Here is a 56,890-nt window from a genome sequence, read left to right as displayed (position 1 = left end):
CATCCTCCGGATTTTCGAAAAACGGAGCCATGCACATCAACCCTTTAACGCGTACATGCGGTAAGGTCTTCGCATAGTCTCGTATGTCAGGAAAATCCTCTACGGACATACCAGACTTACTCGCTTCGCGAGCTACATTGACTTGTAACAATATGTCTTGTACCTTATCATGCTTAGCAGCAACCTTTTCGATTTCATCTAATAGTTTCTTACTATCTACAGAATGAATCAAATCAAACATCGGTACCGCTTGACGAACCTTATTAACTTGTAAATGGCCAATTAAATGCCATACCAATTTAGGACCTGTATAAAGCATTTGTTTTTCTTTTGCCTCTTGCACGCGATTTTCGCCTACATGAGTGCATCCAAGGCGAGCCACTTCCTCTACAGCCGTTACAGGATGATTCTTTGTAACCGCAACAAGTAACGCCGTATCCGTGCGCCCTACGCTAGCCATTGCATCAGCCATGCGTTGTTGGATTTTATGAAGGGATTCTTCAATCATATGATCCTCCCATATAGTAACGTATAAATAAATATCCTATAGACTTATATTATATAATATTTAACCAATAATGTATATCTTTACCGTTTTTCGAGCATACCAAATAATGCCATACGCCCTGTTTTTCCATGTTCACGACGATAGGAAAAACAATTCTCATCGGTCATACTATCGGTACCACCAATACAGATTTGTTCCTTTGGAACACCTCGTTGCAACAAATCTTCTTCGATAAATCGCCACAAATCAACATGTGGTGTCGCTTTCGACGCACCATCTCTAACGATATATCGGACCAATTCATCACGATTGGCATCAGTTATTTTCTGCCACTCGTCTGTGAAAGTATCTGCCAGTTCTTGATTAACCTCAAAGGATTCAGGTCCAATGCTAGGTCCTAAATATACATAGCAGTCTTCAAAGCGCGTACCAAAATCTCGTTGCATCGCCTCTAGGGTGATAACCGGTAGATGGCCTATAGCACCGCGCCATCCTGCATGAACGGTAGCCACCACATGATGCACAGGATCGTAAATGCCTACTGGTACGCAATCTGCAGTAAATAAGAATAATGGAATATTGGGTATATCCGTATAGATTGCATCACAATCTGGAATAGCTGTATCAGAACTCATGGCGCCAGCACCGATTAAATCTTCTGTAATGCGTACCGCATTGAGTCCATGCACTTGATTACCACAGGTAATGCGGTCTAGCGATACGCCTAAATGATCAGCCACAATGCTGCGGTTATCTAATACATCTTGTAATGAATCTCCTATGTGAGTAGCTAAATTTAGAGATTCACATGGCTTCTTACATACACCGCCATGACGATATGTATCCCCCATAACCAGAGGAAATTGATTGGCCCAGTTAGGCATTTCAAAAGACCATTTACGATCATCATTTGTATTTACATTTACAACAGTAATATCCATACGACTGTTCCTCTACTATTTATTTCTCGAATCACTTACACACGCCACAGCGCTTACACCCTTCCATGCAAGGCGGTGTATACGCTTCATCAACGGCCCGTTGCCATTCTTGTTCTAAATAACCATTTCTTAGGCCCATATCCAAATGAGACCAAGGCAAATAATCCTCAAACTTGCGTTCCCGATAATTACAGTCATCCATGTCGAGGCCGGCTTTTTTCATTTCAGATTTAAAGGATTTGCTACCTCTATCTAGAGCACATGCAGCGAGTACCTTGCCTAAGCGGCGGTCACCTCGGGCGAGTACACCTTGGATATATGCTTCTTTAGGAGACTCAACGAGTACCTCGATGCGACGATTTTTTTGCAATGATTTCTTAATATATTGTAATTTCTTTTCTACACTCTTTTGATGATCCATAGCCATCCACTGGAATGGTGTAAATGGCTTTGGTATAAATGGATTAATGCTAAGTGTTAAGCGACCTTTACAGCCCACCTCAGCCATGTGTGCTTGTGTACGTTCTGCTAACCCGATAATGGCATCTATATCTTCATCCGTTTCTGTGGGAAGTCCTATCATAATATATAGCCTCATATGTTGAATGCCAGACTTAGCAGATAACTGAGCAGCAGTGCGAAGATTTTCTTCACTAATCCCCTTGTTGATGACACGGCGTAATCGTTCACTACCCGTCTCAGGCGCAATAGTAATTGTCTTTTGTCCACTTTCAGCCAATCCATCGACAACGGCTTGTGTCAAGGAATCGGCGCGCAAGGACGCACAAGAATAACGCATATCCTTAGAGCGAATATAGGTTACGAGCTCATCAACCTCTGGATAATCGGAAATGGCCGCCCCCATAAGGCCCACCTTTTTCCCTAACTTTTCTGCTCTATCGACGCCTTCTTTCAAGATATCCAGTGGTCGTACACGGGGCACGCGGAAACAATACCCCGCCATACAAAATCGACAATGACGGCCACAGCCTCGAGCTACCTCAATGATATACATGGCACCAAACTCGGTGAAATTCGTAGCAATTACCGTTTCACCTCCACTTGTTAGAGGCTCAAAGTGGCGTCGTATGATTTTGGGTGCACCATCTGCTATATCATAGCCAACAAAACGCTTATTATCGTCATATTGAGGCGTATATAAAACAGGTACATATACACCATCAATTTGAGCTAGTCCGGCAATCGTTTCTTCTCGGCTTTCACCATTCTCACGACCCTTGCGAATTCGTTCTAACAAAGCAGTTACGATGCCCTCCCCTTCACCGATGATGAAAGCATCGATAAAATCGGCAAAGGGCTCAGGATTAAATGTCGCACAAGGTCCTCCGGCAATGACGATAGGATCAAAGCCAGTTCGATCTTCGCTCATAACAGGCACACGCCCATGTCGTAGCATTAATGGAATGTGAAAATAGTCCATTTCAAAGGTCACATCAAAGGCCACTACATCAAACTGATGCATAGGTCGTTGCGTTTCAACACTCATAAGCGGAGTTTTCGTCTTATCATAGACGTCTAGTTCCTTTTTCTCAGGCAAGAATATCCGCTCGCATACACTAGATGGATGCAAATTGATTTCCTCATAGATAATGTGAAGGCCTAAATTGCTCATGCCAACGAAATAGGTATTTGGATAAACAATAGCAACCTTTTGCTCCGCATGAGGGTTAATAGTTACGCGACTATCCTCATCTTTATAAAGTTCTTGTAATCGATCAATTAAATCTTTACGGTTCACTAATTTCCTTTCTATATAAGCCCACTACGAAAAGTGGGCTTAACAACGCTCTCTATATATAATTCAAGAGATTATATTTTAGATTTTATTTTATCCTTTGTATGAATAGTCTTTGTTTTAATTGTTTTTACCAATTGAGGCCGATGTTTTTTCTCATACGGATACAATACGACTTTACCATCTCTGTATTCCGCAATGTAGATATCCTTAATAGAATACCCTTGTGCCTGTACCTCTTGTTCTAGCCATTCTTTATCTTTTTCAATTACATCAAGAGTAAATTGATTAATTTGACCATCATTGATCAAATCAAAACGAATATTTTCTTCACCGAACTGAACAACACTAAGCTGACCATTTTGCTCTAATACGGCGCGCTTAACATCTGCTACATATTGAACACCAGCTGTGCGAAGTTTTAGTTTTAATTCAGCCGATTGAATACCATAACGCATACATTCTTCAGTTAAGATATGACCTTTTTCGATAACAATTACAGGATGACCATCTAGAATTGTTTTAAAGAATCGAAGATTGCCTTTTAAGAATTTAAGCGTCATTACGAGAATAGTCCATAAGATGAGAACTAACATAAATTGTAAAATACCAATCGCATCATTATAGATGATGGCACCGATAATGCCACCGAGTACATAGTTTTGTAATTGGTCTAAGGCTGAGGTAGGCGCCAAATTACCTTTACCCATTAAATTAATTTGTAAAATAATCGCCAAGAGACCTATGGCGAGTTTGGCAAAGACCATCCCATAGACGGCCATAGCTTCTGTCATATGTGGTCCTCCTTATGGTAATACATCCGCTTTATCATGAATTCGATCTGTAGGGCTTACTGTATACACACGAGTGATTGTATAGGTAGTAAATTCAGGGTTAAATTGCACCTCATAGTATGCATCGCTAACCTTTAAAATTATACCATTACGTACCTTTAAGGAGTTAACAGCTAATTGACCTTCATCAACACCACGATCGGCACTAAAGGAGTGTAAGAACTGAGCCATGCGAGAGGAATCTTCTGAATACACCTTCATACGCCCATATTCTTGATATTCAAGACCTAAGAAAAATACAATAACTAATGATAAAATAACGGTTAAATCACGATAGCGGCTTGTAAAACCATTACGCAAAACTTGAATACCTACTCCGAGAAGGGCTAATAAAACAACTACAAAGATAACGAACCCTAATGTATGACCAGATGTGATTTGGCTTTCCACATAGGAAACGGTATAGAAGTCCATAATTATGCTCCTTTCATATATCTTTTTATTATATCACAAATAAATATGATAATAACCACCAACGATTTATAAAAAATAGAGCTACCACAATGATAGCTCTATTAAACAGTTACTATACTAATTTATTTACATTCACGGTACACGATGATATAAGCATGAGTATTCGCTGTAAAACCAGATTCTAATTCTAGTTCAACTTCTAAAACGGCATCGTCAACATCACCTTTATAATACGCATTACGTTGTTCTGCGGAATAGAAATACATAGCCGCATTATATTCATTACCTGCTTGTACTGGAATTGTGATGGTAACAGGCTGTGTTTCAACATTCTTTGTTTTAGTACCCACATTATCCGTCGTATAATATACGGATTCAATAGTATGTTCTCCTGGTGTTAATGCCACAATGACTTGACCATATTGACCAGTTTTATGATCAATAGTAGAAAGGTCCTTACCATCAACCTTTACAGATTTACCATAAATATGAAGAATCGCTTTATTAGCATTCTCTTGTACAAATTGTTGTTCACCGGCTTGTCGTTTTTTATTGAACTTCATAAATACGGCAAACAAAATGGCCCAAATGACTGCAACCGCCACGATGATAATAATAGTTGTAGAACTCATAGTATCTCTCCTTATACCAAAATATACTACATTGACTCTACGTTAACTATATCATACGTACTTGTATTACTCAATAAAAAAACGACCCCAAATGGGGTCGCTTTCAGTAAGCCTATGCTTATCAAGAAATTACTAATGCAATCTCTTATTTCAACCAGCTCATCAAGTTACGAAGTTCTGCACCAACTGGTTCGATTGGATGAACAGCTGCTGCTTCACGATGTTCTTTAAGGAATTTTTGACCATTTTTAGAATCAGCCAAGAATTCATCAGCGAATTTACCAGATTGAATGTCAGCCAAGATTTGTTTCATAGCTTCTTTAGTTTCTGGAGTAATTACGCGAGGGCCTGCATAGTAATCACCATATTCTGCTGTGTTAGAAATGGAGTTACGCATTTTTTGGAAACCACCTTCGTAGATAAGGTCTACGATCAATTTCATTTCATGCAAGCATTCGAAGTAAGCGTTTACAGGTTCATAACCAGCTTCTGTTAATACTTCGAAACCAGTTTGAATCAATGCAGTCAAACCACCGCACAATACAGCTTGTTCACCGAACAAGTCAGTTTCTGTTTCGGATTTGAAGTTAGTTTCCAAGATACCTGCACGGCCACCACCGATACCAGAGGTCCAAGCTAATGCTACTTCTTCAGTATCGCCAGATGGGTCTTTTTCTACTGCGTACAAGCAAGGAACGCCGGAGCCTTCTTGGTATGTACGACGTACTAAGTGGCCAGGACCTTTAGGTGCTACCATGAATACGTTGATATCTTCGCGAGGAACGATTTTACCGAAGTGAATGTTGAAGCCGTGAGCGAATGCTAAGTATGCACCTTGTTTCAAGTTAGGAGCGATATCTTTTGCATAAACGTCTGCTTGTAATTCATCTGGAATCAATACCATAACGATGTCAGCGCCTTTAACTGCTTCTGCAGTTTCTTTTACAGGAAGACCTGCTTCTTCAGCTACTGCCCAGCTTTTGGAACCAGCGCGAAGACCGATAGTTACGTCAAAACCGTTTTCTTTCAAGTTCAATGCATGAGCATGACCTTGGGAACCGTAACCTAAAACTGTAATTTTTTTGCCTTCCAATTTACTTAAATTGCAATCTTCATCATAGTAAACTGTTGTACCTAAAATTTTACCTGCCATGTTAGACAACCTCCAATTTATATTCAATAGAATATTTAATATATATACTGTACACAATCTCGCAAATAATTGCAAGGTTTGTAGCGTATATCGTAATTTATCGAATAGTCAAATAGACTAATTCATAACTAAATTTGTACCCTCTTTGTATTAAAAAAATATGAATTCTGAAATTTTCATACCTTATTTAACGATAACCCAAGGGCGATCTTTTTCCCAAACAACGGATACATCAATACCGAAAACATCGGTCAATATATCGTCTGTTAAGATGTCCTGTTTTTTGCCTTTATACACGATGAGACCATCTTTAATAATTGCTACATGTGTAATGCTAGGCATAATTTCTTCGATTTGATGAGATACATAGATAAAAGGCTTCTTCTCATCACGAGCCATGTTTTCCACGGTTCTTAAGAATTGCTCACGAGCCGGCAAATCAAGACCAGAGCAAGGTTCATCTAAGATCAACAAATCAGGATCTGCCATGATGGCACGAGCCAATAGTACACGACGTTGTTCGCCAACGGATAAGGTGGAGAATGTATGGCCTTCCAAATAGGAGATTTTAAATTCTTCCATTAGGTCTATCGCTTTTTTTCGCTGGCCTTCAGAGACGTCCTTATAGACGCCGATAGTGTTGAAAGCACCGGAAATAACGACATTCTCTACCAATTGGCGATCTAAGGTAGATTGAAATTGGCCCAATGTGGCGCTTACAAATCCTAAGCGATTTTTAATCTTCACCCATGCATATTTGCCAAATTCATGGCCAAATACGCGCAATAGGCCTGTCGTCGGGATTTGATAGGCTGGAATCATACTGAGCATCGTTGATTTACCGGCCCCATTGAGGCCTAATAGAGCCCAGTTTTCACCTTCTTCCACGTGCCAATCTACGCCTTTTAGAATTTCTCGACCATCGCGACGAAATGTGACATCTTCATAATGTAGTACTTCACTACTCACACAACCATCTCCTACATTTTTTCTCCACGACTCATAGCGGTAATACCGGTTTTAGCGATTTCAAGAATACCATAGGTTTCCATAATTTGTACGAAACCGCGTAATTTATCGTCGCTGCCGATGACTTCTATAATCATAGATGTAGGGGAAATATCAAGTACATTACCGCGGTATACATCGGCAATTTGAACAATTTGAGATCGCGTTGTAGACGTTGCTTTCACCTTGATAAGCATTAACTCACGACAAACTACATCATGATCATCAAATACTTTCACCTTAACCACATCAATCAGTTTGTAAATTTGCTTTTGAATTTGGTCAAGTGCACGGTCATCAGCCTCAACAGTAAGCGTAATGCGTGCATAGCCAGGCTTATTTGTAACGCCAGAAGTCATTTTCGTAACGTTAAAACCACGGCGATTGAAGAGTGCTAAAATACGAGTACCAATACCCGCCGTATTTTTGGCAATCACTAACACTTGATGTTCTTTAGCCATTATAGCACCCCTTTCTTGCCCATCATGCCACTCACAGTACCACCGGCTGGGATCATTGGCAATACATTATCCTCACGTTCAACGCGACAATCCAAGACGATGCTTTCATCAGATGTAATATAGGATTTAAAATCTTTATTGAATGTTTCAACTGAATCGAAGCGCGCTGCTTTCAAATCAAATGCATCGGCTAGCTTTAAGAAATCAGGACTCACTTCTAAATCTACATAGGAATAACGTCGGTCATTGAAAATTTGTTGCCACTGACGCACCATGCCAAGATATCCATTGTTGATGATGACAATCTTAATTGGCAAATTATACTGACGAACCATCATAAGTTCTTCGCAGGTCATTTGGAAACCACCATCGCCAACAACAAGGATGACTTGTTTGTTAGGAGCACCCACTTGAGCACCGATTGCCGCTGGTAAGCCATAGCCCATCGTACCAGCACCACCAGAAGTTACGATGGTATGTGGCGCCTTATGTGTTAAGAACTGAGCAGCCCACATTTGATGTTGGCCTACATCGGTTACGATAATAGCATCATCCTTAGCAATTTTATTGAGTTCAGATAATACATATTGAGGATGTAATTCACCATGAGTCGATTTAGGAACAACCATAGGATATTCTTGTTGCCATTCTCGAATTTGCGCAATCCAAGATTCATGTGTAGTAGGTTCAACAAAAGTATTTAATTCGGTTAATACTCGTTTTAAATCGCCTACGATTGGTACGTTAATGGTAACGTTTTTATCGATTTCAGCTGGATCGATATCGATATGAATAATCTTTGCTTTTTTACAGAAAAAATCTGGATGACCTGTTATGCGGTCATGGAAACGAATACCAGCCGCAATAACGAGATCTGCATCTTCTGTACAATTGTTAGCCGCTACCGTTCCATGCATACCGACCATACCAAGAGCCAATTCATGGTTACCAGGGAATCCACCAAGGCCTACCAAGGTATTAGCTACAGGAATTTGAGCCTTTTCGGCCAATGCTTTAAGTTCTGCCATGGCACCGGATTTTAATACACCTGCACCGGCAATAATAAGAGGACGTTTCGCGTTCTTAATAAGGGTTGCAGCCTTTTTAATTTGTCCTTGGTGACCTTTATAGGTTGGATCGTAACCTTCAAGTTGAATTGGCACATCGTACAATTTATTGTATTCTGTCATGGATATTTTTTCGGTTTGGATATCCTTAGGAATATCGATTAATACAGGGCCAGGACGACCTGTACCAGCAATGAAATACGCTTCTTTAATGATTCGTGGTAAGTCGTGAATATCTTGCACAAGATAGTTATGCTTTGTAATTGGCATCGTAATACCTTGTATATCCGCCTCTTGGAATGAGTCCTTACCAATTAGTGCGCGTCCTACTTGACCCGTAATGGCTACCATAGGCACAGAGTCCATATAAGCAGTCATAATGCCTGTTACAAGATTCGTAGCACCAGGGCCAGATGTGGCAAGGCATACGCCAACTTTACCGGATACGCGAGCATATCCATCAGCCGCATGAGCTGCACCTTGTTCATGACGCACAAAATAATGTTTAATTTCAGGGAAGCTATAAATTTCATCATAAATTGGAATTACCGCGCCACCTGGATAACCGAACATGTCGGTTACACCAAGGCGATGCAATGTTTCAAGGACAATACGTGCCCCATTGATTGTTTCTGCGCTCATAGGAACCCTTTCAACCAGCTATTCAGATAAAATTTCGCTGGAATTTAAACGTTTAATGGTATAACCATTCTTTTTAAAAGTATCAATAATGCTTTGAATATGTTCTTCACCATTGGTTTCTACAGTAACTTGTAATTCTACTTCGTGGAAGCGGTCAAGATTTTTAAACTGATTATGATCAAGTTTAATAACGTTTGCATCCGCATCTGCAAGCATTTGAGATACAGCAACCAATTGGCCTGGTTTATCTGGAAGGTTTACAGAGAATGTAAAGATACGGCCACGCAATACGAGACCTTTATTAATCATAGAAGAAATGGTTAATACATCGATATTACCACCGCTGACGATGGCTACTGCCTTTTTACCTTTGCAGTCTAATTTTTTTAGACCTGCAAGAGGCAAAATACCAGAGTTTTCTGCTACTAATTTATGTTTTTCAACGAGCAACAAAAAGGCTTCCATCAACTCGTAGTCAGAGACAGTAACAATTTCATCTACATATTTCTTAATATATTCTAATGTAGTTTCGCCGATTTGACGTACAGCTGTACCATCTGCGATAGTTGCCACCTCACTAAGTGGTACAGGATGATCTGCTTTTAACGCAGCTATTGCACTAGCCGCACCTTCAGGTTCTACACCGATTACTTTGATGCTAGGATTTTTTAATTTTGCAGCAGCTGCGATACCAGAAACAATACCGCCACCACCTACTGGAACAAGTAATACATCCGCATCAGGCAATTCCTCAAGAACTTCAAGGGCAATAGTACCTTGGCCTTCGATGACATCTTCGTCATCAAAAGGATGGACGAACACATATCCGTGCTCTTGTTGTAATTCCATCGCTTTTTGGTACGCTTCGTCATAAATCTCACCATGTAGAACGACTTCGGCACCATATTGTTTTGTAGCATTCACCTTGATGAGAGGTGTATGTTTTGGCATGACGATTGTCGCCTTAATGCCTAGACGTTTTGCAGCAAGCGCTACACCTTGCGCATGGTTGCCGGCGGACGCGGCAATAACGCCGCGCGCCTTTTCTTCTTCCGTCAATTTAGCAATTTTATTGTATGCTCCACGCACCTTAAAGGAACCTGTTATTTGCAAGTTTTCTGGCTTGATGTACACATCATTGCCACACTCTTCAGAGAACACATCGCTATGAAGCAGTTTAGTTTTTACCGTAATCGTGCTCAACCGTTCACGGGCTTCCATAAAATCATATAACTTATGCATAAGACACCTACTCTTGTAGTAATAACAATACTTCTCCTATTAGTCTTCTAAAATTTCGATAGCACCTTGTGCTGCAGAAGATACATGGAGAGCATATTTTTTAAGGTATCCAGTTACATTAGATTTGAATGGTTTCAATGCTGCTTTACGGCGAGCGATTTCATCGTCAGATACAGCTAATTCCAATTTGCCGTTTGGAATATCGATGTTGATGATATCACCATCTTCAACAACGGCGATTGTGCCACCAGCTGCTGCTTCTGGAGATACGTGACCAATGGATGCACCACGAGTAGCACCAGAGAAACGACCGTCAGTCAACAATGCTACGTCTTTATCAAGACCCATACCAGCGATCATGGATGTCGGTGTCAACATTTCGCGCATGCCAGGACCACCTTTAGGGCCTTCGTAACGGATAACTACCACATCACCTTTTACGATTTTACCGCCTGTAATAGCTTCAACAGCTTCTTCTTCGCTGTTGAATACCTTTGCTGGGCCAGAGTGAACGAGCATATCATCATCTACGGCCCCTGCTTTTACAACGGAACCGTCTACAGCAAGGTTACCTTTAAGAACGGCAATACCACCTGTTTCATGAACAGGATTATTCCATGGATGGATAACATCTTCATCCACAACATGAGCTGCTGTTGCAATTTCACCTTGTGTTTTAAGAGCTACAGTTTTGCAATCTGTATGCAAACGACCATTTTCTGCTAAACGTTTCAACACAGCAGATACGCCGCCTGCAGCATACAAATCTTCGATGAAGTATTTACCAGATGGAGACAATTTGGATAATTGAGGTGTATTTTGTGCAATGCGATCGAAGTCGTCCAAGGACAATGGTACACCTGCTTCGTGAGCGATAGCTGGCAAATGAAGTGCTGTATTAGAGGAACCACCCAAAGCCATATCTAGAGCTACTGCATTTTCAAAGGCTTCGCGTGTCATAATGTCTTTAGGACGAAGGTTTGCTTTCAATACCTCTACTGCTTGCATACCTGCTAATTTAGCAAGACGTAAGCGTTCAGAGTATACTGCTGGAATTGTACCATTACCAGGAAGGCCCATACCAAGAGCTTCTGTTAAGCAGTTCATTGTATTAGCTGTGTACATACCAGAGCAAGAACCACATGTAGGACATGCGGTATTTTCGATTTCAGCTAACTCAGCATCACCCATTTCACCAGTTTGATGTTTACCTACTGCTTCGAATACGTCGGACAAACCGATTTTTTTGCCATTGTGTACGCCTGCAAGCATAGCACCACCGGATACGAATACGGATGGAATGTTTAGACGAGCTGCAGCAATCAACATACCAGGTACTACTTTATCACAGTTTGGAATGAATACCATAGCATCAAATGGTGTTGCCATAGCTGTTGCTTCGATGGAATCAGCGATGATATTACGAGTTACCAAGGAGTATTTCATACCGATGTGGTTCATCGCCAAACCGTCACAAATACCAATTGTATTGAACTCGATTGGCACACCACCTGCGTTGCGGATACCGTCTTTTACGGCTTGTACAATATTTTTCAAGCCCACATGACCAGGAATGATTTCATTGAAGGAATTGGCAATACCAATGACCGGTCTACCTAATTCTTCGTCTACAAAACCGAGTGCTTTTAATAAAGATCTGTGTGGTGCACGTGCTACGCCTGTTTTTAAATTGTCACTTCTACAACTCATGATATTCTCCTCACTTCGTTTGAAAGTATCCACTTGGACGGCTTTCACAATGAACAAAAAAAAGACGATTCCAAAGAACCGTCTTAAAAGTTTACAAATGATATTCCTTTTGTTTACAGAATTCCTTAATACATACATAAAAACCTATGTACCCCATGGAATACATACAAATAAGAAACACTATAGTCAAATCTTATTGATTGTATATTAAACCATTCGCGGAACTTTTAAGACAAAAACGTGTTAAGTTGTTGTTCATAATTCGAATGTTTTTAATAATCACGACCAGCGCGATAATCAACAAGCTAATGACTAAACCGAACATGTTTCCTCCTAAAATAATCTGTAACGATAAAACTATAATAACACGTTCCATAGTGTCATGCAATAAATATTCTATAGATTTATTATATTTTTTTTATGAAGTTCACCATACCCAATAGCTATACCCATATATGTTTATGCACCAATATTCGATATACAAAAATCCCCCGCCGTAGCGAGGGATTTATATATTATAAAATACCGAACAGCCACATACCAAATGTACCAGCCCAGAAGTGAATCATAAAACTTACTACAGAAATAGCAAGACCTACGCGCCACCATGTGCCTTGAGGTACATAGCCTGCACCAAAGAAGATTGGTGTTACACCAGAGCTATAATGCGTTAATGTACAGCCAGGGCTATTCATCAAACCAAAGAGCAAGATGGTAAATGGAATCGGTGCACCCATGGCAACCAAAATGGCTGCAAAGGCGGAGAATAATGCGGTAATACGCGCCGTACCACTAGCAAAGAAGTATTGAGAGTATACGAAGGTTGCAGAGATGATAAAAGATGCCCAGAACCAATCGATACCTACGAGATGTTGACTTACAAAATTAGCAAACACAGCCACTACACCAAGTTTACCAAGAAGGCCAGCCATACCAACGAGGGTCCCCATCCAAATGAGGATATCCCAACCGGTACGTTCACCTAATATGTCTTCCCATGTAAGGGAGCCAGTTACAACACAAGCAAGAACACCCATCATAGCAACTACTGTAGGATGTAACTTTGTCCAAATCGCCGTAGCCCAAAGCAAAATGCACAGGATAAAGATAATAGCCACAGAAATTTCAGATTTCGTAATTGGCCCAAGTGCATTTAATTCCTTTTGTGCCATCTCAGCCGCCTCTGGTGTTTCTTTGATTTCTGGCGGATAGATTTTATAGATAAACCATGGCATCAAAATCATACAAATAACACCAGGGATGACACCCGCTTGGAACCATTCCCACCAAGAAATATCATAACCAAATAATTTTGCACCTAAGGATGTGATCAATAGGTTACCGCTACAAGCAGTTAAAAAGATTGTTACTGTAATTGTATTGATGGTGTGGGCCGTCGTCATCAAGTACGCCCCTATGCGACGTGCTGTATTGCCATGAGGCTCAGAGTCAAAAGCAAGGGAAATATTTTGGACAATTGGAAAAATGATACCGCCCCCACGCGCCGTATTAGATGGCGTAGCTGGAGAGATAATCAAATCCGTACAAGCTAAGGCATAGGCTAATTTCAGAGAACTTGTACCAAAGGCACGAATTAATGTGTATGCAATGCGCTTACCGAGGCCGGAATTAATAATACCTCTAGAAAAGAATACGGCTGCTACGATAAGCCACACATTAGCCTCTGCATAGCCACCCAAAGCTTGCACCATCGTAATAGAGCTCGTTGCCACAGCAGCAACAATACCAAAGAGTGCCATAATACCCGTCGGCCAAGGGCGCAAAATAAAACCAACAATCGTAGCCGTAAAGATAGCCAACAAATGCCAACCTTCAGGCTTAATCGCCTCTGTATGAGGCAAAAACCAAATAATCAGGCCAATCAAAACGGTTAAGGCCGCTCGTGTCCATGTACTCATAGTCCCTCCAAAAATTCCTTAATCTTAGGTTTTTGACGCAATGTCTCCATTTGTTCATCAGTCAATAATTTAACCTTATCTCGGTCTTTATTAACAAGGCAGAAAAATCCTATATAGTCGCCCTTATTAGCTCTAAATTGATGAATTGTATTGCCTGGGATTTCAATAAAGTCCCCTTGTGCTACATCATAAATTTCATCACCTAGTAAAAGCTGCCCCTTACCGCGGCCAATCATAACCATATGTGTATGCTCATGATACTCTAACGTAGAGTAGCCACCGGGCAAACATTCAAAATAACGGAATTGGCAGGGAATGTCATAAGCCCCATCATATAGCACTTGTCGTGTTACATCCTTAAAAGGACTACCATCTTGTTTATACACCAAGGTATCGACGCCATCCCATTTAAAATTTTCCGAATCAAACTTGCGTATCATCTCATCACCTCACAATACAAAAAGGGCTGTATCGAAACGATGTTTCAATACAGCTCTATGAATTCGATTATTTAAAGAGACGTTTAATCGTACCTAGTAAACCATGGCTATGTTCACGAACACCATCAACCACGGACTCTACATCAAATCCAGTTCGTTCAATAGCTGTTGTAATCGTTTCAACAGATACCTTTGCTGGATCAAAAGATACAGTAGCCGTTTTATTTGGCAAATCAACTTCGGAGCTAAGTACGCCATCTAGGCCTAATGTAGCACCTTCTACTGTTTCCTTACAATTATTACACATCATACCAGGTACAGTGAATACCTTTGTTACAACGCCATTATCTTCACCACAACCGCAATCTTTGCACATAATAATACCTCCTAATCATTAGCTTCCTTATGTTTTTCATCATTTTTAGCCCCAGCTGTCACATCGATAGTAGTAGCAGATTTAACGGCTTCCTTTGTTTCATCGACAGCTTTCTTTGGGCCGGAAAGAGCATCTTTAAATTCGTTGATCCCCTTACCAATCGCTTTACCCACTTCAGGTAATTTACCAGGTCCGAAGATAACTAGAGCAATCACTAAAATGACTATTAATTCAGGTGTTCCTATAGACCCCATTTGTATCTCCTTTATATTTACTTAATACTACATCAATCAGTGTACATCATTATACGCATCTTTGTCCACATACCATGTCATAGGTTCTTGTGAAAGCACTGCACCCGGCAGTACACGACCGATACGTTTATCCCATGATGTATCTTCATAATCCTCACGTTGGTACAAAACCTTTGTAAGGGCAGTCCGTTTACTTTCACCAGTTACAGTGAACCAAAGGACATCTGTTTTCGCCAAAAACGAGAAGGTCATGGAAATGCGTTCCCACACCTTGCCATCCTCAACGGGCACAACGTTGCGATTTGCTACACGCAGTGCGTGAGAACCCGCAAAAAGTCCTGCTGTATGACCATCCTCACCAAGATCTAGGATTGCTAAATCCAGGCCAGATTTTTTACAAGCTTTAAGAACATTGCCTATTTCTTTCTCGTACTCGTCAGCTGCCTCTATAACAGTTTTCGAATTGGTGTTAATAGGAAAGAAATGGGTCGCCCCCTTCGCCTTACAAAGCAGATATGGTTTTACACGGTTAAAATAATTATCTTCATGAGACTGAGGCAAAAATCGCTCATCAGTCCAGACAAAAAATATCCGTTCCCAGTTAACACGCTCAATGTACTCAGCAGAGTTCAATGTCTCTAACAAACCATTGATGACTGTGCCTCCAGTGATACCTACAATGCATGTTTCGGTGCGGCTGATTTCTTCATTGGTGAAAGCAATAAAATCCTCCGCCAATGCAGCGACCACATCACTAGGAGTATCATAACATTTAATTGTATCTTGAGCCATAAAATATGGACCTCCTAAAACTATCTTAATAGTTCTATTATATACGTTTTGTCAATGTATGAAAAGGAAAACCGATGTAACACACTATATGAGTCACATCGGTTCTAATGATATGAGTATGTAGTTCTAATTTACAGACAATTTAGCACACCTTATTACAAAATAGTCTTACTTTTGGCCAAATTTAGGGCGACGGCGTTCTGTAAAGGCAAGAACACCTTCTTTGAAATCTTCAGAAAGACCTAATTCACATTGATTTTCTACTTCAAACTTCTTGTACTCTTCCCAACCAGATAAGAAGCTATTCCACATCATTTCCTTCATAACGCGGTACGATTTTGCAGGGCCTTTTGCTAATTTTTCAACTAGTCGTCTTGTAGCAGTCTCTAAATCCTCTGGTTCACAAACTTTATATACAAAACCAAGTTCTTTACCTTTTTCAGCGGAAACCGCTTCACCAGTCATAACGATATGCATAGCACGATTCATACCAATGGAACGAGTTAACAAGAACAAACCACCTGCATCAGGTGCAAGGCCTACGTTTACGAAGGCTTGAATAAAGCGTACATTGTTAGCTGCAACCACAAAGTCCGCTGCTAACGCCATGTTGAACGCAGCACCTGCTGCAGCACCTTGAAGGCTCATGATAACCGGTTTAGGTAAGCGTTTCATAGCCATAGAAATTTGAGCTACTAGCTCAACGATTTCAAATAAAGACTCTGTATCACCATCATTTACAGCCCGTTCCATTTCAGTTAAATCGCCGCCAGCAGAGAATACCTTGCCTTCAGCATTGATCAGCAATGCACGAACACTTTCATCATGATGTGCTTTATCTAAAACCTCAAGGATTTCCTTGCACATTTCGATATTAAAACCATTCGCCACTTTAGGACGATTAAATGTCAACGTACCAATACCGTTATCCACTACGTATTGAATTGTATTATAAATCATATGAGTTCTCCTATATGAAAATCTATTTTCGAAAAAGTTCGATTATTATATATCTATTATAGGGGAATTAATTATAGATGTAAACGTAATCTTATAATCACAATACAATACTATGTCTAGAGTAATCAAACATTTGTGACAAATACTTATGCCTTTTGATTCATAAAGTACTCTGTTATAACTTGGTTTGGTGATTTAAAGTTTAAGACTTTTTGTGCAATGTTATTATATCTATTAGCATATCGACTATGTGCTTTTAGAAAACTCTCCATACTATTAAACTTACGAGAATAAAATCTTTCACTATCAATTCGATGACTGCGCTCTACCTTTCCATTCTGCCACGGAGAAAATGGTCTTGTCGTTTTATGCTCTATTCCTAATCTTTTTAATACAATATCAAATAAACACTCTCGATCTTTTACTCCATAGTTTGTAAATTCACGACCATTATCTGTTTGTATTGTATGAATAGGAAATCCCATTTTGGCTTCTAAATTTAATAAGAAGCGACTTGTATTAGTAACACTTTTTTCATCTATAATTTTTAGAATTCTCTTTCTAGAAAACTCATCAATAGCTGTAAGTTGATAGTAAGATTTTCCTTGTGTTGAAAAGGCTAAACTCTCGCGAGGTACGTATTTTATATCAATCTGAACCTTTTCTCCTGGATATGTTATTATATCCGGTTTCCACTTGCTTTTAGGAACAGATTTAACAACCTTTTTCTCTTTAATATGACACCTGATTTGTCGGCACATAGAGCCATATGAGCGTTTATAACCACGCTTTTTTGCCTCAACATATACTTGAGACAGCCCTTCATGTTTAAACTTAGAATGCATACGCTTGATAAGTGCTAGTTCTTCCTCAGTGTGTTGATTAGGATGAGAATGTGGTTTACGACTATACAATCGAAGTGAATCAATAGTCCCGTCGAAACGCTTCACCCAACGTTGTACTTGTTGTCTACTAGTATGATAGCGACGTGCAGCTTCAGCATTATTTCCATACTTTATAGCATATTCACATACTCGTTTACGAAATCTTAATTCTTCAGTTATAATAGAATGCATGAGAAGGAACTCCTTTTGTTGTAATGTTTGGATTAAGCAACTTCATTATAACAGAGTTCCTTCTCATTTTTTATTCACTTGTCACAAATGTATTATACTCTTACAATCTTATAATCACAATACAATACTATGTACCCGCTATCAACCCACGTTAGTATAACAAACCTTTGATGCGTAAGTATCGCTCAGCAACATCATGAGGTTTCTGTCCTTCCGATTCCACTTCATAGTTCATATATGACATATCCTGATCCGTAATCGTATTTGTCAATTTCAGCAATACCGATTCTAGCTCAGGATGCTTCTTTAACACATCTATTCTGACGACATTGCCACAAACATACGACGGATATAAATGTTTATCATCCTCAAGAACAACAATAGACGCATGGCTCAACTGACCGTCAGTAGTAAATATAGGCATAGCATCCACATGTCCGCTTTCAATAGCCTGATATTTCAAACCTATATCCATATCCTTCGTATCTTTAAAGTCCATGCCGTATACTCGCTGTAATCCCGAATACCCATCTTGGCGCCCGAAAAAATCATATTCCCCACCTAAAATCAATTGTGACGAAACCCTCGCTAAGTCTGAATATGTTTTTAAATTATATTTGTTAGCAATATCCTTACGTACAGCCATTCCATATGTATTATTGAAACCATACATACCGACCCATTTAAATTGATATGTATCCTCGTAAGCGCGCTGTAATTCATCAAATAAATTTTCACTATATTGCGTGTCTCGTTTTAGTACTGCATTCCAACCGGTACCAGTATATTCAGGATAGATATCGAATTGACCGGACTCCATGGCCGGTTGAATATTGGAGGTTCCTCCGCCTACTCCGGCTGTTACTTCAACAGTTAAATCTGTATCTTGTTCAATAAGAAGTTTCAGCATATCGCCCAAAATCAACTGTTCTGTCATCGGTTTTGTAGCTACATGAATTACGTCAGATTGTTGCGACGGCCACATAAACACACCAATACCACTAATTATCGCAATTGAAGCTATAATACCAATACGTTTAAAAGTACGTTTGCAATGCCCTCTATATAGTATGATTTTCTCAAAAAAGCCCAATACACCATCCATAATCAATGCTAAAAAAGCAATTAGTAAACTGCCGGCTACAGTCATAGTCGTATTATTTGTAGTAATACCTCGATAAATAGCTACACCAAGACCTCCGGCACCAATAAATGATGCTACCCCAGTAAGCGCTATAGTCATAACTAGCATATTTCGTATACCGACCATGATTACCGGAAAGGCTAAAGGCAATTCAATATATCGTAAACGTTGTACATGAGATAACCCCAGTGATGTAGCCGCTTCAATCATTTCCTTGTCAATACTGCTTAACCCAGTATATGTATTTCTCACCATCGGCAATAATGCATATATCACAAGAGCAATCACTGCCGTTGCATTCCCAATTCCTGAAAAGGGAATCAAAAATCCTAGCATGGATATGGATGGTATAGTATACAAGAAATTAATAACCATCATGGTCGGATTAACTGCTCGACGATACTCGTTAAGTAAAATACCCGCAACCAATCCTAAAATAATGGCAATTATACTGGAAAGCAAAGCTATGCCGATATGTTCCCATAATAGACCTGAGAAAAAGCTCCAATTCTCCACTAGTAAATGATATATATTTTGTATCATACAGCCCCCTATACACAGGTAAATATATTATGTAACATATCATGAAATACAGTTACTGGGACCTGTCAATTGAATAGCTTTCATTAATGCCATAACAATATCTCCTATCATTTATAATACTCAGATTTCATATTATCCAAGATACGCTTTCTTTTATCATTACTATCATCATAACAGATAATTATTAGTGTCACCATAATCTAAGCAACCAAAAACACCTGCAGACATTGTCTGCAGGTGTAATAACCTGTTGTCCAAATATTAACGTTTGGAGAATTGGCTTGCTTTGCGGGCTTTTTTAAGACCGTATTTTTTACGTTCTTTCATACGTGGGTCACGAGTCAAGAAGCCAGCTTTTTTCAAAGATTGACGAAGTTCGCCATCTACGTCCAATAACGCACGGGAGATACCGTGACGAATTGCACCAGCTTGACCGGAAGGACCGCCACCAGCTACAGTTGCGATTACATCGTATTGTTCAACTGTGTTAGTCAAGTTCAAAGGTTGTTTTACGATCAATTCCAAAGTTTGGCGACCGAAATATTCATTAAGTTCACGTTTATTAACAGTGATTTTACCTGTGCCCGGTACCAGACGAACTCTAGCAACGGAAGATTTTCTACGACCAGTGCCGTAATATTGTGCTACTGCCATTATATGTTCCTCCCTCTAGATTATCGTACGGAAATTTCTAATACTTCTGGTTTTTGAGCTGCATGTGGATGCTCAGGACCAGCGTATACGTTTAATTTACGGTATTGTTGTGCACCCAATTTGTTTTTTGGAAGCATACCACGAACTGCCATTTCAACAACACGTTCAGGTTGTTTTTCAAGCATCATGGACAATTTAGTGAAACGGGAACCACCTGGGTAACCAGAGTGACGGAAGTATTCCTTTTGTTCCAATTTTTTACCAGTTACGCGAATTTTTTCTGCGTTTACAACGATCACATGGTCACCAGTGTCTACGTGTGGTGTGAAAGTTGGTTTATTTTTGCCCCGAAGAACTTTTGCAACTTCGGCAGCAAGGCGTCCTAAAGTTTTACCTTCAGCGTCAACAACATACCATTTCCGTTCGATTGTGTTCGGATTGGCCATAAATGTAGTTTTCATGCTGCATATCCTCCTAATAACGTCATAATTCTACCAAAATCAGCTTGTCCTTTGCTTCCGGGGCTAATGGAAACACGACTAAAGCTTACTCAAAATAGTATACAGATTTTGGTGGTTCATGTCAATAAAAATTTAGTTTTTATTAAGCTTATATATATCCACTTTTATTCAAACATTCCTGTTTTAGGATTCCAATAAGCGCTCTCCATTACTATATCTTTTTCTACACCACTATCACTAATTATAGTTACAGTCTCAAGTTCTTTCTTATCAATATTATTAGAGGTATTAAAAGTATTAATGTCTTTATTAAAGTTAACTTTTTGGCCATTAATCTTTACAACTATATCTCCAACTTTTAACCCAGCTTTTTCAGCAGGACTATGTGGTTCAATTTTTTCAATCGGATAGCCTTTTTTACCTTTTTCATGGCTCAAAGTATATCCGTTTGTATAACCGCCATCAAAGTGAAGTTTGATTTTATTTAAAATAATTTTTTCTGATTCATCAGTGCTAGTTATTTGATCATCAAACTTACCTTTATTAGGATTATATAACTCAGTACTCTCAAAATAAGATACTTCAACACCTACACGATTTAATGGTGTAGATATAGAAAAATATGTATCCCGATTTGTCTTAACTGAAGCTTCACCAAATAATCCAACTCTAAGTTTTTTTGCAGACTTAAACACAATCGTTTCATAACTACTACTTCCCATTTGCAATGAGCTACCATAATTAGGAATAAGACTAACCGTTGAATTTGGATGCCTCAACGCTCTATTTGTTAAAATATATGACTTAACCTCCATTGGAGTTGCATTAATAATTTTAACTGATGTAGCTACCGCTGTAGATGCAGCAAATAAGACTAATAAACCTGTACACAAAGCCCCTTTTTTTAATCTCGATATTACCATAACCAACCCTTTGTTAATAATACATACAATACAACACAATATATACAAAAACCCGCAGTGCATAGCACTGCGGGCAATAGCGCCAAATTATTTGGAGTACAATTCGACGATAAGTGTTTCGTTAACTTCGATAGGAAGTTCTTCACGTTGAGGAAGACGAGTGAAAGTAGCTTTGAAGCCTTCCAAGTCTTTTTCAATGTAAGGAAGTTCGAAAGAACGAAGTTCTTGGAAATTAGTTTTGAACATTTCGTTGTCGCGGGAAGCTTCACGAAGTTCAATAACGTCACCTGGTTTACAGGAGTAGGATGGAATGTCTACACGACGACCATTTACCAAAATGTGGCCATGGTTTACCATTTGACGAGCTTGACGAATGGAGTTACCGAAGCCGATGCGATATACAAGGTTATCAAGACGTTGTTCCAAAAGGATCAACATGTTTTGACCTGTAACACCTTGCATTTTTTTCGCTTTATCATAATAGCGTACGAACTGGCGTTCTAGCAAGTTGTAGTAAGCTTTAACTTTTTGTTTTTCTAATAATTGTGTGCCATACTCAGACATTTTTTTCTGACGTTGGTCTTTTTTGACGCGATTCAAGGCTTTTGCGTGACCGAATACGTTCACACCAAAGCGACGACAAAGTTTGAATCGAGCCTCTCTTCTCGTTGCCATGTGATTATCACCTCATAAATTAATATATACTTGTACCACGACATAAAGGTACTTAGTAATAATATCACTTCTTATGCCCCTATGTCAATTAGTTCTACCTATAAATAGCATGTGCAAAGGATATTCTTTCGCCATACTATTTATCATTATTTTTACTCACCTATCATAGCATTAGAAACGAAATTTCTTATAAAAGAACCGCTCTATATCTATTCTAATTAATTCATCGCCTTTTATAGATTTAGATGAAAAAATACTTATAGTATGCTACAATACAATTAATATAGGTAATAAGTAGTAATGTGAGGTTTTTATTATAATCGGAGTACCGAAATGAAAGAATTACCAACCATGCAAGAGCTACAAAGTTTTATTACATATAATAAAACAGGTAGCTTTACATTAGCAGCACAAACGATGAATATCACCCAATCTGCTTTCAGTGCGCAAATGAAAAAATTAGAACGACTTGTAGGCGTTAAATTAATTTCTCGCTCCACCCGCGGCAGTCGTTTGACGCCAGAAGGTGAACTATTCCTGCCTGAAGCAGAACTCGTATTGGACACATTGGAGAGAGCCATACAATCCATCCGTTTAGCTAGCAAGGTTGAACGCCCTATCCTAAACATCGGCGTTCTTCGTAGCCTCGGCGACATTCGCCTCAACGGATATGTATCGCATTTCTTTGAAAACCATCCTGAATTTTCTGTATCTATTTACGATATGGAAGAAGAAGAGCTATTGCTCGATTTACGAGAAAATCGTATCGACATTGCCCTTCTCTATTTACCAAATAATAAGGACATGTCCTTATATGAATCAAAAGCGCTACGGGAAGATGAATTTGTATATTATGCGCCAAAATTGATTGATCAAGTTAAAGAAGCTACGTTAAAATCAATTCAACAATTCCCACTTTTAATGTATCCACCTAAATATTTTATGTACCGTACATTAAAAGCATATGTAGGTAATGGTCAACAAAATCTACACATCCGTGGTAGCCGCTTATCTAATCCGTACACAATGATCGATTATTGTGGTAAGAATGAATCTGGTTGCATCGTAGCGCGTCAAATTCTCGACGCCCTCAACATCACTACTGGCTATTTACCATTAGAAAAACCATTTAAGTTACAAGTATGTTTCGCATACAAGAAAAATAATTCTAAAACTGAAACGATGCATACATTTATGGACTATGTCCATCAGGAATCCCCTGCGAGATTATAATACTCAATCCCTCGTTTTATTAGCGAGGGATTTTTTATTGTTTTCAAACTCAATAATCTACTACTGACAGGGTACAACAACCATGATACACTAATATGAGATTTATAATCATTGTGAGGTATATATGTTATTATCTATATTCTATTTTTTATTAGCCGGTATCGCTGAAATTGGCGGTGGATATCTTGTCTGGCTCTACATGCGCGATGATAAAAGTCCTCTATATCTACTAGCAGGCGCCATTATCTTAATCTTGTACGGTATAATTCCTACATTTCAACCAGAGGCCAGTTTTGGCAAGGTCTATGCTGCATACGGCGGCGTATTTATTGCTCTCTCCATCCTATGGGGCTGGCTTGTCGATGGATTGCGCCCCGACATGTATGATATTATCGGCGGTCTAGTTTGCCTTGTAGGTGTATATATCATCATGTATGCACCGAGATAAATCAATATACAAGATTTATAACAACCATACTGAAAGCGACACATAGTGTCGCTTTTTGTATTTGTACTGCACACATCTGAATTTATAACACAAAAAAGCAGTTATCCGAAGATAACTGCTTTAGCTTGGTGGACGATGACAGGATCGAACTGCCGACATCCTGCTTGTAAGGCAGGCGCTCTCCCAGCTGAGCTAATCGTCCATGTGGTGACCCGTCCGGGAATCGAACCCGGGATACCGCCGTGAAAGGGCGGTGTCTTAACCGCTTGACCAACGGGCCATGATATGAAATTGGCTCCCCGAGTAGGACTCGAACCTACGACCGATCGGTTAACAGCCGATTGCTCTACCGACTGAGCTATCGAGGAACATTAGTGGAGCGGGAAACGAGATTCGAACTCGCGACCCCCGCCTTGGCAAGGCGGTGCTCTACCGCTGAGCTATTCCCGCATATGGTGGACGATGACAGGATCGAACTGCCGACATCCTGCTTGTAAGGCAGGCGCTCTCCCAGCTGAGCTAATCGTCCATATTGGTGACCCGTCCGGGAATCGAACCCGGGATACCGCCGTGAAAGGGCGGTGTCTTAACCGCTTGACCAACGGGCCAAAGTTGGTGACTCACCCGCGACTCGAACGCGGGACACCCTGATTAAAAGTCAGGTGCTCTGCCAACTGAGCTAGTGAGTCATGAATGGCTCCCCGAGTAGGACTCGAACCTACGACCGATCGGTTAACAGCCGATTGCTCTACCAACTGAGCTATCGAGGAATGTATGGAGCGGGAAACGAGATTCGAACTCGCGACCCCCGCCTTGGCAAGGCGGTGCTCTACCGCTGAGCTATTCCCGCATACAGAACCGATAATTACTATATCATAATTACCTTCTGTTAGTCAAGAACTAAACCAGGTCAGTTCTGACTGCCTTATAATAATATCAATTTACACATATAGTGTCAATGGTTTTTCAATGAATTTCCTATAAAAATAATACGAAATCTATATGATACAAATCTACGTAATTTATAATAAACATATAAAAGAGGACTTTCAAATATATACCTCCTTTACTATTTCTTAAGTAAAGGAACTATATATCATGAAGTCCTCTCTATCATTATTTAATATCTTCTTGTCTACCTTTACCGGCACCATCCTCAGCGGCACGAACCTCTGCTTCTACGAATGTTTTCATGTCATTTAACATATGCATAGATGCATCTACGATAGATAGCCCCATTGTAGAGCCTAAGCCTTCATCGATTTGTAAATCATAATGTAATGGAGGTTTTACATCTAAAAAACGACATTGTTCCTTATGAATAGGATCATCGTAAACAGCGGATGAGAAAACATAGTCTTTCACCAATGGTTCCATCGTCACTGCTGCGAGTACAGCAGCACCAGTTAGTGCATTATCGTATACCACAGCCATACGATGGCTAGCAGCACCTAAGATAAAGCCTGTTAAGAAAGCAATATCAAGGCCACCTGCTACATGAAGCAAACGCAATACAGCAGTGCGGCGGTCGCTTTCAGATAAAACAGACCAATCATCTACAGCAATATCAAATGGATCTACAAACGAATGGATGTGTGCAGCACGCTGTGTAATGGTAGGTCCATTATCAGATTCTGTCAATAAAGTCTCGTACGATGCGCCTGTAATGGTAGCGGTCGTAACCAACGCATCAAGAAATGTGCGTTCACCTATATTACCTAAGGCCACCACTTGTAGGCTTGCTTCATGCAATTTATCCGCATAACCAAAGCCCATTTCAAGCGCCTGTTCCAATTCATCATGACTAATAGAAGGTTCTACGCCAAAGAAGTGGGACCCATTACGAATAACTCGAGAATCAATATTCGCCAAATGATTTGTATCTTGTTCTAAGCCAATATTAACAACGTAAACCGGTGCTTGTAATTTAAATGCCGCCCCTTGCGTAGCACTCATGCCTTCATTAAATCGTTTTATTGCATTTAAACTAGTATGTCCATGTTCAACATTTTGAGGACCGTCCACAAGATGGTCTGCTCCTACAATAAGAACACCATATTTTAAATGATTTGGTTTAGGATTCGCCAATACGCCTGCAAATCGTTCAGCTATCGTTTCGAGCATAGCCAGGCTATAAATAGGTTTGGTTAAATTATCAATGCGATACCGGCATGTTTCCATCGCTTTCGTATCTAATGGTTGAATGTTAAAAGCTCTCATGCCTTACCTCCTGTGACAGACTTATACATATGAACTGCAAGGTCAAGCATCCCCATTTGAACAGAACCACCAGAGGCTTCCCCTAAGCAAAGACCTAAGTCCACATAGGCTTCTAATCCAAGATTTTGCAATGAAGATTTAGCCGCTTTTTCTGCAGATAAATGAGAGGCCATAACGTAGTCCATGGAGGCGGGAACCAATGTTTTAGCCACCAGTGCACAAGCAGATGTATTAAAGCCATCGATGATGACCATACCATGATGAGCAGCTGCCCCCAAAATGACACCTACAATACATGTAAATTCAAAGCCCCCTACGGCAGCCAAAATGCCAATGGCGTCGTCCTTTGGGATATCCTTATATTTAACTAATACATCATGAACGATGCGTTGTTTTAATTTAAGGCGCTCATCGGAAATATTCGTGCCTCGCCCAGTGGCCTCTTCTGCAGTAAGACCGGCAAACTTAGCCGTCATAAGCGCACTAGCTGTCGTGTTGGAAATCCCCATTTCACCTACAAGAAACACATTGTACCCGTCAGCCATCTTTTCTTGAATCAATTTGATGCCCGTTTCAATACCTTCGATTGCTTGTTCCCGCGTCATAGCCGGTTCTTCTACAAAATTCTTTGTGCCCATCCCCAACTTATGAGAACGCAGTCCAGGGACCCAGCTCATATCCGCATCAATGCCCATGTCGATCACTTCCATATGCGCACCACAATAATTGGCCAATGAATTGGCGCCAGCCCCTTTTGGAATTAAGTAATTTTGCGTCATACCAACAGTCGTTTCCTTTGGATAGGCACTAACCCCCATATCGGCAACGCCATGATCGGCAGAGGCAATGATCATACAAGGTTTTGGAATTGTTACATTCTTTTGATTTGTAGCTGCCCCATATTGAGCCACCATATTGACGAGACGTCCATATTGCTTACTATCTGACGCATCATTCCAATTCTTAATAATATGTTGTTCAATCTCTTTACTACGACTGTGAATCGCGTCGCAGGTTTCTTGTAGTAACCCCATAACAACTCCTCTTAATTATTCTTAATTTGTCCCGTCAAGTACGGTAATTTATTTCTAACATCTCTACTTCTATGTAAATAGTCTTCTAAGGCTTGGCCTTCGTCTTCTTGTGAAAGTATTTCTTTTACCCGACGAATTTCGTCTTCCATTTTAGACAAGCCTTCTAATACATTATGACGATTCCCATAAATGATTTCACGCCACATGGATGGCAAACCGCCGGCTACACGCGTACAGTCACGGAATCCACCTGCGGATAAGCGCATACGTAATTCGCCGAGCTCATCGCCACCAGATACTTGTGTTAAAATGGCGGCTATCAGATGCGGCATATGGCTAACCATCGCTAAATACGCATCATGAGCATATACATCGACAAATTCGATACGGGAACCAACGGCACGCCCCATATCAGCCAATTCTTTAGCCACCTCTTCATTATACACATCAGAAGCCTTATCCTCTAATACAATCCACCCCATGCCTTTAAATAGGTTTTTATGAGACACTTCATAGCCGCCCTTTTCAGATCCCGCCATAGGATGAACAGATACGAAAAAGGTTCCCTTTGGAATAGATTCATACACGGCGCGTACAAAATTTTCTTTTGCACTGGATACATCTGTTACCACCTGACCTGGTTTAAACAGATGAGCCACCTCTGTAAAAAGTCGAGCATTAGTATCTGGCGGCAAGGAAAACACTACGATATCCGAATGTTCAATGAGTGGCTCTACCTCGGTCCAAGCTTGGGATACTACCCCATCTTGTAATGCTGCATCACATACCTCTTGTCGGCGTGCATACCCTACGACATCATAATCTGTATAGGCTTTCAAAGCCTTTGCCAACGAACCACCCAACAAACCTAATCCAATGATACCTACGGTTTTACTCATATAAACCTACTTTCACAAGCGTCCCTATATCTCCAATATAGAACCGCAAACAAACTATATCACTACACCTCAATAAGGCGTTTTTCTTTCCATTTTCCGCTATACCAGCGATAGATAAACAATACACCTCGTAAAATCTCATCAGCAGCCATAGCAATCCATATGCCTACAAGGCCCCAGCCCCAATAAATACCAAATAGGTACGATAATGGCACAGCACATAACCACATGCCAAAGATACCAACTAGCATTGGGGTACGAATATCACCTGCGGCCTGTAAACAACCGACCATAACGATATTGACCGCCCGCCCTAGTTCAAGGAAAATCTCAACCAAGAGCACATTATGGGCTAAGGATAAAATCTCAGGATCCGTTGTAAATACAGATAGAACCGTATCACTCGTTATATAAAAGAACGTTGCCAATCCTACATTGATAGCGATGGCTAAAAACATAGAATGCCACACGCGATTCGTTACTTCATCTTGCCGTTTAGCGCCCATCAAGAATCCTACGATAACTTGCGATGCATTCGATAAGGCTATGGTATACACATAACACAACATGGCGATGACATATACATAAACCTTCGTATTAATCACAGTTAACCCTAGAATATTGACCATCTTCATAATCGTCGTTTGCGATAATTGATAACTCAATGTTTCACCGCCAGATGGCACACTAATATGGAGCAAGGATTTAACCGTATGCCAAGGAAAGGGTCTTAAATAAGACGTGCTAACCTTCAACTGCAACAGTGTCTTGAACAGATATACGATGATAAGAAGGCCAATTACCTTTGAAAGCCACGTAGAAATAGATACACCGAGTACACCAAGACTCGGTATCGGGCCATGACCGAAAATTAGAATATAATTCGTTCCTACATGGATAATATTCATAACGAGTGCCACATACATGGTAATACGCGTCAACGAATGGCCTCTAAATACGGCAACCAATGCATAGTACATGGCCTGTATTGGTAATCCTGCCGCTACAATAGTCGTATACAACGATGTATCCCCCATCGTTTCTGGTGGTATCCCAAGCCATGTAAAAATCCATTCATGGCAAGTGATGAAAAACACCGCCGCCACAGAGGAGAATACAAAGTTTAGCACTAAACTAACGGTACAAACCTCTGATAACTTTGACTGATTTCGAGCACCCAAATATTGGGCAATCAAAATCGTCGTGGCAGTGCTCATAACAACGATGAGCATGATAAAAATATTTAAAATTTGATTCGCATTAGCTACAGCGGCTACCGCCTGTGGCGAGTAATGACTCATCATCAGTTGGTCGATATTGCCGACGAGCATTTGCAGGAATACTTCGATAAATATAGGCCAGCTTAAGGTCCAAATAGACAAGCTAATGCCTTTTTCATATGTTTTCATAGTATCCCCTTTATATTACGCATCAAACTTTATCAACTAAAAGAAAACACCTTTTGCTTTTTCTTTAGTCTCTTGATCTGCTATGAATGGAATTCTTGTGGTTCTACCTTCTTTAGCAGCTACAATTTTTTTGAATGGGAAATCGAATATTTCTCGATTCCACGTATTTACCGCATCATTATATAACGTTCTAGCAGCTGTAATTTCTTTTTGCAAATATGAATTTTGTTGCATCGCATCGCGAATTGTATCTTGGCTTTGCAATTCTGGATAATTTTCTATAGCTACATTTAATGCTCTCGTCGCTTTATTAAGCTGAGCATTTACATCGCTTCTAGATTCTTCACTAAAATTACCACTTCTATACTTTGCAATATCCACAAGAATATCTTTATCTACTTCAATAGATTTTTCTACGAGTTTAACCGCATTAGAAAGAATAACAACCCGTTGTTCCATATAGTTATCAATTTCGGATGCTGCATTTTGAATTCGTTGTTCCATCATATTAAATTCGGAACTAATTTGTTTTAATCGCCACCAAGGATAAACAAGTACAACCACACCTATAGCAGATATGAGGTACTTGTCTATAACTATCCCTAAAACGATGGCAATTACACCGATAGCCATTAGAATCGTAGGTATCAGTTTTTCAAAACCACTTGTTTCTACAGGAATCACCTTAGCAATAACATGTACATCTCTGCCTTCTGCCATAATCTCTGGGTTCATTTCATCAAGTTGATTAGCCATTTTACTTACCTCCATTTTGTTCAAAAATCGTATGTAATAAGTCTACGAGAGACTGATTATCCTTATAGAGTTTCCCTACCATAAAATGTCCATAGGCAAAGGAACCATTTTTGTTATTTTCAGATCCTTGGTAATGATTCAATTCTTTAATACGCTTGAAATCATCGTCAACTGTATCTACTTCTGCTACTTCAATAAGTTCATGCTTTGTAACCGGCACATATTCATTCCACTTAACTGGTACATAATAGGTTCTACCATTACCTGCTGTAACAGGAACCTCATCCACATGCTCAATAGTCCTATACGAATAAGCATCTACCTTGATAATTTCCGAATCTGCCTCTTTTTTATAGTGACTCGTTTTTAGCAATGTTTTTACATTACTTCTCTGCGTTGCATCAGGAGGAATAAATAACCCAAGGTTCATCTTATTCGCGAGCATTTCTGTAATGTAATCATTATATTTAAAATCATAAGATTTCTTATAAATATAATCAGTAGAAGCCATTTGTTGATATACAGGAATTGCTAAGACTGGCAAAAATGAAAAATACATATGCTCAAAATAGCTACAGTTAAAATTAATGAATTTCTCTTTAATCTTTTCAAAGGAGAAATCATAGTATTGTGATGGTACGGTATCGAAATTCCAATCCATAGAGTTATCAGTTAAAATTTCATTGATTTTACATTGTTTATTGAAAACAAAGTCATCACCATAGGGAGAATTCTCAAAAATATCTTTGTAATTACTTTGTGCTAATGGGGTGAATAACACGCGGAACTCGACCTCATTATTTCGGTCTAATGCATTAAATTGTGCATCGAACTCTTCATTTGCCAACGCCTGAAAGTTTCCACCATCTTCTAAGGCATCTTCACTTTTCTTTCTAAGCCCTGCAATGCGTTTTGCCAGTTGAATCTTCGCACCTCCAAAATTAAATAAACCTTTTTCTGGTGGTCTTCTATGGAATATTAAATTCGGTGCTGCATGATTACCATATACCAAGGATATTCTATCCGCATAATATGGACCAGGTCGTTTTAAAGTGGCACGAAGTGTTTCACTTACATCTCTAGTTTTTGTATTGCCATCAGAATCTATATATTCTTCTGTATAGACGACCTCACGAGTACCTTCATATGTATAATCATCAATCCAATGGATAATACGCTTAATAAACACAAAAGGATTTCCTAAAATATCTCCGGAAGTAATATCCAATGTAGAGCGATTTACATCATCTTTTTCTAAAAAGCCATAATCTTTAACGAGCTGTTCATAACGTTCCATATTAAAATTGGAATCTAGATGAATAAAGGGAATCGCCTTTTTTATAAGTTCTGCGGTCATTTCACTATGAAATAATTCATTTAGAGGCTCCATCATTTCATAGCCGTCCTCACGCATTTGACTTAGCGTTGCATCTAAATCATTCAGTTTCTCTTCGAGGCTCTTACGATTAGGTCGAATCCAATATACATACAGCCCTATGCATAAGACTATAATAGCGATACATATAACGATGGATAGAATATCCATTTGCGGTTGTGAAAACTGATACACACCATAAATAAGTGCGCCTATGCCCACAATGAAATCGATAATTCGTACAATACCAAATCGTTTATATGTACTGTTAGACTGATTTCGATTCTCCGAAACATTCGTATACTTATCGATTAAGTCTTTATTTTTATTAATATCAACCTGTGATTGATTTACCAAATCTTGAAAATAATCTTCTGTAATACCTTGGAATGTATCCTTAAGACTTTCTCTGTAATACTTTAGTGGTTCTAGTAATGCTTCATTATATTCATTCGACACGTTACTCTACCCCTCTATCTTATGGCTGTAATAGTTAAAATACGTCTAGCAGGTACTATACCTATGTTTAATTATAAATAACTTAAATTAAAATTAGTATATCAGTTAAGAAAAACTCCGTAAAGTAATTATCACTAACCGAAAAGTAATAAAATAAAAATCCCCTCTTTACATAGTAGTCAGTAAAGAGGGGACCTATATCAGAACACGATATATGTTAAGTTAAACTTACTTAAATTGATTGCAAAGGCTATCAAATAATGCTTGATCAGGTTTAACAACATCTTCAGTCAATGGACGTGGATGTGTACCACCATTAACAGCGGCCATAGCTTTTTCAAAGGAAGGTTTAGTCGTATCTTGATAGATAAGACCAGTAACCAAACCTTGTGTTTCACCTAATGTTTTAAGTGCAGTCGCACGGTCTGTTGGATCATATCCTTCTGGCAAGCTAGTCAAATGTTCTTTGAACCAGTCATAGCTATTGTGTTTGTTGTATGTAACACATGGGCTAAATACGTTGATGAAGGAGAAGCCTTCATGGTCCATAGCTTGTTGAATCAAATCAACGAGTTCAGCACGGTTAATCATATAACCTTGTGCAACAAATGTAGCACCTGCAGCGATAGCAGTTTCACAAACGGACAATGGTGATTCAAAGGCCCCACGAGGTGTTGTTTTTGTAACAAAACCGATATCGGAACGAGGGGATGCTTGACCTTTAGTCAAACCGTAAACATGATTATCCATAACGATATATGTCATGTTTACATTACGTTTGAAAGCATGAATAGTATGACCCATACCGATAGCGAACGCATCACCATCACCGGAACAAGCGATAACTTCTAAGTCTTGGTTAGCAAGTTTAACGCCTTGAGCGTATGGAAGCGCACGACCATGAGTTGTATGTGCACCATATGCATAGAAATAACCACCGATACGGCTAGAACAACCGATACCAGAGATAACTGCCAATTTTTCAGGTGGAATATTTTTTGCTACTACTGCATCAGTAATGGCAGCTTGTACCCCATAATGACCACAACCAGGACACCAGTTAGGGCGAATATCATTTCTGTAATCTTTAGCTGTTGTCATATTATAGGACCTCCTTAATTGCATTTTTCACATATGATTTTGTGAATGGATTACCATCATATTTCAAGCAGCTAGAAATTTTGGATTTCTTATGCATGTTGATTTTGAATAGGTTAGTCAATTGACCTGTTGCATTATGTTCTACAATAACAACTTTTTTAGCTGCATCCATGAATGGTTGCAATTGTTTTGCAGGGAATGGTTTAATCAAACGAAGTTGTAAATGGTTAACTTTAACGCCTTCTTGATCGAATTCAGCAACTGCTTCTTCGATAGCACCACGGCTAGAAGCCATACCTACAACGAGTACATCAGCTTCATCGTATTTTGCATTGTTCAAGAATGGTTCATAGTTATCAGCTACAGTTTCCAATTTGCGGAAACGTTTATCAGTTTGCGCTACATGCATTGTAGGCGCTTCTGCTGGTTTACCTTCTTCATTATGTTCTAGACCTGTAGAAAGGAATAGACCATTTTTCATGCCAGGAATCGTACGAGGAGAAATACCATCTTCTGTCAATTCAAAGCGTTTGAAGTAGTTAGGTTGTTCCAATTCAGGAAGGTCAGCTTCCTTCATCATTTTACCGCGATTAATAGGTACACGGTTCAAGTCGAATGTAGGAACGGATTGTTTATTCAAACCTTGTTGTAAGTCCGGCATAAAGATAACTGGGCATTGATACATTTCTGCCAAGTTGAAAGCTTTTTGAATTTCGTAGAAACATTCTTCGATGGATGTTGGAGAAATAACGATACCTGCATAATCGCCATGAGCGTTGTAGCAAGCCGCATCAATATCAGATTGTTCTACCTTTGTAGCCATACCTGTGGATGGGCCGGAACGTTGTACGTCGATAACAACCATAGGAAGTTCTGCCATGGATGCCATAGACAAGGATTCTGCCATCAAGGATAGACCAGGACCAGAAGTACAAGTGAAACCACGAACACCTGCATATACACCGCCCATAGCAGTCATACAAGCTGCAATTTCATCTTCTGTTTGAACGATAGTAGCACCTAATTTATCCATGTTTTTAATCATGTATTCCATTACTTCAGATGCTGGAGTAATAGGATAGGATGCCATGAAACGGGAACCTGCTGCAATAGCACCAAGAGCACATGCTTCATTACCTAATAAGAACATTTGATCTTTCTTACCAGGAGCTGGTAATGTATCGATTTCTACATCACCTAATTTTTCCATTACAAGGCTATGACCATCATCAAAAGCTGCCAAGTTTTTATCCACGATTTCTTGGGATTTTTTCGCAAATTTTGCAGCGATTGCATCTTTAAACATCTTAGTGTCGAAACCAAGAAGCGCTACGGACATACCAAGTGCTACGATATTACGCATCAACAAGGAACCTTGTTTCATTGCCGTTTCAGAGATCGGCAAGGATAAGCAGTTAACTTTGGAACCTTCAAATTTAGAAAAATCTGGTTTCACTTTACTATCGCAGATGATATAACCACCATCACGCACTTCAACACCATGCATATCAACAGTTTCTTGGTCAAGAGCCAACAAGAAGTCTACGCCTTCACCAATGGACATAACTTGTTCTAATGCAACGCGCAATGCGAAGGTAGTATGACCACCTTTGATACGGGATGCAAACAAACGTTGACTGTATAGAGAATATCCTTCTTTTGCAAGGATTGTAGCCATGATTTCGCCACAGCTCTCGATACCTTCACCTTGTTGTCCACCCATTTTCCAGATAAAATCTTTACGTTTTTGCAAGAGATTCACCCTCCTTAGGATATAATTACAATGCTGACAAGAGTCTACCCTATGTATATTAATTACAGCTAAGTAATAAACCTGTCTCATAGTGCAATTGTAACATGTATAGTAGACGTTTTACAATGTAACATTTCATAATTATTCTTCTTTAATACGTTCTATTACCGCATGTAATCTATCAGTAGTAAAAAAAATTTCCTCTAATACTAGACCTTGAGCCGGTGCTGTTTTTCCAATTCGCTTACGATCCTTTGCGGCTAATAGTTCAGGAATTCGGGCCACTGATTTTCGGCCTAGCCCAATGTCCACTAATAAGCCAGCTATATTTCGAACCATATGATATAAAAATCCATCACCCACAACAGAAATATCGATACGACCCGCTTTCTCTTTGATACCGATGGCATAAATGGTTTTTACCGGATCTACGGGTGTTGTATTAGCCCCTTTCAATGTAGAAAAATCATGCGTTCCTTCAAGAGCTTTGCCTGCTTGACGCATGGCTTCAACATCTAGAGGTTTCTTTACATGCCAATGATACCGCTGCCCCATAGGGTCTGCAATTTCACGATTATAAATGGAGTAAATATATTCCTTACCAAAAATGTTATGACGAGGTTTCCAATCTAATGGTATCTCAACAGCCTCTGTTACAACAATATCCTTTGGCAAATGGGCAATCGTCGCCCGTGGAATATTCTCTACCGGTATGGATCCCGATGTTTGAAATGCACAGACTTGAAAGCGTGCATGTACACCCGCATCGGTACGCGATGCACCATAAATTTGGATTGGTTCAGCACAAATAATAGATAATGCCTTTTCCAAAGCCCCTTGAACAGTAATCCCCTTATCAGCAGGTTGTTTCTGATAACCCGCTAAATCAGTACCATCATAGGCCACAATTAATCGTATATTCCGCATTATCCTAACCACCATAGGATTAATAAGATAGCCGTTACAATAAACACGGCTCCCAAGCCTACATAATCAACCCATGTAATGCTGAGTTCTTTCATACGCGTACGATTAACACCGCCGCGATAGCAACGTGCTTCCATAGCGATAGCCAATTCATCAGCACGGCGGAATGCACTAATAAATAATGGCACTAAGAGAGGTACCATATTTTTAGCTCGCTGAATAATCGAACCTGTTACAAAATCAGCACCACGAGCCGATTGGGCTTTCATAATACGATCCGTTTCATCAAGCAAGGTAGGAATAAAACGCAATGCAATGGTCATCATCATCGCTAGTTCATGAGCTGGCACACCGATGCGGCGGAATGGGTTTAGTAAATGTTCAATGCCATCTGTCAGCCGTATAGGTGATGTCGTATAGGTTAGCAATGACGAGAATAAGATTAAGAATACTAATCGTGCCGCCATTTGCAAGCCCATAGCCAGTCCATTATCCGTAATATTAATGATGCCATAGGAGATGATGCTATTACCAGGAGTTGTAAAAATATGAATCCCCATTGTGAATACAATGATAATCCATAATGGTTTTATCGCATTCCACATCAAACGTAATGGCAGACGAGATAATAACATAGCACCAATGGTGAAAGCCGCCACAATGCCATATGCCAATGGTGTGTTCGCCAAGAATATGGCAACAACGAAAATAGTAGTGCCTATAATTTTTGCCCGTGGGTCCATGCGATGTAATAACGAGTTACCAGGGAAGAATTGGCCAATTGTAATATTATTTAACATGTTGACCTCCTTCTAGAATAGCTTGTACAGCATCATCTACGGTTAATACTTCGTTTGATACATCAAGTCCTCGGTTCCGCAATGATTCGATCAATACGGACACAGGTGGCACATCTACGCCAACCTGTTGTAATACATGGCGATGATGATTAAAGATATCTAACGGTTTACCATCCAGTACAATCTGACCCTTATCTAATACAATGAGACGATTCGCCATGCGTGAAATATCTTCCATATTATGAGATACGAGGATGACTGTTACATCCTTTTCCTTATGTAGTTTAATAATTTCATCAAAGATTTCTTCACGCCCAAATGGATCAAGGCCTGCAGAAGGTTCATCGAGTACAAGAAAATCCGGTTCCATCGCCACTACACCAGCTATGGCAACGCGGCGCATTTGACCGCCAGATAAATGAAACGGAGAACGTTCAGCATAGGTATCATAATCCAGACCTACAAAGGCCATAGCTTCACGCACTCGACGGTCTACCTCTTCTGCATCAAGGCCTAAGTTTTTTGGCCCAAATGCAATGTCTTCAGCAATCGTTTCCTCGAAAAGTTGATGTTCAGGATATTGGAATACCATGCCTACCTTATGACGCATGTGTTTTGCTTCATCAGTTTTTTCACTTACGTCCACACCATTGACCGTCACTTTACCAGTCGTTGGATGCAATAAACCGTTGAGATGTTGCACAAATGTGGATTTACCCGATCCAGTATGTCCAATAATGCCAAGAAATTCACCATTTTCAATGGTCACCGAGATGCCCTTCAACGCTGTTTTCTCAAAAGGAGTACCCACACCATAGGTATAGGTAATATTATCTAATACAATAGCCATCAGTGTGCCTCCTTCGCATAGTACGTCGTTAATGCATCACCAAGTTCATCATTAGTAATGATATCATTAGGGATATCTACGCCCTTTTGAATGAGTTTCGATGCAACCTCAGCTGCAACAGGTACATCTAAGCCTAAATCTTTTAGCGTATCCACTTGAGTAAAGATTTCACGCGGTGTTCCCTCTTGTAATTTAACGCCATTTTTCATAACCACAACACGGTCTGCGGTTACCGCTTCCTCCATAAAATGGGTAATGATTACAATGGTAATACCTTCTTCTTTATTGAGTCTATGAATTGTTTCAAGAACCTCTAAACGCCCTTTTGGATCCAACATAGCAGTAGGTTCATCTAGTACGATACAATCTGGTTTCATAGCAAGTACACCAGCAATGGCAATCCGTTGCTTTTGACCTCCAGATAATAAATGCGGACCATGTTCCGCATATTCGGTCATGTTTACTGCAGCCAAAGCGTCATCAACACGTTTACGAATTTCAGCACTAGGTACGCCCAAATTTTCTGGACCAAATGCTACATCCTCTTCTACCACAGCTGCTACGATTTGATTATCTGGATTTTGGAATACCATGCCTACATGTTGGCGAATATTCCAGATATGTTCATCATTTAATGTGTCAAAACCACATACGGTAACATTTCCCGCTGTAGGTTGCAATAACACATTAAAATGCTTAGCCAATGTACTTTTACCACTGCCGTTAGTACCTATAATAGCCACAAATTCGCCACGCCGTATGGTAAGACTCACATCATCTAGGGCACGCACGTCATTACCATTTTCATCAACATATAAATGGCTTAAATGATTGACCTCAATCATTGTTTCGTTTGATTTCATGAATAGCCTCGTATCTTTCTAGTCAATTTCGTTTTATGTGAAAGTTAACAATGAATCTTCCATCACTACGATAACTGCTACTATATAACGATATTTGTACTAGTCGATTGTACCATAAAATTGACAATAAAAAAACGGTGTTGCAACCGAAGTTACAACACCGTATGAGTTTGATTAAACTAACTCGATAATAGCGCAAGGTGCAGCGTCACCTTTGCGAAGACCAGTTTTGATTACACGAGTGTAACCACCTTGACGGTCTGCATATTTTGGAGCAATTGTATCAAACAATTTTTTTACTACGCTTTCATCCATGAGGTATGCAAGAACTTGGCGACGTGCATGAAGATCACCACGTTTAGCCAAAGTTACCATTTGATCAGCCAAAGAGCGAAGTTCTTTCGCTTTAGCTTCAGTAGTTTCGATACGCTCATATTGGAAGAAAGATGTTAACATGCTACGGAACAACGCTTTACGAGCGGAGCTATCACGGCCTAATTTTCTGTACATTCGTCTTCCTCCTTATTCGCCTTTTTGCTTAAGATTAAATCCACCTGGGTGGTTGCTGAGTTTTTCAGCGATTTCGTCGATAGATTTTTTACCTAAGTTGCGAACTTTTCCTAAGTCATCAATGGTTTTGTCTAGCAAATCTGCAATTGTGTTGATACCAGCACGTTTCAAGCAGTTGTACGCGCGAACAGAGAGTTCCAATTCATCGATGGAAATCTTAGCTGGGCCATCATCTTCTTGAACATCTTGAGGAGTAGGATCAACTACATCACCTTCAAGATTTTGATCGTCTAATTCAACAACACTTGTAGAGTGCGCTAATTTAGTGAAGTTCCCTAAATAACCAATCATAATGGCAGCAGATTTTGCCACTGCATCAGCAGCGGTAATGGAACCATCAGTCCAAACTTCTAATGTAAGTTTGTCGAAGTCCATTTCATTACCTACGCGAACATCACTCACTTCGTATTTAGCACGAAGAATTGGGGAGAAGATGGAATCAATTGGAATGCAACCGATAACATCTGTATCCTTTTTATTCTTAGTAGAAGGAACATAGCCCTTACCACGTTCGATTACTACGTCCATTACTAAATGAGCTGTTTCATCCATTGTCGCAATCACGAGCTCTGGATTCAATACTTCTACTTCTGGTGGAAATTGTTCAGCCAAATCAGCAGCTGTTAATACACCATCCTTTTGGAAATCAAAGTGAACTTCCAATGGCCATTCTGCATCTTCTTCAAGCTTAATGCACAATTGCTTTAAGTTAAGGATGATATCCGTAACATCTTCGCGGATACCAGGAATAGTAGAGAATTCATGAAGAACCCCATCAATTTTGATAGAGGTGATAGCTGCCCCATCCAAGGATGAAAGCAAAATTCTGCGCAAGCTATTACCGAGAGTGATACCATAGCCGCGATCTAATGGTTCGCATACGAATTTACCATAGCGACCGCCTTCGGCGATGTCCACTTTCTCGATTTTAAGTTTCTTTTCTTCGCTCATCAGGAACATCCTCCTATATAACACACGTTCTTAGTTTAATTATAGCACGGCCGTCAAAACGGCCGTCTATATATTATACACGACGGCGTTTTGGAGGGCGACAACCATTGTGAGGAATTGGAGTTACGTCTTTAATGGAAGTAACTTCAAGACCTGCAGCTTGTAAAGCACGGATTGCAGCTTCACGGCCGGATCCAGGACCTTTTACAAATACTTCAACAGTGCGAAGACCATGTTCCATTGCAGCTTTAGCAGCTTGTTCAGCAGCCATTTGAGCAGCGAATGGAGTGGATTTACGGGAACCACGGAAGCCCAAGCCACCAGCGGAAGCCCAAGACAACGCATTACCGTTTGTATCTGTCAAAGTTACGATAGTGTTATTGAATGTAGAACGAATATGAGCCGCACCGGATTCAATATGTTTCTTTTCTTTTCTTTTTGTTCTAACAACTTTTTTAGCCACGCTTTATCCCTCCTTTATCTTATTTCTTTTTACCAGCAATTGCTTTTCTAGGACCTTTGCGAGTACGTGCATTCGTTTTAGTACGTTGACCACGAAGTGGTAAACCCATACGATGACGTTTGCCTCGATAGGAGTTGATTTCAATCAAGCGTTTAATGTTAAGTGCTTCTTCACGACGAAGGTCACCTTCTACTTTATAATCAGCATCTAACACTTCACGAATTTTCGCTACTTCATCTTCAGAAAGATCGCGAACACGTGTGTCAGGATTAATACCAGTTTTAGCTAGAATTTCGTCTGCTAAAGTAGGACCAATACCATAAATATAAGTTAAACCAATTTCCACTCGTTTATCACGAGGTAAATCTACACCGGCGATACGTGCCATTTAAATCTCCACCTCCTATCAGATTATCCTTGTTTTTGTTTATGTTTTGGATTTTCGCAAATAACCATTACGCGGCCTTTGCGTTTAATGATTTTACATTTTTCGCATATCTTTTTAACTGATGGTTGAACCTTCATTAGTACCTCCTTTGTGGACCCTATGCTTATTTAAAGCGATAGGTGATGCGACCACGATTTAAGTCATATGGTGTCAGTTCCATAGTAACTTTATCACCAGGAAGAATACGGATAAAATTCATACGCATTTTACCTGACACGTGAGCTAATACCACATGACCATTTTCCAATTCTACTTGGAACATAGCATTAGGTAATGCTTCTACTACCGTACCTTCCACCTCAATAACGTCTTCTTTTGACATATTTTTTCCTCCGGTTACCTGTTTATTTAATTAACCGCGGTTCATCACGCATGGTTAATATTTCAGGGCCGTTTTCTGTAACAACCACTGTATGTTCGAAATGAGCAGCTGGTTTACCATCAATGGTAACTGCCGTCCAGTCATCACCCAACACACGAACTTTATAAGAACCTAATGTAATCATTGGTTCAATACACAATACCATACCTGGTTTCATCACAGGACCGTGGTCCGGATTACCATAGTTTGGAATTTGTGGATCTTCATGCATTTCACGGCCTAAACCATGACCAACGAAGTCGCGAACGACACCGTAACCATGTTTCTCACAATACGTTTGAACAGCGTGACCGATGGCACCGATATGGTTGCCAACTTTCACTTGTTCGATTCCCTTGAACAGACTTTCCTCTGTTACTTTTAACAATTTCATCACATCTGGTTTGACATGACCAATTGGAATTGTCACAGCCGAATCGCCGTGATATCCATCAATAGATGCTACAAGATCAATACTGAGGACATCACCGTTTTTAAGCTTACGCTTAGCGCTCGGAATACCATGAACAACTTCTTCATTGATAGAAGCACAGATTGTAGCAGGGAACCCATAGTACCCTTTACAACTTGGTATACCACCGTGGCTGCGAATATATTCTTCGGCAATTGTATCTAACTCAAGCGTCGTGATGCCAGGTTTAGCCTTTTCTACTAACAAGGACAACGTGTCTGCTGTAAGCTTGCTTGCCTTGCGGATACATTCAATTTCATGGGCAGATTTCAAAATAATCATGGATTATTTCTCCAAAGCCTTAATGATGTCAGCAAATACTGCGTCTACATCTTGTAAACCATTAATTTCTTGATACAAACCGCTATTACGATAGTAATCAATTAATGGTTTAGTAGATTCTTCGTACACAGCTAGACGTTTCTGTACTGTTTCAGGGTTATCATCAGCACGATTTTCAAGAACTGCTCGTTCACTAATGCGTTTAACAAGTTCTTCAGAAGGAACATTTAAGTTAAGCACAGCGTCCAAAGAAATTCCTAATTCTTTTAAGATTGCATCCAAGGATACAGCTTGCGCTGTAGTTCTTGGGAATCCATCAAGAATAAATCCAGATTTGCAGTCATCTTTAACCAAGCGATCACGTACGATACCAACAGTTACACTGTCTGGTACCAATTGACCAGCATCGATATATTTCTTAGCCTCAACTCCAAGAGGTGTTTCGTTCTTAATCGCAGCGCGGAACATATCACCTGTTGAAATTTGGGGAATACCGTATTTTTCAATAAGTCGAGCTGCCTGTGTGCCTTTACCAGCACCAGGAGGTCCCATTAATAAAATATACATTCTGTTTCCCTCCTATTTTACAAAGCCCTTATAGTGGCGTGTTACCATAAGTGACTCAATTTGTTGCATTGTATCAAGTGCTACACCTACAACGATCAAGAGAGCTGTACCACCAAAGTATACGCCTTGCACGCCTGTAATCGTACCGAGGAAATTCGGTATGATAGCGACGATAGCTAAGAATACAGCACCAGCCAATGTAATCTTGGTCATCACGTTATCCACATAATCAGCAGTAGGTTTACCCGCACGAATACCAGGGATAAAACCACCGTATTTTTTCATATTATCTGCCATATCTGTAATGTTGATAGAGATTGCAGTATAGAAGTATGTAAAGATAAAAATCAATATTGCATACAATGCCGTTTGTAACGGCGTTCCCCATGTGAATAAATCCGCAATTTTATGAACGAAATCGTTTTCAATAAATTGCGCAATCGTTACAGGGAACATCAACACAGATGACGCAAAGATAATTGGAATTACACCTGCCTGATTGACTTTCAACGGCAAGAATGTAGAGTGACCACCGTACATTTTACGACCAACTACGCGTTTAGCATATTGAATCGGAATACGACGTTGGCCTTGCGTAACTGCTACTACAACAGCAATCATTGCAATTGCAATTACAGCAAATAAGAATGCTTGGAACATGTTAATTGTTCCAGTTTGTATATATTGGTAAATGGTTTGAAGACCATCTGGTAAACGAGCTACGATACCAGCAAAGATAATCAAGGATATACCATTACCAATGCCATATGCTGTGATTTGTTCGCCAATCCACATCAACAAGCATGTGCCTGCTGTTAGGATGATAGCTACAACAAATACACTAAGGATATCATTATTTACGAGAGCGGAATTTGCACGTAATGCAAATGCCATGCCAAAGGCTTGGACAAAACCTAAAACAACCGTACCATAACGAGTTACCTTCGCAATTTTTTTACGGCCCTCTTCACCATCTTTACTCCACGCTTCAAACTGTGGAACTACAGCTTGAAGTAGTTGCATGATGATGGAAGCATTAATGTAAGGTGTAATACTCATTGCAAAGATAGAGAACTTACTTAGCGCACCACCAGCAAACAAGTCTAATAGACCGAATAGGTTACCGGATGTAAACAAAGATTCAATTACAGATGCATCTACACCAGGTACGGGGATGTGAATGCCGGCTCTAAACACGGCAAACATCATCAATGTGTACAAAATCTTATTACGCAACTCGGTAATCTTAAAGATGTTTGAGAGGCTATCTAGCAAACTAGATCACCTCTACTTTTCCGCCTGCTGCTGTGATTTTTTCTTCAGCAGATTTTGTGAAGCCGTTAGCAATAACAGTTAGGTTTTTAGTTTCCAAAGAACCATTACCTAAGATGCGGATGCCATCGCGTACGTTTTTCAAAATACCAGCTTCAATAAGAGCTACTGGATCAACTGTTGCACCGTCTTCAAAACGGTTCAATTGTTCTACGTTAACTTCAGCATATTGTTTAGCAAAAACGTTGTTGAAACCACGTTTTGGTAAACGACGATAAAGAGGCATTTGGCCGCCTTCAAAACCGGAGCGAACGCCACCGCCAGAACGGGAGTTTTGACCTTTTTGACCACGACCAGATGTTTTACCCAAGCCAGAACCTAAACCACGGCCTACACGAGTACGAGTTTTTTTGGAACCAGCTGCTGGTTGTAATTCATGAAGTTTCATTCAGTGCACCTCCTTATCAGTATTAAACTTCTTCAACTTTTACTAAATGTCTAACTTTGTGAAGCATACCTTGAATTTGAGGTGTTACTTCTTTTACGACTTGAGAATTAGTTTTTTTCAAGCCCAAAGCTTTAACTGTCGCGCGTTGATCTTCAGGACGACCGATTAAGCTTCTTGTTAATGTTACTTTAACTTGTGCCATTTCTTGTCTCCTTATTACGCGTTATAGATTTCTTCAACGGATTTACCGCGAAGTTCAGCAACTTCGCTAGCACGTTTCAAATCTTTCAAACCTTCAATTGTAGCACGAACCATATTGTTAGGGTTAGAAGAGCCCAAAGATTTAGTTAAGATGTTACGAACACCAACCAATTCCAATACGGCACGAACAGGGCCACCAGCGATAACGCCAGTACCTTCAGCAGCTGGTTTCAAGAATACGCGGCCTGCGCCGAATACACCTGTTACGCTGTGAGGGATTGTACCATTTTTAACTGCTACGTTTACGATATTTTTCTTAGCATCATCGATACCTTTGCGGATAGCTTCAGGTACTTCCGCAGCTTTACCTAAGCCAACGCCTACATAACCGTTGCCATCACCAACAACTACAAGTGCGCTGAAGGAAAAACGACGACCGCCTTTAACTACTTTGGCTACGCGGTTGATGAATACTACTCTTTCTTTAAGATCAAGACTGGTGTAGTCAATTCTCGCCATGTCTATAGTTCCTCCTTCTTAGAATTTTAAGCCTGCTTCACGAGCACCTTCTGCAAGTGCTGCTACGCGACCATGATAAATGTAACCACCACGGTCAAACACTACAGTGTCAATACCTTTAGCGATAGCTTTTTTAGCAACTGCTTCACCAACAGCTTTAGCAGCAGCAATGTTACCACCATAGGATAAGTTTAAATCTTTATCTAAAGAGCTAGCAGCTACTAATGTTGTACCTGCTACGTCATCGATAACTTGGGCGTAAATGTTGCTCAAGCTGCGATATACGTTCAAACGTGGACAAGTTGCCGTACCAGAAATATGGCGGCGAATACGAAGATGACGTTTTGCTCGAGCGATGTTTCTACTAGATTTACGAGGCAAGATATTCACTCCTTTCATTCATATAGATGATATTACTATTTACCTTTTGCACCAGCTTTACCAGCTTTACGACGAACAACTTCGCCTTCATAGCGGATACCTTTGCCTTTGTAAGGTTCAGGTTTTCTCCATTTACGGATATCAGCTGCTACTGCACCTACAACTTCTTTGTCTGCACCAGACACAACGATTTTGTTAGGAGCTGGAACTTCAATTGTAATACCAGCTGGAGCTTCCATCTCTACCGGATGAGAGAAGCCAAGTGTAAGAGCCAATTTATTGCCTTGTTTAGCCGCTCTGTAACCAACACCGTTGATTTCAAGAGTTTTTGTAAATCCTTCTGCTACGCCTGTTACCATATTAGCAACAAGAGCGCGAGTCAAACCGTGAAGGGCACGATGAGCTTTATCTTCGGAAGGACGAGCTACTGTGATTGTGTTACCTTCTACAGTGATGATCATATCTGGATGCAAATCGCGAGATAATTCACCTTTAGGACCTTTTACGTTCATATGATGGTTATCATATGTAACAGTAACGCCTGCAGGAATCTCGATAGGCATTCTACCGATACGTGACATTATTTCTACCTCCTATTGCTACTATTACCAAACGTATGCGATTACTTCGCCACCAAGACCTTCTTTACGAGCTTGTTTGTCGCTCATAACGCCTTTGGATGTAGAAATAACTGCGATACCCAAACCACCAAGTACACGAGGAAGTTCTTCCTTTTTCGCGTAAACACGTAAACCTGGTTTGGAAATACGTTTAATTCCTGTAATAACTTTTTCGTTATTGGAACCATATTTCAAAGTTACTTTTAAAGTGTTTTCTTCTTTTTCAACGTTCTTTACGAAACCTTCTTGTAAAAGGATTTCAAGAACTGCTGCTTTCATTCTAGATGCAGGAATGTTTACCGTTTCGTGAAGTGCAGCATTTGCATTACGGATGCGCGTAAGCATATCCGCGATAGGATCGGTCATTACCATAATCTAAAAACCTCCTCTCGTCTAATATTACCAGCTGGCTTTTTTAACACCAGGAATTTGTCCTTTGTACGCCAATTCACGGAACGCAATACGGCTGATACCGAATTTACGCATATAGCCGTGAGGACGACCAGTTAAGTTGCAACGATTGTGCAAACGTGTTGGGGATGCATTAGCTGGTAATTTGGACAAGCCTTCATAATCACCTGCTGCTTTAAGCGCCGCACGTTTAGCTGCATATTTTTCAACGATTTTAGCGCGTTTCTTTTCGCGTTCAATCATAGATTTTTTAGCCATCTATATGTTCCTCCTATTATTTTTCAAAAGGCATACCGAATTGAGTCAACAATTCACGAGCTTCTTCATCTGTTTTAGCACTTGTTACTACGATGATATCCATACCAGTAACGCGTTCTACCTGATCATATTCGATTTCAGGGAAGATGAGCTGTTCTTTAAGACCCAAAGCGTAGTTACCACGGCCATCAAATGCAGTTGCGCTGATACCGCGGAAGTCACGTACACGAGGTAATGCCGCATTGATCAATTTATCAAGGAATTCATACATGCGTTCGCCACGAAGAGTAACTTTTGTACCCAACGCCATGCCTTCACGAACTTTAAAGTTCGCAATAGATTTTTTAGCTTTTGTGATTACAGGTTTTTGACCAGCAATAATTGTTAAGTCATTAACTGCAGCTTCTAAAGCTTTTGCATTGCCTACAGCATCGCCAACGCCGATGTTGATAACGATTTTTTCCAATTTAGGAATTTCCATTACGTTGCCGTATTGGAATTTTTCTTGCATACTCTTTCTAATTTCAGAGTTGTATTGTTCAAATAAACGAGACATTTATGTAGCTCCTCCTTTCCTGATTATTTAAGTACTGTACCGGATTTAACAGTTGCACGAACGAATTTACCGTCTTTACCTTCAACTTTTTTGATACGAGTAGCTGTTTTAGTTTCTGGGTCAACAACCATTACGTTAGAAACATGGATACCAGCTTCTTTAGTAACGATGCCGCCTTGTGGGTTAGCTTGAGAAGGTTTTGTGTGACGTTTTACAGTGTTTACGCCTTCAACAAATACGCGTTCTTTTTTAGGTTCAGTAGCAATTACTGTACCTTGCTTACCTTTATCTTTACCGGAGATAACAACAACTGTATCGCCTTTTTTGATTTGTAATTTAGCCATATGCTGCGTTCCTCCTTCTTATAATACTTCTGGAGCTAAGGAAACGATTTTCATGAAGTCTTTTTCACGAAGTTCTCTAGCTACAGGTCCGAAGATACGAGTACCACGAGGGGTTTTATCTTCTTTAATAACTACTGCTGCGTTTTCATCAAAACGGATATAGGAACCGTCTTGACGGCGGATACCTTTTTTAGAACGAACAATAACAGCTTTGACTACGTCGCCTTTCTTGACAACGCCACCGGGTGATGCATCTTTTACAGAAGCAACGATTACGTCACCGATATTGCCGAATTTGCGATAAGAACCGCCCATGACTTGGATGCACATAATACGTTTTGCACCAGTGTTGTCGGCAACATTCAAAATTGTTTGTTGCTGGATCATCGTCTATTCCTCCTTACATCACTCTTATTTTTGTCTTTCAAGAATTTCAACAACTCTCCAACATTTATCTTTAGAAAGTGGACGAGTTTCTACAATTTTAACTGTATCGCCAATGCGGCACTCATTATTTTCATCATGAGCTTTGAAGCGTTTAGTGCTAACCATTGGCTTATTATATAATGCGTGAGGTACTTTACGTTCTACAGCAACAACAACAGTTTTTTCCATTTTGTCGCTAACAACTTTACCTACGCGGACTTTACGTACGTTTCTTTCTTCTGCCACGATTTTAAGCCTCCTTTTCAAACTTTAACAAATCTGTCATTATGCGTTTTCAGATTTAAGTTCAACTTCACGTTGTACAGTTTTAATACGAGCGATTGTCTTCTTAACTTCACGAATGCGCATAGGATTCTCTAATTGACCTGTTGCAAGCTGAAAACGGAGGTTAAATAACTCTTCCTTAAGACCGGAAACTTTTTGTTCCATTTCGGCAGCGCTCATATTGCGAATGTCATTAACCTTCATTTACGTCACCACCCAATTCTTTACCCTTAACAACAAATTTGCATTTGATTGGAAGTTTATGGCTTGCAAGACGCATAGCTTCACGAGCTACAGCTTCTGGCACACCGTCCATTTCAAACATTACACGACCTGGTTTAACTACTGCTACCCAGTATTCAGGAGAACCTTTACCGGAACCCATACGAGTACCAGCTGGTTTAGCTGTGATTGGTTTGTCAGGGAAAATTTTAATCCATACTTGACCGCCACGTTTGATATAACGAGTCATAGCAATACGAGCAGCTTCGATTTGACGGTTTGTGATCCAAGATGGTTCGCATGCTACCAAGCCGAACTCACCATGAGACACTGTATTACCGCGCATAGCACGACCTTTCATACGGCCGCGGAATTGCTTACGATGTTTTACACGCTTTGGAATAAGCATTACTTGCCACCTTCTTCCTTCTTAGCAGGTTGTTTTGCTTCTGGCAAAACTTCACCTTTGTAAATCCATACTTTAATGCCGATACAACCATAAGTTGTATGAGCTTCAGCAGTACCGTAGTCGATATTTGCACGAAGTGTGTGCAATGGAATGGAACCTTCACGGTAGGATTCGCTACGAGCGATTTCAGCGCCACCAAGACGACCGCTAACCATGATTTTGATACCTTTTGCACCTAAGCGCATTGTACGACCAACAGCTTGTTTCATTGCACGGCGGAAACCGATACGACGTTCCAATTGGCCAGCAATATTTTCTGCAACAAGAACTGCATCCATGTCTGCTTGTTTAATTTCTGCAATGTTTACGTCAACTTGTTTATCAGTGAAACGAGTCATTGCTTTTTTGATATCTTCGATACCAGCACCACCACGACCGATAACCATACCTGGTTTTGCAGTGTGGATAGTCAATTTAATACGTTTATTTGTACGCTCGATTTCAATGCGGGAAATACCAGCAATGAAAAGGGTTTCTTTCAAGAAGTTACGAATTTTTACGTCTTCATGAAGATTAGCAGCGAAATCTTTTTCTGCATACCACTTTGCGTCCCAATCTTTTACGATACCGACACGCAAACCGTGTGGATTAACTTTTTGACCCACTCTGTTTCCCTCCTTCTTAAGCTCTTTCTTTAACTACTACTGTTACGTGGCTAGTGCGTTTCAAAATTTTGAAAGCTTGTCCACGGGAACGAGGATGAATACGTTTCAATGTAGGACCTTGATCAACGAAGATCTCGGATACATATAAGTTATCCACATTCATATCAAAATTGTGTTCTGCATTTGCGATTGCGGAACGCATAACTTTTTCGACTACATCAGCGCCAACTTTCGGAGTGAACTTCAAGATGGCAAATGCCTCGCCGATGTTTTTACCGCGCACTAAATCAGCAACGATACGGATTTTACGAGGCGCGATTCGGATATGTCTAGCGATTGCTTTTGCTTCCATTAATTATTCCTCCTATTTTTTGCCTGTAGATTTTTCGTCCTTACCGTGACCTTTGAAAGTACGTGTAGGAGCGAATTCACCTAATTTATGACCTACCATATCTTCTGTAATAAATACAGGTACATGTTTGCGACCATCATGCACAGCAATTGTGTGGCCTACAAAACTAGGGATAATAGTAGAGGCACGGGACCAGGTTTTTACAACTTTCTTTTCGTTAGTTTCGTTTAAAGCATCAACTTTCTTAAGCAAATGATCTGCTACGAAAGGGCCTTTTTTAATAGATCTGGACACTATTTTATCTCCTTTCCTTTATCCTATTTTGTACGACGTTTAATGATTAAGCTGTTAGAAGCTTTTTTCTTGTCGCGAGTTTTAACACCATGTGCTGGTTTGCCCCAAGGTGTAACAGGATGTTTACGACCAACAGGAGATTTACCTTCACCACCACCATGTGGATGGTCACAAGGGTTCATTACAACACCACGGTTACCAGGACGAACGCCCATCCAACGATGACGACCAGCTTTACCAATTACTAGGTTGCTGTGTTCAGCGTTGCCTACAACACCTACAGTTGCACGGCATTCTTGACGTACGCGGCGCATTTCGCCAGATGGTAAACGAAGAATAGCATAGCCATTATCTTTACCCATCAATTGAGCGGATGTACCAGCGGAACGAACGATTTGACCGCCTTTACCGATTTTTAATTCGATGTTGTGGATTTGAGTACCGTCTGGGATATTAGCCAATGGTAAGCAGTTACCAGGTTTAATATCAGATTCAGGACCGGAGAATACAACGTCACCAACTTTTAAGCCGTTAGGAGCTAAAATATAACGTTTTTCACCATCAGCGTAGTTAAGCAAAGCGATACGAGAAGAACGGTTAGGATCATACTCGATTGTTGCTACTTTAGCTGGGATATTATCTTTAGTACGTTTGAAGTCAATGATACGGTATTGACGTTTATGACCGCCACCTTGGTGACGAACTGTCATTTTACCAGTATTATTACGACCACCTTTTTGGGAAATCTTAGCTAACAAAGATTTTTCTGGTTTGCTTGCTGTGATTTCGTCGAAGGCGGATACTGTCATAAACCGGCGACCAGCGGAGTACGGTTTAAATGATTTAATTGCCATTAGTGGGCCTCCTTACAACTAGACTCTTAGACACCTTCAAATAATGTAATGGATTCGCCAGCTTTTAAAGTTACGATAGCTTTTTTGTAATCGCTACGTTTACCTTGTGTACGACCCATGCGTTTAGTTTTGCCTAATACGCGAATAGTAGCTACTTTTTCTACTTTTACATTGAAGATTTTTTCAACAGCTTGACGGATTTGCACTTTATTTGCAGTCAAAGGCACGCGGAACGTGTATTTGTTTTCTTCCATAAGCTTTGTGGATTTTTCGGTAATAACCGGACGGATTAGTACATCATGTAATTGCATTATCCAAGTACCTCCTCAATTTTTGCGACAGCGCCTTTAGTAATGAAGAGCTTATCGTAATGAAGAAGATCGAAAATGTTCATACCTTCGCAAGCCAATGCTTTAACACCTTGGATGTTGCGAGCGGAACGTTCAACATTTACATCACCTTCAGTGATGAACAATACTTTTGCATCGCCAACATTGAAGCTATTGATAATATTCAATACTTCTTTTGTTTTAGGAGCTGCTAATGTGATTTCTTCCAAAACGTATAATTCGCTATTATTTACCTTATCGCTAAGAGCAGATTTAACTGCTAAACGTCTAGCCTTACGAGGCATAGCTTTGTAATAGCTGCGAGGTTGTGGACCAAATGTAGTACCGCCACCAATCCAGATTGGGGAACGGCTGGAACCGGAACGTGCACGACCAGTACCTTTTTGTTTCCAAGGTTTACGGCCACCGCCACGAACCATACCTCTAGTTTTTGTTGCATGTGTGCCGAGACGTTCGTTAGACAATTGACGAACTACGGCTTGATGCATAACGGCTTCGTTTACTTCAACGCCGAATACTGCATCGTTTAACTGTATTTCACCGACTTTAACGCCGGATTGATTATATGTTGCTACTGTAGGCATTACATAATCCTCCTTTCGACAAATGATTATTTAACAGGTTTAACCGTGTTGCGAACCATAACCAAGCTACCTTTAGCGCCTGGGATACCACCTTTAACCAATAAAAGGTTACGTTCAGCATCAACTTTCACAACGGATAAGCGTTGTACGGTAACTCTGTAACCACCCATTTGTCCAGGGAGTTTTTTACCTTTGTATACCTTACCGCCGCCACCGGAGATCATAGGACCGATGGAACCAGGTTCACGGTGAGATTTGGAGCCATGAGTTTCAGGACCACGAGAGAAATTATGGCGTTTAATTGTGCCAGCAAAACCCTTACCTTTACCTGTACCTACTACGTCCACCAATTCACCTTCTGCGAAGATATCAGCTGCCAGAGTTTGGCCTACTGTGTAGTCAGCTGCACTGTCAACGCGAACTTCGCGAAGATATTTAACTGGAGCTACGCCAGCTTTGTCGAACTGACCTTTTACAGGTTTTGTTAAATGTTTTTCTTTAATGGAACCATAACCAATTTGTACTGCTTCATAACCGTCTGTTTCAACAGTCTTAACGCGCACTACAACGCTTGGGGTAGTTTCCACTACTGTTACAGGAACTAATTGGCCTTCAGCTGTGAAGACTTGTGTCATTCCTAATTTTTTACCCAAAATAGCTTTAGACATTATCGCACCTCCTTATAGTTTTATTTCAATAGATACACCAGCTGGTAAATCTAAACGAGTGATAGCATCTACTGTTTTCGAATTTGGTTCAAGAATATCGATCAAGCGTTTATGTGTACGCATTTCGAATTGTTCACGGGAATCTTTGTTAACGTGTACGGAACGAAGAATCGTGAAGATATTCTTTTCTGTTGGCAATGGAATCGGACCAGATACCATAGCGCCATTTCTTTTTGCAGTGTCTACGATCTTAGCAGCGCTTTGATCGAGAGCTTTGTGGTCGTATGCCTTAAGGCGAATACGGATTTTTTGCTGTTTAGCCATTATTAATAATTCCTCCTGTCGTCCATTTCGTGAATGAACTGCTCCATAGAAATTCTCCTCCGCAGAGGCAACCTTCTACTTCATAGTTTGAAAACACAACACGAGAGCGGCAGAACATGCCGCTCTTACATGTCGTGGATATTGTGCCCAACGTATCACTACGATGAGCATAAAAGGTTAAATTAACCTTCGATTTCAGTTACAACGCCAGCGCCTACTGTATGGCCACCTTCGCGGATCGCGAAACGAAGACCTTCTTCGATAGCGATTGGAGTAATCAATTCAATATTCATTGTTACGTTATCGCCAGGCATACACATTTCTACACCTTCAGGAAGGTTTACAACACCTGTTACGTCTGTTGTACGGAAGTAGAATTGTGGACGGTAGTTGGAGAAGAATGGAGTATGACGGCCACCTTCTTCTTTAGTCAATACGTATACTTCTGCTTTGAATTTTGTGTGTGGGTTGATGGAACCTGGTTTAGCCAATACTTGACCACGTTCGATGTCTTTACGGTCAACACCACGAAGCAATGCACCAACGTTGTCGCCTGCTACTGCAGAGTCCAAAGTTTTGCGGAACATTTCAAGACCAGTTACAACGTATTGTTCAGCTTTTTCTTTCAAGCCTACAACTTCTACTGTATCGCCTACATTTACTTGACCACGTTCAACACGGCCAGTTGCTACTGTACCACGACCAGTGATTGTGAATACGTCTTCCACAGGCATCAAGAAAGGTTTGTCAGTATCACGAACTGGAGTTGGGATGTAGGAGTCTACAGCTGCCATCAATTCGTCGATTTTAGCTACATATTGAGCGTCGCCTTCCAAAGCTTTCAAAGCGGAACCTACAATGATAGGTACTTCGTCGCCAGGGAATTCGTAGGAGGAAAGAAGTTCACGAACTTCCATTTCTACCAATTCGATCAATTCTTCGTCGTCAACCATGTCAGCTTTGTTCAAGAATACTACGATTGCAGGAACACCAACTTGGCGAGCTAACAAGATGTGTTCGCGAGTTTGAGGCATAGGGCCGTCAGCTGCGGAACATACCAAGATAGCGCCGTCCATTTGAGCCGCACCAGTGATCATGTTTTTAACATAGTCAGCATGGCCTGGGCAGTCAACGTGTGCATAGTGACGGTTTTCAGTTTCGTATTCAACGTGTGCAGTGTTGATTGTGATACCACGTTCACGTTCTTCTGGAGCTTTATCGATCATGCTGTAATCTTGGAAATCAGCTTGGCCTTTTTCAGCCAATACTTTAGTGATTGCAGCAGTCAAAGTAGTTTTACCATGGTCAACGTGACCGATTGTACCGATGTTAACATGCGGTTTCGTACGTTCAAATTTTTCTTTAGCCATTTTAAATTATCCTCCGAGGAAAATAGTAATTCTATTAATCTAATGTAAGATTAACCGTTTTTCTTTGCTTGAATTTCTTCAGCAATTTTCTTAGGAACTTCTTCGTAATGATCGAATGTCATGGAGTAGTTACCGCGACCTTGAGTTTTGGAACGAAGGTCAGTTGCGTAACCGAACATTTCGCTCAATGGAACATATGCTTTGATATGTTGGTTACCATTACGAGCTTCCATGCCGTCCATGCGACCACGACGAGAGTTCAAGTCACCGATAACGTCGCCCATGTATTCTTCAGGAACGTCTACTTCTACGGACATGTATGGTTCAAGCAATGCAGGGTCTGCTTTGCGAGCACCTTCTTTAAAGCCCATGGAACCAGCGATTTTGAAGGCCATTTCGTTGGAGTCAACGTCATGGTAGGAGCCGTCAAATACGATAACTTTGATGTCAACCATTGGATAACCAGCGATAACACCGGATTCCATAGCTTCTTTAACACCATTTTCAACAGGTCCGATGTATTCACGAGGAATTGCACCACCTACGACCTTATTTTCAAATTCGAAGCCAGCACCTGGTTCTTGAGGAATTAATTCCAACCAGCAGTGACCATATTGACCACGACCACCAGATTGACGAACGAATTTACCTTCAGCTTTAACAGCTTTACGGATAGTTTCGCGATAAGCTACTTGAGGTTTACCTACGTTACATTCTACTTTGAATTCACGGTTCATACGGTCAACGATGATATCCAAGTGAAGTTCGCCCATACCGGAGATAATAGTTTGACCTGTTTCTTCATCAGTACGAACTTTGAAAGTAGGATCTTCTTCTGCCAAACGAGCAAGAGCTGTACCCATTTTTTCTTGGTCAGCTTTTGTTTTAGGTTCAACAGCAACGGAGATAACTGGTTCAGGGAATTCCATGGATTCAAGAATTACAGGATTCTTTTCATCACAAAGAGTATCACCAGTAGTAGTATCTTTCAAGCCTACAGCTGCAGCGATGTCGCCAGCGTAAACCATGTCGATTTCTTTACGAGTGTTAGCGTGCATTTGAAGAATACGGCCGATACGTTCTTTCTTACCTTTTGTGGAGTTGAAAACGTAGGAACCGGATTCCAATGTACCGGAGTACACACGGAAGAACGCTAATTTACCAACATAAGGGTCAGCCATGATTTTGAATGCCAATGCGGAGAATGGTTCATCATCGGAAGAAGGACGAGTAGTTTCTTCTTCAGTACCAGGAACGGTACCTTTAATAGCTGGAATGTCGATAGGAGCTGGCATGTAATCTACAACAGCGTCCAACAACATTTGTACACCTTTGTTTTTGTAGGAAGAACCACAAAGAACTGGGAACAATTGGTTAGCAATAACTGCTTTACGCAATGCTGCTTTCAATTCTTCAATGGAGATTTCTTCACCTTCCAAATATTTCATCATAATATCGTCATCAGTTTCAGCGATAGCATCGACCATCATTTCGCGACGAGCTTCAGCTACTTCTTGATATTCTGCTGGGATATCAGTGATTTCATATTCTTTACCGTCATCGGATTTGTAAATTTCCGCTTTCATAGTCATCAAATCGATGATGCCTTCGAAAGTATCTTCAGCGCCGATTGGCACTTGGATAGCTACGGAATTTGCACCCAAACGGGATTTCATCATATCAACTACGTTGAAGAAGTCAGCACCTACTGTATCCATCTTATTTACATAAGCGATACGAGGTACGCCGTAGTTAGATGCTTGACGCCATACTGTTTCGGATTGAGGTTCAACGCCACCTTTAGCACTGAACACCGCTACGGAGCCATCAAGTACACGTAGAGAACGTTCTACTTCTACAGTAAAGTCAACGTGACCAGGAGTATCGATGATATTGATACGATGATCTTTCCAGTGACATGTTGTCGCCGCAGAAGTGATTGTGATACCACGTTCTTGTTCTTGCGCCATCCAGTCCATCGTAGCAGCACCTTCATGTACTTCGCCGATTTTGTGAACAATACCTGTATAGTAGAGGATACGTTCTGTAGTTGTTGTTTTACCAGCATCGATGTGAGCCATGATACCGATATTACGAGTTTTTGCTAGGGAAAACTCTCTTGCCACAGTTGTCACCTCTTATTACCAACGATAATGAGCAAATGCTTTATTAGCTTCTGCCATTTTATGAGTATCTTCTTTTTTCTTGATTGCAGCGCCTGCATTGTTGAA

Annotated in this window: 71 protein-coding genes and 9 tRNA genes (2 of these 80 only partly in view); 2 read left to right on the top strand and 78 right to left on the bottom strand. The window is 40.3% G+C overall.

Annotation, left to right across the window (positions count from 1 at the left end; all coding sequences use genetic code 11):
• From HMPREF1477_RS08460 to rpsD, 24 genes are all read right to left on the bottom strand, one after another.
• Positions 1–508 carry the 5' portion of a YggS family pyridoxal phosphate-dependent enzyme gene (locus tag HMPREF1477_RS08460; protein ID WP_005380354.1) on the bottom strand. Its footprint begins 179 nt before the window's first position, so the window shows 508 of its 687 coding nt (coding positions 1–508); its start codon is at positions 506–508; its stop codon lies off the left edge, out of view.
• 80 nt (positions 509–588) lie between these two features.
• A complete protein-coding gene (gene pgeF / locus HMPREF1477_RS08455; RefSeq protein ID WP_016476521.1) occupies positions 589–1,449 on the bottom strand; it encodes a peptidoglycan editing factor PgeF in 861 nt (286 codons plus the stop codon).
• A gap of 31 nt (positions 1,450–1,480) precedes the next feature.
• The gene (locus HMPREF1477_RS08450) at positions 1,481–3,208 is read right to left on the bottom strand and encodes a radical SAM protein (RefSeq protein ID WP_016476520.1); all 1,728 of its coding nucleotides are present in this window, start codon (positions 3,206–3,208) and stop codon (positions 1,481–1,483) included.
• Between the two features lie 71 nt (positions 3,209–3,279).
• Positions 3,280–3,999: a DUF421 domain-containing protein gene (locus tag HMPREF1477_RS08445; RefSeq protein WP_016476519.1), complete on the bottom strand. Its 720-nt coding sequence runs from the start codon at positions 3,997–3,999 to the stop codon at positions 3,280–3,282.
• Positions 4,000–4,011: 12 nt separating this feature from the next.
• Positions 4,012–4,473 (bottom strand): DUF3290 family protein, encoded by a 462-nt coding sequence (locus HMPREF1477_RS08440; RefSeq protein ID WP_016476518.1) that lies wholly within the window; start codon positions 4,471–4,473, stop codon positions 4,012–4,014.
• Positions 4,474–4,595: 122 nt separating this feature from the next.
• Positions 4,596–5,105, bottom strand: coding sequence for a hypothetical protein (locus HMPREF1477_RS08435; protein WP_005375719.1), 510 nt, complete (start codon positions 5,103–5,105; stop codon positions 4,596–4,598).
• A gap of 145 nt (positions 5,106–5,250) precedes the next feature.
• Positions 5,251–6,258: a ketol-acid reductoisomerase gene (gene ilvC, locus HMPREF1477_RS08430; protein WP_005375687.1), complete on the bottom strand. Its 1,008-nt coding sequence runs from the start codon at positions 6,256–6,258 to the stop codon at positions 5,251–5,253.
• 183 nt (positions 6,259–6,441) lie between these two features.
• Complete coding sequence (locus HMPREF1477_RS08425; protein ID WP_016476517.1) at positions 6,442–7,227, bottom strand: ABC transporter ATP-binding protein; 786 nt, start codon at positions 7,225–7,227, stop codon at positions 6,442–6,444.
• A gap of 11 nt (positions 7,228–7,238) precedes the next feature.
• Positions 7,239–7,727, bottom strand: a complete 489-nt coding sequence (ilvN, locus tag HMPREF1477_RS08420; RefSeq protein WP_016476516.1) for an acetolactate synthase small subunit — start codon at positions 7,725–7,727, stop codon at positions 7,239–7,241.
• Positions 7,727–9,436 (bottom strand): biosynthetic-type acetolactate synthase large subunit, encoded by a 1,710-nt coding sequence (ilvB, locus tag HMPREF1477_RS08415; protein ID WP_016476515.1) that lies wholly within the window; start codon positions 9,434–9,436, stop codon positions 7,727–7,729. Before ilvB ends, ilvN begins: the two co-directional genes overlap by 1 nt.
• Positions 9,437–9,454: 18 nt before the next feature.
• Positions 9,455–10,678, bottom strand: coding sequence for a threonine ammonia-lyase (ilvA, locus tag HMPREF1477_RS08410; RefSeq protein WP_016476514.1), 1,224 nt, complete (start codon positions 10,676–10,678; stop codon positions 9,455–9,457).
• Between the two features lie 39 nt (positions 10,679–10,717).
• The gene (ilvD, locus tag HMPREF1477_RS08405) at positions 10,718–12,388 is read right to left on the bottom strand and encodes a dihydroxy-acid dehydratase (protein WP_005377866.1); all 1,671 of its coding nucleotides are present in this window, start codon (positions 12,386–12,388) and stop codon (positions 10,718–10,720) included.
• Between the two features lie 515 nt (positions 12,389–12,903).
• Positions 12,904–14,307: a DASS family sodium-coupled anion symporter gene (locus HMPREF1477_RS08400; RefSeq protein ID WP_016476513.1), complete on the bottom strand. Its 1,404-nt coding sequence runs from the start codon at positions 14,305–14,307 to the stop codon at positions 12,904–12,906.
• Complete coding sequence (locus tag HMPREF1477_RS08395; RefSeq protein ID WP_005377848.1) at positions 14,304–14,747, bottom strand: cupin domain-containing protein; 444 nt, start codon at positions 14,745–14,747, stop codon at positions 14,304–14,306. Before HMPREF1477_RS08395 ends, HMPREF1477_RS08400 begins: the two co-directional genes overlap by 4 nt.
• Positions 14,748–14,814: 67 nt before the next feature.
• The gene (locus HMPREF1477_RS08390) at positions 14,815–15,123 is read right to left on the bottom strand and encodes a heavy-metal-associated domain-containing protein (RefSeq protein ID WP_016476512.1); all 309 of its coding nucleotides are present in this window, start codon (positions 15,121–15,123) and stop codon (positions 14,815–14,817) included.
• An 11-nt stretch (positions 15,124–15,134) separates the two neighbouring features.
• Positions 15,135–15,377, bottom strand: coding sequence for a twin-arginine translocase TatA/TatE family subunit (locus HMPREF1477_RS08385; protein ID WP_005377864.1), 243 nt, complete (start codon positions 15,375–15,377; stop codon positions 15,135–15,137).
• Between the two features lie 36 nt (positions 15,378–15,413).
• Entirely contained in the window at positions 15,414–16,169 is a 756-nt protein-coding gene (gene pgl, locus HMPREF1477_RS08380) for a 6-phosphogluconolactonase (RefSeq protein WP_016476511.1), read from the bottom strand.
• A gap of 168 nt (positions 16,170–16,337) precedes the next feature.
• Positions 16,338–17,129: an enoyl-CoA hydratase gene (locus HMPREF1477_RS08375; RefSeq protein WP_005382307.1), complete on the bottom strand. Its 792-nt coding sequence runs from the start codon at positions 17,127–17,129 to the stop codon at positions 16,338–16,340.
• 146 nt (positions 17,130–17,275) lie between these two features.
• On the bottom strand, positions 17,276–18,205 hold the full coding sequence (locus HMPREF1477_RS08370) for an IS481 family transposase (protein ID WP_016475598.1): 930 nt from the start codon (positions 18,203–18,205) through the stop codon (positions 17,276–17,278).
• Between the two features lie 151 nt (positions 18,206–18,356).
• Positions 18,357–19,892: a glycine betaine ABC transporter substrate-binding protein gene (locus HMPREF1477_RS08365; protein WP_016476510.1), complete on the bottom strand. Its 1,536-nt coding sequence runs from the start codon at positions 19,890–19,892 to the stop codon at positions 18,357–18,359.
• A 261-nt stretch (positions 19,893–20,153) separates the two neighbouring features.
• Complete coding sequence (gene rpsI / locus HMPREF1477_RS08360) at positions 20,154–20,546, bottom strand: 30S ribosomal protein S9 (RefSeq protein WP_005377846.1); 393 nt, start codon at positions 20,544–20,546, stop codon at positions 20,154–20,156.
• 20 nt (positions 20,547–20,566) lie between these two features.
• A complete protein-coding gene (gene rplM / locus HMPREF1477_RS08355) occupies positions 20,567–21,007 on the bottom strand; it encodes a 50S ribosomal protein L13 (protein WP_005381375.1) in 441 nt (146 codons plus the stop codon).
• Positions 21,008–21,171: 164 nt separating this feature from the next.
• Complete coding sequence (locus HMPREF1477_RS08350) at positions 21,172–21,930, bottom strand: PDZ domain-containing protein (protein ID WP_005377008.1); 759 nt, start codon at positions 21,928–21,930, stop codon at positions 21,172–21,174.
• 87 nt (positions 21,931–22,017) lie between these two features.
• Positions 22,018–22,605 (bottom strand): 30S ribosomal protein S4, encoded by a 588-nt coding sequence (gene rpsD, locus HMPREF1477_RS08345; RefSeq protein ID WP_005377187.1) that lies wholly within the window; start codon positions 22,603–22,605, stop codon positions 22,018–22,020.
• A gap of 333 nt (positions 22,606–22,938) precedes the next feature.
• Here rpsD and HMPREF1477_RS08340 point away from each other — a divergent pair, with 333 nt between their 5' ends.
• Together HMPREF1477_RS08340 and HMPREF1477_RS08335 are read left to right on the top strand one after the other, a co-directional pair.
• On the top strand, positions 22,939–23,838 hold the full coding sequence (locus HMPREF1477_RS08340) for a LysR family transcriptional regulator (RefSeq protein ID WP_005377113.1): 900 nt from the start codon (positions 22,939–22,941) through the stop codon (positions 23,836–23,838).
• A gap of 124 nt (positions 23,839–23,962) precedes the next feature.
• The gene (locus HMPREF1477_RS08335; protein ID WP_005381091.1) at positions 23,963–24,286 is read left to right on the top strand and encodes a YnfA family protein; all 324 of its coding nucleotides are present in this window, start codon (positions 23,963–23,965) and stop codon (positions 24,284–24,286) included.
• Positions 24,287–24,412: 126 nt separating this feature from the next.
• Here the strand turns inward: HMPREF1477_RS08335 and HMPREF1477_RS08330 are convergent.
• From HMPREF1477_RS08330 to rpsG, 54 genes are all read right to left on the bottom strand, one after another.
• A tRNA-Val gene (locus HMPREF1477_RS08330) sits at positions 24,413–24,488 on the bottom strand.
• Positions 24,489–24,491: 3 nt separating this feature from the next.
• Positions 24,492–24,566, bottom strand: a tRNA-Glu gene (locus HMPREF1477_RS08325).
• Between the two features lie 12 nt (positions 24,567–24,578).
• Positions 24,579–24,654 (bottom strand) — tRNA-Asn (locus tag HMPREF1477_RS08320).
• A gap of 7 nt (positions 24,655–24,661) precedes the next feature.
• Positions 24,662–24,736, bottom strand: a tRNA-Gly gene (locus HMPREF1477_RS08315).
• Between the two features lie 3 nt (positions 24,737–24,739).
• A tRNA-Val gene (locus tag HMPREF1477_RS08310) sits at positions 24,740–24,815 on the bottom strand.
• Between the two features lie 4 nt (positions 24,816–24,819).
• Positions 24,820–24,894: transfer RNA gene (locus HMPREF1477_RS08305), tRNA-Glu, on the bottom strand.
• A gap of 5 nt (positions 24,895–24,899) precedes the next feature.
• A tRNA-Lys gene (locus HMPREF1477_RS08300) sits at positions 24,900–24,975 on the bottom strand.
• Between the two features lie 5 nt (positions 24,976–24,980).
• A tRNA-Asn gene (locus HMPREF1477_RS08295) sits at positions 24,981–25,056 on the bottom strand.
• 5 nt (positions 25,057–25,061) lie between these two features.
• A tRNA-Gly gene (locus HMPREF1477_RS08290) sits at positions 25,062–25,136 on the bottom strand.
• Between the two features lie 266 nt (positions 25,137–25,402).
• A complete protein-coding gene (locus tag HMPREF1477_RS08285) occupies positions 25,403–26,506 on the bottom strand; it encodes a nicotinate-nucleotide--dimethylbenzimidazole phosphoribosyltransferase (protein WP_005377177.1) in 1,104 nt (367 codons plus the stop codon).
• Positions 26,503–27,540, bottom strand: coding sequence for a nicotinate-nucleotide--dimethylbenzimidazole phosphoribosyltransferase (locus tag HMPREF1477_RS08280; RefSeq protein WP_005377178.1), 1,038 nt, complete (start codon positions 27,538–27,540; stop codon positions 26,503–26,505). The genes HMPREF1477_RS08285 and HMPREF1477_RS08280 overlap by 4 nt, the downstream gene beginning before the upstream one ends.
• Before the next feature lie 11 nt (positions 27,541–27,551).
• Complete coding sequence (locus HMPREF1477_RS08275) at positions 27,552–28,439, bottom strand: prephenate dehydrogenase/arogenate dehydrogenase family protein (RefSeq protein WP_016476509.1); 888 nt, start codon at positions 28,437–28,439, stop codon at positions 27,552–27,554.
• A gap of 62 nt (positions 28,440–28,501) precedes the next feature.
• Positions 28,502–29,848, bottom strand: coding sequence for an MATE family efflux transporter (locus HMPREF1477_RS08270; RefSeq protein WP_016476508.1), 1,347 nt, complete (start codon positions 29,846–29,848; stop codon positions 28,502–28,504).
• Positions 29,849–29,884: 36 nt separating this feature from the next.
• A complete protein-coding gene (locus HMPREF1477_RS08265; RefSeq protein ID WP_016476507.1) occupies positions 29,885–30,604 on the bottom strand; it encodes a LemA family protein in 720 nt (239 codons plus the stop codon).
• Between the two features lies 1 nt (position 30,605).
• The gene (locus HMPREF1477_RS08260) at positions 30,606–32,438 is read right to left on the bottom strand and encodes an MAG1210 family protein (RefSeq protein WP_016476506.1); all 1,833 of its coding nucleotides are present in this window, start codon (positions 32,436–32,438) and stop codon (positions 30,606–30,608) included.
• A 228-nt stretch (positions 32,439–32,666) separates the two neighbouring features.
• Positions 32,667–33,539 (bottom strand): 2-oxoacid:ferredoxin oxidoreductase subunit beta, encoded by an 873-nt coding sequence (locus tag HMPREF1477_RS08255; protein WP_005382786.1) that lies wholly within the window; start codon positions 33,537–33,539, stop codon positions 32,667–32,669.
• 1 nt (position 33,540) lies between these two features.
• Positions 33,541–35,292, bottom strand: coding sequence for a 2-oxoacid:acceptor oxidoreductase subunit alpha (locus tag HMPREF1477_RS08250; RefSeq protein WP_005381704.1), 1,752 nt, complete (start codon positions 35,290–35,292; stop codon positions 33,541–33,543).
• A 141-nt stretch (positions 35,293–35,433) separates the two neighbouring features.
• Positions 35,434–36,219: a tRNA pseudouridine(38-40) synthase TruA gene (gene truA, locus HMPREF1477_RS08245; protein WP_016476505.1), complete on the bottom strand. Its 786-nt coding sequence runs from the start codon at positions 36,217–36,219 to the stop codon at positions 35,434–35,436.
• Complete coding sequence (locus tag HMPREF1477_RS08240) at positions 36,219–37,019, bottom strand: energy-coupling factor transporter transmembrane protein EcfT (protein WP_005376984.1); 801 nt, start codon at positions 37,017–37,019, stop codon at positions 36,219–36,221. The genes truA and HMPREF1477_RS08240 overlap by 1 nt, the downstream gene beginning before the upstream one ends.
• A complete protein-coding gene (locus HMPREF1477_RS08235; protein WP_005376981.1) occupies positions 37,009–37,869 on the bottom strand; it encodes an energy-coupling factor transporter ATPase in 861 nt (286 codons plus the stop codon). Before HMPREF1477_RS08235 ends, HMPREF1477_RS08240 begins: the two co-directional genes overlap by 11 nt.
• On the bottom strand, positions 37,869–38,732 hold the full coding sequence (locus tag HMPREF1477_RS08230; protein ID WP_005381708.1) for an energy-coupling factor transporter ATPase: 864 nt from the start codon (positions 38,730–38,732) through the stop codon (positions 37,869–37,871). The genes HMPREF1477_RS08235 and HMPREF1477_RS08230 overlap by 1 nt, the downstream gene beginning before the upstream one ends.
• 174 nt (positions 38,733–38,906) lie before the next feature.
• Positions 38,907–39,242, bottom strand: coding sequence for a 50S ribosomal protein L17 (gene rplQ / locus HMPREF1477_RS08225; RefSeq protein WP_005377090.1), 336 nt, complete (start codon positions 39,240–39,242; stop codon positions 38,907–38,909).
• Positions 39,243–39,254: 12 nt separating this feature from the next.
• The gene (locus HMPREF1477_RS08220) at positions 39,255–40,253 is read right to left on the bottom strand and encodes a DNA-directed RNA polymerase subunit alpha (RefSeq protein ID WP_005381705.1); all 999 of its coding nucleotides are present in this window, start codon (positions 40,251–40,253) and stop codon (positions 39,255–39,257) included.
• A gap of 73 nt (positions 40,254–40,326) precedes the next feature.
• On the bottom strand, positions 40,327–40,716 hold the full coding sequence (rpsK, locus tag HMPREF1477_RS08215; protein ID WP_004695151.1) for a 30S ribosomal protein S11: 390 nt from the start codon (positions 40,714–40,716) through the stop codon (positions 40,327–40,329).
• A 19-nt stretch (positions 40,717–40,735) separates the two neighbouring features.
• On the bottom strand, positions 40,736–41,104 hold the full coding sequence (rpsM, locus tag HMPREF1477_RS08210) for a 30S ribosomal protein S13 (protein ID WP_005377185.1): 369 nt from the start codon (positions 41,102–41,104) through the stop codon (positions 40,736–40,738).
• A gap of 23 nt (positions 41,105–41,127) precedes the next feature.
• Positions 41,128–41,241 carry a 50S ribosomal protein L36 gene (gene rpmJ, locus HMPREF1477_RS08205; RefSeq protein ID WP_004695148.1) on the bottom strand — a complete coding sequence of 38 codons (114 nt, stop codon included), beginning with the start codon at positions 41,239–41,241 and terminating at the stop codon, positions 41,128–41,130.
• A gap of 26 nt (positions 41,242–41,267) precedes the next feature.
• A complete protein-coding gene (infA, locus tag HMPREF1477_RS08200) occupies positions 41,268–41,486 on the bottom strand; it encodes a translation initiation factor IF-1 (RefSeq protein ID WP_005377071.1) in 219 nt (72 codons plus the stop codon).
• Between the two features lie 22 nt (positions 41,487–41,508).
• Complete coding sequence (gene map / locus HMPREF1477_RS08195) at positions 41,509–42,279, bottom strand: type I methionyl aminopeptidase (RefSeq protein WP_005377194.1); 771 nt, start codon at positions 42,277–42,279, stop codon at positions 41,509–41,511.
• A 3-nt stretch (positions 42,280–42,282) separates the two neighbouring features.
• On the bottom strand, positions 42,283–42,846 hold the full coding sequence (locus HMPREF1477_RS08190) for an adenylate kinase (protein ID WP_004695145.1): 564 nt from the start codon (positions 42,844–42,846) through the stop codon (positions 42,283–42,285).
• 12 nt (positions 42,847–42,858) lie between these two features.
• A complete protein-coding gene (gene secY, locus HMPREF1477_RS08185; RefSeq protein ID WP_005377189.1) occupies positions 42,859–44,121 on the bottom strand; it encodes a preprotein translocase subunit SecY in 1,263 nt (420 codons plus the stop codon).
• 1 nt (position 44,122) lies between these two features.
• On the bottom strand, positions 44,123–44,566 hold the full coding sequence (gene rplO, locus HMPREF1477_RS08180) for a 50S ribosomal protein L15 (protein ID WP_005381674.1): 444 nt from the start codon (positions 44,564–44,566) through the stop codon (positions 44,123–44,125).
• Positions 44,567–44,588: 22 nt separating this feature from the next.
• Positions 44,589–44,768: a 50S ribosomal protein L30 gene (rpmD, locus tag HMPREF1477_RS08175; RefSeq protein WP_005377126.1), complete on the bottom strand. Its 180-nt coding sequence runs from the start codon at positions 44,766–44,768 to the stop codon at positions 44,589–44,591.
• A gap of 14 nt (positions 44,769–44,782) precedes the next feature.
• A complete protein-coding gene (rpsE, locus tag HMPREF1477_RS08170) occupies positions 44,783–45,286 on the bottom strand; it encodes a 30S ribosomal protein S5 (RefSeq protein ID WP_005377091.1) in 504 nt (167 codons plus the stop codon).
• Positions 45,287–45,304: 18 nt separating this feature from the next.
• Positions 45,305–45,685 (bottom strand): 50S ribosomal protein L18, encoded by a 381-nt coding sequence (gene rplR / locus HMPREF1477_RS08165; RefSeq protein ID WP_005382771.1) that lies wholly within the window; start codon positions 45,683–45,685, stop codon positions 45,305–45,307.
• Between the two features lie 17 nt (positions 45,686–45,702).
• The gene (gene rplF, locus HMPREF1477_RS08160; RefSeq protein ID WP_005377036.1) at positions 45,703–46,248 is read right to left on the bottom strand and encodes a 50S ribosomal protein L6; all 546 of its coding nucleotides are present in this window, start codon (positions 46,246–46,248) and stop codon (positions 45,703–45,705) included.
• Between the two features lie 24 nt (positions 46,249–46,272).
• On the bottom strand, positions 46,273–46,659 hold the full coding sequence (gene rpsH / locus HMPREF1477_RS08155) for a 30S ribosomal protein S8 (RefSeq protein ID WP_005377044.1): 387 nt from the start codon (positions 46,657–46,659) through the stop codon (positions 46,273–46,275).
• A 27-nt stretch (positions 46,660–46,686) separates the two neighbouring features.
• The gene (gene rpsN, locus HMPREF1477_RS08150) at positions 46,687–46,956 is read right to left on the bottom strand and encodes a 30S ribosomal protein S14 (RefSeq protein WP_005377140.1); all 270 of its coding nucleotides are present in this window, start codon (positions 46,954–46,956) and stop codon (positions 46,687–46,689) included.
• A gap of 16 nt (positions 46,957–46,972) precedes the next feature.
• Positions 46,973–47,512: a 50S ribosomal protein L5 gene (gene rplE / locus HMPREF1477_RS08145; protein WP_009661886.1), complete on the bottom strand. Its 540-nt coding sequence runs from the start codon at positions 47,510–47,512 to the stop codon at positions 46,973–46,975.
• 23 nt (positions 47,513–47,535) lie between these two features.
• A complete protein-coding gene (rplX, locus tag HMPREF1477_RS08140; RefSeq protein WP_004695118.1) occupies positions 47,536–47,856 on the bottom strand; it encodes a 50S ribosomal protein L24 in 321 nt (106 codons plus the stop codon).
• Positions 47,857–47,874: 18 nt separating this feature from the next.
• Complete coding sequence (rplN, locus tag HMPREF1477_RS08135) at positions 47,875–48,243, bottom strand: 50S ribosomal protein L14 (protein WP_005376994.1); 369 nt, start codon at positions 48,241–48,243, stop codon at positions 47,875–47,877.
• 24 nt (positions 48,244–48,267) lie between these two features.
• Positions 48,268–48,528 (bottom strand): 30S ribosomal protein S17, encoded by a 261-nt coding sequence (gene rpsQ / locus HMPREF1477_RS08130; RefSeq protein ID WP_016476504.1) that lies wholly within the window; start codon positions 48,526–48,528, stop codon positions 48,268–48,270.
• 39 nt (positions 48,529–48,567) lie between these two features.
• Positions 48,568–48,771, bottom strand: a complete 204-nt coding sequence (gene rpmC, locus HMPREF1477_RS08125; RefSeq protein ID WP_004695115.1) for a 50S ribosomal protein L29 — start codon at positions 48,769–48,771, stop codon at positions 48,568–48,570.
• Positions 48,761–49,198 carry a 50S ribosomal protein L16 gene (gene rplP / locus HMPREF1477_RS08120; RefSeq protein WP_005377168.1) on the bottom strand — a complete coding sequence of 146 codons (438 nt, stop codon included), beginning with the start codon at positions 49,196–49,198 and terminating at the stop codon, positions 48,761–48,763. The genes rpmC and rplP overlap by 11 nt, the downstream gene beginning before the upstream one ends.
• Positions 49,198–49,863: a 30S ribosomal protein S3 gene (rpsC, locus tag HMPREF1477_RS08115; RefSeq protein ID WP_005377155.1), complete on the bottom strand. Its 666-nt coding sequence runs from the start codon at positions 49,861–49,863 to the stop codon at positions 49,198–49,200. The genes rplP and rpsC overlap by 1 nt, the downstream gene beginning before the upstream one ends.
• Positions 49,864–49,879: 16 nt before the next feature.
• Complete coding sequence (rplV, locus tag HMPREF1477_RS08110; RefSeq protein WP_004695112.1) at positions 49,880–50,215, bottom strand: 50S ribosomal protein L22; 336 nt, start codon at positions 50,213–50,215, stop codon at positions 49,880–49,882.
• Between the two features lie 12 nt (positions 50,216–50,227).
• The gene (gene rpsS, locus HMPREF1477_RS08105) at positions 50,228–50,509 is read right to left on the bottom strand and encodes a 30S ribosomal protein S19 (protein ID WP_005377144.1); all 282 of its coding nucleotides are present in this window, start codon (positions 50,507–50,509) and stop codon (positions 50,228–50,230) included.
• Between the two features lie 23 nt (positions 50,510–50,532).
• The gene (rplB, locus tag HMPREF1477_RS08100) at positions 50,533–51,363 is read right to left on the bottom strand and encodes a 50S ribosomal protein L2 (protein ID WP_005377128.1); all 831 of its coding nucleotides are present in this window, start codon (positions 51,361–51,363) and stop codon (positions 50,533–50,535) included.
• Positions 51,364–51,389: 26 nt separating this feature from the next.
• A complete protein-coding gene (rplW, locus tag HMPREF1477_RS08095; protein WP_005376990.1) occupies positions 51,390–51,674 on the bottom strand; it encodes a 50S ribosomal protein L23 in 285 nt (94 codons plus the stop codon).
• Complete coding sequence (gene rplD / locus HMPREF1477_RS08090) at positions 51,674–52,297, bottom strand: 50S ribosomal protein L4 (RefSeq protein ID WP_005377066.1); 624 nt, start codon at positions 52,295–52,297, stop codon at positions 51,674–51,676. The genes rplW and rplD overlap by 1 nt, the downstream gene beginning before the upstream one ends.
• Positions 52,298–52,323: 26 nt before the next feature.
• Complete coding sequence (gene rplC / locus HMPREF1477_RS08085; RefSeq protein WP_005377130.1) at positions 52,324–52,965, bottom strand: 50S ribosomal protein L3; 642 nt, start codon at positions 52,963–52,965, stop codon at positions 52,324–52,326.
• Positions 52,966–52,977: 12 nt separating this feature from the next.
• On the bottom strand, positions 52,978–53,289 hold the full coding sequence (gene rpsJ / locus HMPREF1477_RS08080; RefSeq protein ID WP_004695100.1) for a 30S ribosomal protein S10: 312 nt from the start codon (positions 53,287–53,289) through the stop codon (positions 52,978–52,980).
• Positions 53,290–53,471: 182 nt separating this feature from the next.
• A complete protein-coding gene (tuf, locus tag HMPREF1477_RS08075; protein WP_005377009.1) occupies positions 53,472–54,659 on the bottom strand; it encodes an elongation factor Tu in 1,188 nt (395 codons plus the stop codon).
• 50 nt (positions 54,660–54,709) lie between these two features.
• Positions 54,710–56,785 carry an elongation factor G gene (fusA, locus tag HMPREF1477_RS08070; protein ID WP_016476503.1) on the bottom strand — a complete coding sequence of 692 codons (2,076 nt, stop codon included), beginning with the start codon at positions 56,783–56,785 and terminating at the stop codon, positions 54,710–54,712.
• A gap of 15 nt (positions 56,786–56,800) precedes the next feature.
• Positions 56,801–56,890, bottom strand: the 3' end of a protein-coding gene (gene rpsG, locus HMPREF1477_RS08065) for a 30S ribosomal protein S7 (protein WP_004693556.1). The gene runs 381 nt beyond the window's last position; only the last 90 of its 471 coding nucleotides appear in the window; its start codon lies off the right edge, out of view — the gene reads right to left on this strand; it ends in the stop codon at positions 56,801–56,803.

It is taken from the genome of Veillonella sp. HPA0037, assembly GCF_000411535.1.
GTDB lineage: Bacteria > Bacillota > Negativicutes > Veillonellales > Veillonellaceae > Veillonella > Veillonella atypica.
This window is presented reverse-complemented; position numbering and strand designations above follow the sequence as displayed.

Coding starts and splice junctions, on each gene's coding strand:
- pgeF (WP_016476521.1), bottom strand. CDS start 1,449: ATGGATATTACTGTTGTAAATGTAAATACAAATGATGATCGTAAATGG.
- HMPREF1477_RS08445 (WP_016476519.1), bottom strand. CDS start 3,999: ATGACAGAAGCTATGGCCGTCTATGGGATGGTCTTTGCCAAACTCGCC.
- HMPREF1477_RS08440 (WP_016476518.1), bottom strand. CDS start 4,473: ATGGACTTCTATACCGTTTCCTATGTGGAAAGCCAAATCACATCTGGT.
- HMPREF1477_RS08435 (WP_005375719.1), bottom strand. CDS start 5,105: ATGAGTTCTACAACTATTATTATCATCGTGGCGGTTGCAGTCATTTGG.
- ilvC (WP_005375687.1), bottom strand. CDS start 6,258: ATGGCAGGTAAAATTTTAGGTACAACAGTTTACTATGATGAAGATTGC.
- ilvN (WP_016476516.1), bottom strand. CDS start 7,727: ATGGCTAAAGAACATCAAGTGTTAGTGATTGCCAAAAATACGGCGGGT.
- ilvB (WP_016476515.1), bottom strand. CDS start 9,436: ATGAGCGCAGAAACAATCAATGGGGCACGTATTGTCCTTGAAACATTG.
- ilvA (WP_016476514.1), bottom strand. CDS start 10,678: ATGCATAAGTTATATGATTTTATGGAAGCCCGTGAACGGTTGAGCACG.
- ilvD (WP_005377866.1), bottom strand. CDS start 12,388: ATGAGTTGTAGAAGTGACAATTTAAAAACAGGCGTAGCACGTGCACCA.
- HMPREF1477_RS08400 (WP_016476513.1), bottom strand. CDS start 14,307: ATGAGTACATGGACACGAGCGGCCTTAACCGTTTTGATTGGCCTGATT.
- HMPREF1477_RS08395 (WP_005377848.1), bottom strand. CDS start 14,747: ATGATACGCAAGTTTGATTCGGAAAATTTTAAATGGGATGGCGTCGAT.
- HMPREF1477_RS08390 (WP_016476512.1), bottom strand. CDS start 15,123: ATGTGCAAAGATTGCGGTTGTGGTGAAGATAATGGCGTTGTAACAAAG.
- HMPREF1477_RS08385 (WP_005377864.1), bottom strand. CDS start 15,377: ATGGGGTCTATAGGAACACCTGAATTAATAGTCATTTTAGTGATTGCT.
- pgl (WP_016476511.1), bottom strand. CDS start 16,169: ATGGCTCAAGATACAATTAAATGTTATGATACTCCTAGTGATGTGGTC.
- HMPREF1477_RS08375 (WP_005382307.1), bottom strand. CDS start 17,129: ATGATTTATAATACAATTCAATACGTAGTGGATAACGGTATTGGTACG.
- HMPREF1477_RS08370 (WP_016475598.1), bottom strand. CDS start 18,205: ATGCATTCTATTATAACTGAAGAATTAAGATTTCGTAAACGAGTATGT.
- HMPREF1477_RS08365 (WP_016476510.1), bottom strand. CDS start 19,892: ATGATACAAAATATATATCATTTACTAGTGGAGAATTGGAGCTTTTTC.
- rpsI (WP_005377846.1), bottom strand. CDS start 20,546: ATGGCAGTAGCACAATATTACGGCACTGGTCGTAGAAAATCTTCCGTT.
- rplM (WP_005381375.1), bottom strand. CDS start 21,007: ATGAAAACTACATTTATGGCCAATCCGAACACAATCGAACGGAAATGG.
- HMPREF1477_RS08350 (WP_005377008.1), bottom strand. CDS start 21,930: ATGGTAATATCGAGATTAAAAAAAGGGGCTTTGTGTACAGGTTTATTA.
- rpsD (WP_005377187.1), bottom strand. CDS start 22,605: ATGGCAACGAGAAGAGAGGCTCGATTCAAACTTTGTCGTCGCTTTGGT.
- HMPREF1477_RS08340 (WP_005377113.1), top strand. CDS start 22,939: ATGAAAGAATTACCAACCATGCAAGAGCTACAAAGTTTTATTACATAT.
- HMPREF1477_RS08335 (WP_005381091.1), top strand. CDS start 23,963: ATGTTATTATCTATATTCTATTTTTTATTAGCCGGTATCGCTGAAATT.
- HMPREF1477_RS08285 (WP_005377177.1), bottom strand. CDS start 26,506: ATGAGAGCTTTTAACATTCAACCATTAGATACGAAAGCGATGGAAACA.
- HMPREF1477_RS08280 (WP_005377178.1), bottom strand. CDS start 27,540: ATGGGGTTACTACAAGAAACCTGCGACGCGATTCACAGTCGTAGTAAA.
- HMPREF1477_RS08275 (WP_016476509.1), bottom strand. CDS start 28,439: ATGAGTAAAACCGTAGGTATCATTGGATTAGGTTTGTTGGGTGGTTCG.
- HMPREF1477_RS08270 (WP_016476508.1), bottom strand. CDS start 29,848: ATGAAAACATATGAAAAAGGCATTAGCTTGTCTATTTGGACCTTAAGC.
- HMPREF1477_RS08265 (WP_016476507.1), bottom strand. CDS start 30,604: ATGGCTAATCAACTTGATGAAATGAACCCAGAGATTATGGCAGAAGGC.
- HMPREF1477_RS08255 (WP_005382786.1), bottom strand. CDS start 33,539: ATGACAACAGCTAAAGATTACAGAAATGATATTCGCCCTAACTGGTGT.
- truA (WP_016476505.1), bottom strand. CDS start 36,219: ATGCGGAATATACGATTAATTGTGGCCTATGATGGTACTGATTTAGCG.
- HMPREF1477_RS08240 (WP_005376984.1), bottom strand. CDS start 37,019: ATGTTAAATAATATTACAATTGGCCAATTCTTCCCTGGTAACTCGTTA.
- HMPREF1477_RS08235 (WP_005376981.1), bottom strand. CDS start 37,869: ATGGCTATTGTATTAGATAATATTACCTATACCTATGGTGTGGGTACT.
- HMPREF1477_RS08230 (WP_005381708.1), bottom strand. CDS start 38,732: ATGAAATCAAACGAAACAATGATTGAGGTCAATCATTTAAGCCATTTA.
- rplQ (WP_005377090.1), bottom strand. CDS start 39,242: ATGTACAGAAAATTAGGCCGTGATAGCTCCGCTCGTAAAGCGTTGTTC.
- HMPREF1477_RS08220 (WP_005381705.1), bottom strand. CDS start 40,253: ATGAGCGAAGAAAAGAAACTTAAAATCGAGAAAGTGGACATCGCCGAA.
- rpsM (WP_005377185.1), bottom strand. CDS start 41,104: ATGGCACGTATCGCCGGTGTAGATTTACCTCGTGATAAACGAGTGGAA.
- rpmJ (WP_004695148.1), bottom strand. CDS start 41,241: ATGAAGGTTCAACCATCAGTTAAAAAGATATGCGAAAAATGTAAAATC.
- infA (WP_005377071.1), bottom strand. CDS start 41,486: ATGTCAAAAGAAGACGTTATTGAGGTGGAAGGTACGGTAGTAGAAGCA.
- map (WP_005377194.1), bottom strand. CDS start 42,279: ATGATTATTTTGAAATCTGCCCATGAAATTGAATGTATCCGCAAGGCA.
- HMPREF1477_RS08190 (WP_004695145.1), bottom strand. CDS start 42,846: ATGTATATTTTATTAATGGGACCTCCTGGTGCTGGTAAAGGCACACAG.
- rplO (WP_005381674.1), bottom strand. CDS start 44,566: ATGAAACTTCATGAATTACAACCAGCAGCTGGTTCCAAAAAAACTCGT.
- rpmD (WP_005377126.1), bottom strand. CDS start 44,768: ATGGCACAAGTTAAAGTAACATTAACAAGAAGCTTAATCGGTCGTCCT.
- rpsE (WP_005377091.1), bottom strand. CDS start 45,286: ATGGCGAGAATTGACTACACCAGTCTTGATCTTAAAGAAAGAGTAGTA.
- rplR (WP_005382771.1), bottom strand. CDS start 45,685: ATGAAAGGAGTGAATATCTTGCCTCGTAAATCTAGTAGAAACATCGCT.
- rplF (WP_005377036.1), bottom strand. CDS start 46,248: ATGTCACGTATCGGTAGAATGCCTATCGAGATTCCTGCAGGCGTTACT.
- rpsH (WP_005377044.1), bottom strand. CDS start 46,659: ATGGTAATGACCGATCCTATCGCGGATATGCTTACGCGCATCCGTAAT.
- rpsN (WP_005377140.1), bottom strand. CDS start 46,956: ATGGCTAAAAAATCTATGATTGAACGCGAAAAGAAACGCGCTAAAATC.
- rplE (WP_009661886.1), bottom strand. CDS start 47,512: ATGTCTCGTTTATTTGAACAATACAACTCTGAAATTAGAAAGAGTATG.
- rplX (WP_004695118.1), bottom strand. CDS start 47,856: ATGGCTAAATTACAAATCAAAAAAGGCGATACAGTTGTTGTTATCTCC.
- rplN (WP_005376994.1), bottom strand. CDS start 48,243: ATGATCCAGCAACAAACAATTTTGAATGTTGCCGACAACACTGGTGCA.
- rpmC (WP_004695115.1), bottom strand. CDS start 48,771: ATGAAGGTTAATGACATTCGCAATATGAGCGCTGCCGAAATGGAACAA.
- rplP (WP_005377168.1), bottom strand. CDS start 49,198: ATGCTTATTCCAAAGCGTGTAAAACATCGTAAGCAATTCCGCGGCCGT.
- rplV (WP_004695112.1), bottom strand. CDS start 50,215: ATGGAAGCAAAAGCAATCGCTAGACATATCCGAATCGCGCCTCGTAAA.
- rplB (WP_005377128.1), bottom strand. CDS start 51,363: ATGGCAATTAAATCATTTAAACCGTACTCCGCTGGTCGCCGGTTTATG.
- rplW (WP_005376990.1), bottom strand. CDS start 51,674: ATGCAATTACATGATGTACTAATCCGTCCGGTTATTACCGAAAAATCC.
- rplD (WP_005377066.1), bottom strand. CDS start 52,297: ATGCCTACAGTAGCAACATATAATCAATCCGGCGTTAAAGTCGGTGAA.
- rplC (WP_005377130.1), bottom strand. CDS start 52,965: ATGTCTAAAGCTATTTTGGGTAAAAAATTAGGAATGACACAAGTCTTC.
- rpsJ (WP_004695100.1), bottom strand. CDS start 53,289: ATGGCTAAACAGCAAAAAATCCGTATTCGCCTTAAGGCATACGACCAC.
- tuf (WP_005377009.1), bottom strand. CDS start 54,659: ATGGCTAAAGAAAAATTTGAACGTACGAAACCGCATGTTAACATCGGT.